Source organism: Paraburkholderia sp. UCT31, from assembly GCF_014397655.1.
Lineage (GTDB): Bacteria > Pseudomonadota > Gammaproteobacteria > Burkholderiales > Burkholderiaceae > Paraburkholderia > Paraburkholderia tuberum.
Genome location: NZ_VZQP01000057.1, coordinates 1 through 51,932, shown reverse-complemented (window position 1 = coordinate 51,932; position 51,932 = coordinate 1). Strand labels below are relative to the sequence as shown.

The following is a 51,932-nucleotide window of genomic DNA, read 5'->3' as shown; positions in this document are numbered from 1 at the left end:
GCGTCAATCAAAACCGCGCGTCAATCAATAAACGCTTGCCAGCGTCAATCAACATCGGCATCATATTTCTGCCGCGACATTCTCAAGCTGATTGTCGCGCGTCTCTCATCCAGATTGTCGCGCCACACCATCGTCGGCTTTGCGGCAACGCGGCCCACAAGCGGACGTTTGTGCCTGTCGCGTCACACAGCCTCCCGCACATCCACTTCATCCTCACCCTCGCGCCAGTGCATCGCATCGTCACGACGTCTGGGCTCGTCCAGCATCCTGTTTGAGCCGCCTTCCTCTAACAATGCTGAGGATGCCGGACCATCAATCGCCATAGCCACCTGAAATTCCGAGCGTCTCGGACCATCCCGCGGTTTCCTCCCTCGAGGCTTATCCGACGCCTGCCCACACGCGCCGCGGCACACTCACAGCCATGTGAATGAGGGCAGACGTCGAATAACCCTTAACTGCGTGCCGCCTCATGCACAGCATGAGCCGCTTGAATCTCCGAAGCCCGCGATTGACAGCAGGCGAAGTACAACAGCCGCTCACCCTATCGGGTCGATGATGGTCGAAGCCAGAGGTGATTACAAACCGTCAGATTCCTATCCTGAAGCTTGCGGCAGGGTGTGCACTCATCCACTGAGTATCTCGGAATTTTTCTTCTCGTGACGTGTTATCTGAGGAAGCAATGGCTTCATTTGAGCTTTTTAGAGAGCCCGATGAAGGCCTGTCCGTTGCACGTCCTTCAAATGTCAGAGGAGATACGGTGATGTGTGGAATTGTGGGCTGGGTGGACTACGAACGCGATCTGGGCGAGCAAAAGCCGATCATTGAGGCAATGACACGCACGATGGCACTGCGCGGGCCCGACGCGCAGGGCATCTGGATCGACCGCCACGCAGCACTGGGACACCGCAGGCTTTCCGTCATCGATCTCGAAGGCGGAGCGCAACCAATGCAAGCTGCGGAAGAAGGTAAAGCGGTTGCATGCCTGACCTACAGCGGCGAAGTGTACAACTTCGTTCAACTACGCGACGAGTTGATGAAGCGCGGCCATCGCTTTACGAGCCGCAGCGATACCGAAGTCGTGTTGCGCAGCTACCTCGAGTGGGGCGAGTCATTTGTCGATCGTCTGGTTGGTATCTATGCGTTCGCGATCTGGGATACGCGCAAAGAGGAGTTGCTGCTGGTGCGCGACCGTGTAGGCGTGAAGCCGCTGTTCTATCAACCCTTCGGCAGCGGCGTGCTGTTCGGTTCCGAGCCAAAAGCGATTCTGGCTCATCCGGATATTGTCCCGCGAGTGGGGCTGGAAGGGTTGCGGCACGTAATCAGCATGTTCCGCATGCCCGGCGACGCGGTATACGAAGGCATGCGCGAAGTGATGCCTGGACACCTGGTGCGCGTGTCGCGCAGTGGCATCGCGCAACGGTCCTACTGGAAGCTCGAGGGTTACGAACATACCGATTCGCTGGGTGTCACGATCGAAACGATTCGTGGACACCTCGACCGGATCATGCGCCAGCAGACCGTTGCCGACGTTCCGCTTTGCAGCCTGCTATCGGGCGGGCTCGATTCGTCGTTGGTCACGGCGATGGCCGATCGGATATTGCGCCAACGAAGCGGCAGTGCAGTGCACTCCTACTCGGTCGATTTTGCGGACCATGGGCAGGCGTTCGCCAAGGACCCGTACCGCGATACCGCCGATACGCCGTTCGTGCGTGAGTTCGTCAAGCAGGTGAATACGCGGCACACCGAGGTCGTGTTGAACGACCGCGAGCTCGCGAACATGCAAGTGCGGCGTGCCGTTGTCGACGCGCTCGACTCGGCATGGTTCGTCGGCGGCGACCTGTTCCCATCGCTCTATCTACTCTTCAAGGCAGTGCGCGAGAATTCGACGGTCGCATTGTCCGGCGAGGCCGCCGACGAAGTGTTTGGCGGCTATAGATGGTTTCACACGCCGGAAACCGTCAACCTCGACACGTTCCCCTGGATGCGGGTTGCGCCGTCGAAGCTCGACACGCTGTTGTCGCCGGACCTGTCAAAGGAGCTGCGACTGAAGGAGTATGAGGCCGACTGTTACGCCCAGGCACTCCGCGCAGTACCGCATGTCGGCAAGACGGGCGCCGAAAAGCGTATGCGCGAGATATGCCACCTCCATCTGATCAACTGGCTCCCCATCCTGCTAGACCGGAAGGACAGGATGAGCATGGCTGTAGGCCTCGAAGTGCGTGTGCCATTCTGCGACCACGAACTGATGCAGTACGTATTCAACACGCCGTGGAGCATGAAGACGTTCGATGGTCGCGAGAAGAGCCTGCTGCGCGCAGCGGCAGGCGACGTCGTGCCCACGGCGATTCTCAAACGCGTGAAAAGCCCCTATCCGGCCACGCAAGACCCAGCGTATGAACGCGCTTTGCGTGCCTGCATGGGCAGCGTGATCTCGAAGGCGTCGCCGCGCACGGCACAGACTTTCGACGTGGACGCGGTTCGTAAGCTGATCGATCAACCGCTGAACGAAGTTAGCATCGGTTGGGAGCGAGGGGACATCGATCACGCACTTGCGATGTCGGACTGGCTGGAAAGGTACGACGTGGAACTCGTATAAGGCGAGGTGGCGCTATGAGATTTTAGCGCCGGATGCGCTCTGCCGCCGTCCCTGCTGGCCAACACAATACACGCCGATAAGCTCGCCTTGTAGGGGGCAATCAGACGCATCAAGGATTCGCGGCTCCGATCAAGGGTGCCGATACATGTCATTCGCCTTCGGCAAACACTGATCCGACGTGTAACCAGCCAATGAAACGTTCAAGGAGAACACATGGCGACTACCCAGAATATCGCTGCACGGATCGACGCACTCGAAAGCCAATTCGCGCTGGAACGGCTCATCGCCGCATACAGTCAGGCGTTCGACAATCGCGATGAGGCACTGCTGCGCAGCATTTGGCATAGCGATGCGAGTCTGTTACTGGGCGACGCGTTCGGCAACTGTACCGGTATCGATGCCATCATCGAGTCAGCTCACAGGAACTGGGCGCAGATCCCGTACATGCATCACTGGACGGCCAATCCACTGATCGACATTAACGGCGACCTCGCCACGGGCAAGGTGGCGCTCAACGCGCTGGTTACCCATGCGGAGATGGGGCCGGTCCAGATCAGCGGCCTTTATCACGACCGGTTCGAGCGCCGTGACGGCCACTGGGCATTCACGGAGCGCAGATTCGATTTGCACTACGTGACGCCCCTGCCGAACTGGAAACCGGTTGCCGGAATCGAAGCTGCGTCCCAGTCCTGAGCCGAATAGCCAGGCGGATCACCGGGCCGGATCAACGTCCGGAGCAACTTCGGGCCTGTGTGGAGGACACTCTCCGCAGTCCGTGAGTCGACCAGCTTCCTTCCTGTCGTCAATCACACCAACCAGTTCCAGAATCGGCTAAAGGAGCAATCATGTCAGAGCCCATCGAAGATCGTCTTCGAAGCCTCAGCGACGCCGTACGAGCGCTCTCGCTCATCGGCGCGTCGCTGAAACTTCGTTCGAGCGGCGACGCGGCGCCAGCTATTCGCGAACAGATCATGCTCGGAGCGGAAGCGGCTCTCAGCGGGAGCGCTGGGATGATCGAGGAGGAACACGTGTCGGCAATCCTTGAGGCGATCGGGATGGTTTTTGCGGAAGCGGGCGAGTTGTTCGGGAATCCAAATCGTGCCGGCGAATGGAAGATTGATGATGCCTCGCTCCTGAAAATGCAGGGGCAGGCTTCCCGTTTTGCGTTCCGGCGCAGTGTCGCGCTGGCGGAGACTCGACCTCTTCTCAGGAAGACGTTTGACGGACGGTTTCTCGACGTCGGCACAGAGGTGGCCGCGCAAATTCGGACAGTCGAATAAGTGGTTTGGCGGGGGCCCGAGCCAGCGATATTGCTGGCAAAGGAGCCGGGGAAATGACGAAGAGAACCCGACGGACGCACTCAGCGGCGTTCAAAGCGGAGGTGCCGCTGGCAGCGGTCAAAGCCGAGCGGACGCTGGCCGAACTGGCGCAGCAGTTCGATGTGCATCCGAACCAGATCACGGAATGGAAGCGGCAGTTGCCTTTGGGTAGCTTTCCTCCGTAGGAGTAGGACATCATTCGTGCGCCTGCAATGGCAGGGCGAAAATTTGAGCGGCTAATCTTATGTACGTACCTTCATCTCGCTCACGAAATCGACTTGCTACGGTATCTCTGCGGTGGGATCGAAACGGTGCAGGCCGTCACGTCGAGTGGCACGCGGCGCTTCGCTGTCGAGGACTCGGCGGCATGCTCGCTGCGCCTGTCAAGCAGAGCGCTTGCCAACATCAGTCTGTCGGATACAACGGCCACGCCGTGGAACTGGGACACGGCGGCCGGCGAGGACCGGAAATTGTTCGACTACCGAAAGCGCGGACGGGAACATTTACGCGAACCAGTTACAGCATTTCATCGACGAGTCCTGGAAAGGGCAACCCCAATCATCGACGGAGACGACGCAGCGCGTACGCCGCAAGCGACACTTGCGGTGCCATCGAACCCGTTTGCGCCGGGTCCGGCGTGTCCCCGTGGGATGGCAAACACAGATGCGGTGAACGTCGGAAGGATTGCTGACGGTCTCGAGGCGGCGCAGAGCCCCTCGCCCAGAATAACCGCGCAAGCCCGGCGATTATTCGGTCTGATGCGGCGTGACGCGTTCCATCGGGTGGAATAACTCGTGGATCAAGGGTGTTGTGAAAGAGTCACTCCGCGATACTCACATCAAAGGACCCACGCCATGACCCATGAAGTCGACCGTATGCTTGACGAAATCCGCAAACTGGCGCCGAGCATTCCATCGCGCGCAGCCGAAATCGAAGCAGCACGCCGAATGCCTCCAGACCTGGTGGAGACGCTTAAGGCGATCGGCATCTATCGCATGTTCGTACCCAGGAGTCACGGCGGAATGGAGCTTGATCTTCCGAAAGGGCTCAGGGTGATCGTCGAACTCGCAAAGATCGATGGGGCGTTGGGCTGGCTCGCGATGATTGCCAGCGCAGGCGCGCTGTTTGCATCCTTGCTGCGCATTCGGACATATGATCAGGTCTACGCGACGGGTCCGGACGTCATCCTTGCCGGTTCGTCCCAGCCTGCGGGCACCGCGCAGGCGGTGACGGGCGGCTGGCGCGTGAGCGGGCGCTGGCCGTTCGCCAGCGGTTGTCAGCAAGCCGAATGGATGATGGGTTTCTGCACGATGACGAAAGACGGGAGGCCGCTTCCCGGTTGCGCCGGCGAAGACGGGCCGCCGCTGGTGCGCGGCTTCATTCTCCCAGCGTCCGAATGGCGGATCGAAGATACGTGGCACGTGGCAGGGCTCAAGGGTTCCGGCAGTCATCACATCGCGATCGCCGACAAGATCGTGCCGGAAAGGAACTTCTTTGATATCGAGAACCGCGTGCCTTGTCTTCCGGGCCCGCTCTATCAGAGCGTGCTGGAACTCATTCCGGTGATGCACAGCGCCTTCTCCGTAGGTGTGGCCGAAGGAGCGTTGGGGGAACTCGTCGCGCTTGCGAATACCGGCCGGAGGCAGCAGCGCGCGGTGACTGCGATGCGTGATTCGGAGCTGTTCCAGGCAGAACTCGGCCGAGTCGAAGCCGACCTGAGGGCGGCGCAGGCGTTCATGGAGGTACAGGCCGCAAGCCACTGGGGCCATGCGCAGGCGGGAACAATCAACGACGACGCGCTGCGCATGCAAAGCACGCAGAACGCCGTGTGGATCGCTTCGACCTGTGTGCGTATTGGCGACGCGTGCTTCGCGCTGGGTGGCGGGGGCGCTCTCTACGACGTCTCGCCGCTGCAGCGGCGATTGCGTGACCTTCACGCAGGGGCGCAGCACGTCGTGGCCCAGCAACGAAATTATGCGGCAGTTGGCAGGCTGCTTCTGGAAGACTTGGTCCCGAAGACCGCCGCTGGCTAGTCGAGCCGGGCAATCCGAACACCAGCAGCGTCGGGGAGCTATACCCGATGCGGCTGAGGATGCTCACGAATGGATGGAGACACAAACGAATCGTGGAAAATTCAATTACATTAATCGTTATTCTATTCGGCGCACTTGCAACCGGTGGATTGATCGTCAACTGGATAGGGTTAGGACGCGCGATGTCCCGGCTTTCGGTTTCTGCCTATGTTGAATTCCATCAGCATACGAATCGTACTTTCGATCCCTATATGCCGATCGTAGTTATAGGTGCCCTGGCAGGAGGCGTAGCCCTTGCTGTGATGTACGGTGTCCATTCCATTCCCGGGCAACTTGCTGCGGCAGGTGCAGTCTGCTATGCGCTCACCATAATAATTGGCGTACCGACATGTGTCCGCATTAATCATCAAATCCAGTCCTGGTCTATTCACAACCCGCCGCGCGAATGGGTCCAAATACGCGCGCGATGGATCAGGTTTCACGTGATCCGTACTCTTTTTTCGGTTCCGGGGCTCGCGCTCTACGCGGCATCCGTGGTCTTACGCACTGCCTGAAGCGTGATCGGGAAGCCAGACGGTTCAGAAATTATCGACCCGGCGCTTTTTTGATGACGCCGCTGGATATCGTCGACCTGGTGGGAAGTTCGCCTTCTCTTACTCCAACTGCTCGGATGAGCGGTTGCTCGACCGACGGGACTGGGGGCTTAGGCTCGTGCCGCTCTTCGCCAAAACGGCTCATCCTTCCAATTCACGGGCCTCCGTTTCAGCCAAGGCAGTCCGCGGGAAAATAGCCTCGGTTCATCGATGTAATCGTTGTGCGATCGACAAGTGTCGTGTCATGACCGGCAGCACGCGACCCGTAAGCGACAGAGGTAAATCGCGAAAGTGGCCGCACAAAGGCTGTGCTGCCACGCGGTTCGATGCGTGCGGTTGTTGGCTCTCGGCCCACATGTTCTAATGGGGTCATCTATTTCCGGTGCCCTGCCCCCGTCATGTCATTATTCGAGCCCGTCACGCTGACTACCCCACGCCTAGTTCTGCGGCCGCTTCGTCATGAAGACGCGCAACCACTGTTCGCGATCTGGTCGGACGCGGATGCGATGCGCTATTTTTCGTTTCCGGCGATGACTTCCCTGGATCAGGCAACGGATCGAGTCGCACGTAAATTGAAGACGTCAGCTGGCGGCCAAGACTTCATCTGTGCAGTCGAGTTGCAGACAACCGGCGAAGTGCTCGGTGATTGCGCTCTCTTTCATGCAGACGAGCAATGCCGACGCGCGGAGATAGGGTTTGGTCTGCAACGCAAGCATTGGGGAAACGGATATATGAGTGAGGCGGTTTCCGCGCTGATCGAGCACGCGTTCGGCACGCTGAATTTACGCCGGATTGAGGCGGATATCGACCCACGAAATGTAGCCTCGGCGCTTCTTCTCGAACGGCTCGGATTTGTCCGCGAAGGGTTGTTGCGTGATCGCTGGATAGTTGGCGGTGAGGTGTCGGATAGCGCGCTGTACGGGCTGCTCGAATGTGATCGTCGGGCGTAGATGGCCACTGGCTGACGCCAGGATGTGAACTTGACGCTGCGCCGTGAGCGACCGGAGTTCTCTCTGATTGTCGCGAATTTGCGCGGCAGCGTCGACTGACCGGAGTTGGCTAAAACCGGCGAAACTGGTCCCGACCGTCATTGACGAAAGATTCTGCCGCACGGCTCAGGTTTGCCGCTACCGGATTTCCTCGTAACCTGCGTGCTCGAACGATAAACGCACCCCAGACTACAGCGTGGTCCCTTTATGAAGAATTACTTCGACAGCCCCTTCAAGGGGAAGCCGCTTTCAGAGCAGGTAACCAATCCCAACATCATCGTGGGGCGTTACAGCTACTACTCTGGCTACTATCACGGACACTCCTTTGATGACTGTGCACGCTACCTGTTGCCAGACCGCACAGGTGTCGACCGGCTGATCATCGGTAGCTTCTGCTCTATCGGAAGTGGTGCGACGTTCATGATGGCGGGCAACCAGGGGCACCGGAACGATTGGGTAACCACATTTCCCTTCTTCTACATGACGGAAGAACCGGCGTTTGCTGACGCCTGCGATGCATTCGAACCCGCCGGCGATACGGTTGTCGGGAATGACGTCTGGATCGGCTCCGAAGCGATGATCATGCCAGGTGTTCACATCGGTCACGGTGCCGTGATCGGGAGTTGCGCCGTTGTCACGAAGGACGTTGAACCCTATACGATTATCGGCGGGAATCCGGCAAAGCCGATCCGAAAGCGCTTTTCGGACGATGAGATCGGGATGCTCCTCGAGATGAACTGGTGGGACTGGCCGCTGGACGAGATCGGCAAGTCGATGAAGTTGCTCTGTGCCACGGATATCGCAGCATTGTATGAACGCTGGAGCAGTTCATCGTTATCGGGTCGCTAACACTCGCGTCGACCGACACGCACGCAGTTGACGATCTGGGCGTTGACCTTGACTGACCGATCTTGCCCGACGGAAGCCAGTCCACAGGCAGAATCGCCTATACCTCGCTTGCGACTGGCTGGCGAGGAATTCTGTAAACCACAGACTTGTACTTTGGCGTCGCGCGGCTTTCCACAATGACGCCGCCTAGCGATTCGGCGATGCGCCGGCTGGGACGGTTCTCTTCGGCAACCGGATACGTAAAGCTTCCACAACCAATGGTTCGCGTTGCCCAGTGTGCAACAAGGGTCACAGCTTCACAACCAAACCCATTTCGATGACGATCTTCACGAATCCAGATACCGAGTTCCGGGCTCTCGGTGCGGACGCGGTGAAGCCCGGCTAACCCAAGGAAACTCCCGTCGGCGCGTTGACGTATCGCGAACACATAGTCTGACCCATCGTCAATCGACGGTACCCAGGATCGCCAAACACCATCAAAATCCTGCCGGGATGCTGGCGGCTCCCACGCCATGTGACGGGTGAGCGAAGGGGTGATGAACGAGAACGCAGCATCTGCGTCGTTGGCCGAGAACGGTTTGATCAAGAGCCGGGTTGATTCAATCTGGATTTCTGTCGGCCGCAGCATCATCTCAAGTCTTCCGTCGAGGTTTGTCTATATTCACCGATTGTCGACGAATCAGAAACGTGTGTCGAATGTCTCATCCTGACCGGACAGGGTCCGATTGCTGTCCGGCGATCACCACTCAGTCTTCCGTCTGTTCGGCCATCTCAAGATCGCGTCCATTTCGACTCTTCTTTCAAGTGAAGAGAAAATCAGTCTGCGCCAACCTCGATGGGCGATACCCGATCCGCAAAAGTCGTTCAATTTTCTCCATAACGGCCGTTCGTTCAGGAACGCAGTCGTGGCATTAGCGATTCACTAATCGAATACTTTTTTATTGTTCCCTGTAGAATTTCTTGCGGTTTTTGACTTGCTCCAGGGCGGTTTCAAGAGTGAAGCGCAACGGCGGGATTAATGTTTAGAGCTTTGAGGTTGACTTGCTGATGCGAGGGTCGCGGCGAAGACCTCGAATGGTGAATGGAAGTTGTGAGTTGCACGAGGCCGGCTGTTCAGGCTGTCGGCGATGGCGTCGAGTTCATCCTGACTGTAGACCGAAAGGTCGGTGCCTTTTGGCAGATACTGTCGCAGCAGCCCGTTGGTGTTTTCGCAGGTGCCGCGCTGCCAGGGACTGTGCGGGTCGCAAAAATACACGTTCACGCCGGTTGCGGCAGTGAGCTCTTTGTGGCGCGACATTTCTTTGCCCTGGTCATAAGTGAAGCTCTGCCGCAGTGGCGCGACAATCGAATTGAGTTTGGCGGAGAAGCCCGCCAGCGCCGAAGCTGCGGTGGCGTCTTCCATCTTTGCGAGCAGCACCAGGCGGCTGGTCCGTTCAACCAGAACGCCGACCGAGGACTGATTGCCCGCGCCCTTGATGAAGTCGCCTTCCCAGTGTCCGGGCAGCAGTCGGTCCTCGATTTCGGGCGGCCGCACATGAATACTGACCATGTCGGGAATCTGTCCGCGTCGGTCTGTGCCGCGTGTACGCGGCATGCGTGTGCTGTGACCATGGCGCAGGCAGGCGATGAGTTGACGGCGCAGTTCGCCGCGCGGCTGGGCGTAGATGGCCGTGTAGATGGTTTCATGCGAAACCTGCTGGGTCGGGTCGGTCGGATACATACGTTTCAGTGTGCCCGATATCTGCTGGGGTGACCATTTCCACTCGAGCAGGGTGAGAACGATACGCCAGCAGACGCTTTGCAGGCAAAGCTTTGTGGGGCGGCGCCCCGCGCTGCGGCGTGAGGCGCTGAGCGCTTCAGCTGGTGCCGATGCGTAGCCTGCGGGAGAGCTGTTTCGCGTCAGTTCACGGCTAACGGTGGCCGGCGAGCGCCCGAGTATCCGGGCCATGGCCCGGATACTCGAACCCTGCAGATGCAGGCTTGCAATGGTCAGGCGCTCTTCAGGTTGAAGTTGCTGGTACTTTCTTTCGTGCATCGCAACACCTTATACGAAACGGTGTTGCACTTCAGATTTGAGGCCGCCCTCTGTATTCAGCGATCGGGCAAGAGCATGAGAGCAACCTCTCTCTCGACAATTGACCTTCGAATCAAAGGACGGTAGATGCTAAGCGATCTGGGCGATTTCGACGATTACATAAAAGCACGGGTGCATGAATGGAACGCGCCCGGCATAGGCGTCAGTATTGTAAAAGACGAAAAAGTCATCTTCACGAGAGGCTACGGTTACCGTGACTATGCAAACAGACTGCCGTTTTTATCGTCAACTTTGTTTCCTATCGCGTCGAACACCAAGTTATTTACGGCCATTGCCGCCGGCATTTTGGTCGAAAAGGGCGCGCTGACCTTCGATCAGCCGATCCGCGATGTTGTCCCGAGTTTGCGCTTTTACGACAAGTCGCTCGATGCCGCGGTGACACTACGCGATATGCTCGGCCATCGTACCGGCGTGCCCCGGTACGACATGATCCTGCATAGAGCCGAGTTCTCAAAGAAGGAACTATTCGACCGGATCCGATTCATGAAGCCTATCGCTCCATTTCGATCGAAGCTTATCTACAACAATATGATGTACGAGGCTGTGGGCCACATCATCGAGTTGCTAAGCGGCAAGTCGTGGGATCAATTCATCCGCGACGAGGTCCTGACTCCTGTGGGTATGCAACAGACTGCTTTCACCATTGCCGACATGCTGGCTCATCCGAATCACGCGGTACCGTTCACGGAGAGGCGCGATAGTGAGGCGCTCTGGCAGACACCGTATCCGGAGTTGAACTGGTCGAGTCCAGCGGGGAGCATCGTCTCTAGCCTCGATGATATGAGTCGCTGGCTGGCCGTGTTGATGAACAACGGGGTGATGGCTGGAAAGAAGGTGATTTTGGAGCAGATACTGCAGGCTACTTTGGCGCCTGGGCTCGCATTTCCGGACCCGCTGGGCGACGTCCTTGGTTTTGAGCCGGAGATTAATTCAATCTATGGGATGGGCCGGCAAACCTCTTCGTATCGGGGACATCTGCTTGCGAGTCATGGCGGCGATCTCCGCGCCTTCCATTCGCAGGTCTCGTATTTGCCGCGCGAGAAATTGGGCGTGGTCGTGTTCGTGATCGGGGACCACTGCTCGATGCTGCGAAATGCCGTCGGCTACAACGTCTACGACCGCCTGCTGGGACTGGGCGAGTCGAGTTCGATGGACGCATTGCGCGAGTTCCATTTGAAAGCAAAGCAGAACATGCGCGAGTCGCGCGAACGGGTAAGGCCAAGCGCAATTCCAGACACGCGGCCCTCACACGATCTCGCAGACTACGTCGGTCGCTACGAGCATCCTGCCTACGGGCAACTACATATCTCACTCAACGATTTCCAGCTTCAGTTTCGTTTCCGTCAAACGAAGCTGCCATTGCATCATTACCACTACGACCGGTTCGATACCGACGATGACGAGGCCGAAGGCGCGTGGTCCATGTCGTTTCTGACCAGTCCACTCGGCGATATCGACCGCGTCAGTTTGTGGCTCGACGCGACGGATGCCGTGTTCGTCCGGATTCCGGACGCGCCTGCGCCAGGTGTGCTCAAGCAGCTTACCGGCACGTACCAGGCTGCTTTCGGCGCCAAGTGCGCGATCAAGCTGCGGCGCGACAACCAGCTTATGCTGCACTTTCCAGAGGCTCCTGCGGAAGTTTTAACTCCGCTCAAGGGTCTTCAGTTTCGCAACCCGAAATGGCCACAAAGGACATTCGAGTTCGTGATAGAAAACGGGCGCGTGGCCGCATTGAGGCACTGGAACTCGGTCGCCGAGTTCGTTTTGACTCGGGTCGAGAATGCTGATTCCGCCGATACGATGGAGCATGAAGAGCCGATCGCCGATTAAACCGGGCGGCCCATCATCATCGACAGGAGCTGTATTGGGGAATGCACTGGCGGGTGAGATCGGGAGGGCGCGTCCGAGCTGACTTCCGCTTAAGGCATCCAGCTCATGTCGACCCACAAGGGAAGGTCGCGTTGATTCGACCCAGACACCCAACCAGATGCATCACGCAGAACCCTGCCGCCTGTCCGACCGTCATAAATGCTTGTTCAACGATTCGTAACGTTCGCCGCCAGAGTGATGGAGCCCACACGATGACAATAGCTGCAAGTCCGATTGATCCGATCGCCGCTATTCTTGACGCTTTCAAATCCCACAATGTCGTCGCGCTTTGCGACGGCGGCCACGGCTGTGAGCAAGCATATGCTTTTCGGGTTTCGCTGATCCGGGACCCCCGATTTGCATACATCGTGAACGACATCGTAGTTGAAAGTGGCAATTCTCTTTATCAGGAGATGATGGACCGGTTCGTTGCGGGGGATGACGTACCCGAAAATCAACTCCGCCAAGCTTGGCAAAACACTACGCAGCCCCACGATGTGTGGGATCGTCCTGTCTTTGAAGGGCTGTTTCGTGAAGTCCGCGATGTGAATGCCTCGCTCCCTAAAGACCGTCAGATTCGCATCTTGTTAGGCGATCCGCCGATAGATTGGTCGAAAATCAATAGCGCCGACGATCTCGATAAGGCTTGGAAAGCCATGGGCGACCGCAACACCTGTGCGGTTGAAATTATCCAACGTGAAGTGCTGGCCAGGCAGCGCCGCGCTTTGGTCGTCTATGGCGGCATGCACCTTTTGCGCAAGAACCTGTACTGGCAATTGAAATTCCCAGAGAAGGCAGAGCAACGATTCGACCCGTTGCCGAATACCATCGTTTCGTTGCTGGAAAGCCAAGGCGTCAAAGTCTATTCTGTTTGGACCCCGGTGTTTGGTGATCCGGCGACTTTACAGTCCGACGTCAGCTCCTGGCTGACGCCAAGTCTTGCGCTCATTCTCGGCACTCCGCTCGGAGAGGCGAGCTTTCGATCGTATTATCCGCACGCCATGTTCACTAGGCACGACGACGTCATGGTGGAGATATATGTCGATCCTGTCCGCTCTCCTGTGATGCAGGAGCAGTTCGACGCCATCCTTTATCTTGGGCCGCCTTCCGAGTTAACCTGGAGTGAACTCTCTCCCGCGCTGTCCTCTGATCCGGCATACATCAAAATGCGGTCAGACAGGCTCGCATGGGCCCGCATTGGCGACGGTCGCTAACGCGCCGATGGCTGTTTAATTAGATTCGGGACGAATTGCATCAAGGTACTCGTCGGTGCCTGTGAGCGCGAGGGGCACTTTTTGTCGACGAGCCGGGTGACAGTGGCGAACGTCCCAAATCCGCCGCCGGGCCCGGACGGTCGACCTGTGTTGCTGCGGTTGCGCCGCAGCATCGCCGCCAACTTCCTTAGCCGACCCACTATCTATATCACGCCCTGAGTCAGCTTTTTGAGGCGGATTCAACCGGTCGATGCACGGGACCGGCTTGGCGAGCGATCTGGAATGGCATGACGAAGCGCAACAAGCTCCGGCGTGAAACTCCGGGGCGGAAGGCCGTTCCGGTCAGAGCACGTGCGACGGAAAACGGGGGATCTGGACCGTGAAGGTCGTCCTGCCGTCTTTCGACCCGGCCTGTATGGTGCCGTTGTGCGCATGTGCGATGCACCGGCTGATGTAAAGGCCCGGGCCCATACTCGAGGAGGGTCCAATTTGCCTCGGCGGGCGGCTGGCCCGTGTCAATGGATCAAAGAGCGTCGGCAGGTCGGCCGCTGGTATCGGGTTGCCTTCGTTCGACACGACGAGAGTCAACTGCCCACCGTGACCGAGAGCATCCATGCTTATATTCCCTGCACCGTGCTGGACTGCGTTCACAAGCAGGTTAATCAGCAGTTGGCCGATGCGGGCGCGGTCCCACTTGCCGGCAGTCTCGCCCGTAACGCGCACGTCGATCCGTGCATCCGGATACGAAGCGCGTACCTCATCTGCCGCATCGTTGCAGATACGCCCGATGCCCCGCGACGTGAAGTCCACTGGAAGCGCGTCATCCAGGCGGGTACGCGTGAAGACGAGAAGATCGTCAATCATCCGCTTCATGCGCACGGCGCCGCGTTGCGCGATCGCCACTGACATGGACGGATTTGCGGTGGCGCGGCAACCGAACGCGACGCTCGGTCCAGCGACGGAAACTGGCCGAACTCGACTATTCTGACGGTGCGCAACCGGTTCCCGGTGCAACATTCGTCGAAGACCTTGTTTCGGGGCACCTTTCGGGGTACATCGAGCACGGGTTATCAGTTCGCGCTCAGTTCCTGCTGTCGCCGCACTCGCGCGTCTTCGTCAAGACGTGTCTCTTCGAGTTCCTGCAGCACGCTATCGAGGTCGACTGGTCGCGTGTCGAGCTCGATGCGGCCGGTCAATTTGACATCGACTTTCAGCTCGCCTGCTTCGAACAGCGCCCAGATCTCCGTTCCGTAGTCCGCGCCGAGAATTTGCGGTGCAAACCGTCCGAAGTACGCCGCCAGGTTGTCGACGTCACGCTTGAGCATCGAGGCGGCTTCGTTGTTGGCGGCGGCGTCGATGGCCTGAGGCAGATCGATGATCACCGGTCCATCAGCCGCCAGCAGGATGTTGTATTCGGACAGGTCGCCGTGAATCACACCCGCGCAGAGCATGCGGACAACCTGGTTGAGCAGCAGGGCGTGCAGTTCAAGGGCGCGCGCTTCAGTCAGATGGACGTCGTTGAGGCGTGGCGCGACGTCACCCGTTGCGTCGACCACCAGTTCCATCAGTAACACCCCATCGGTACAGATATAGGGTTGCGGCACTCGCACGCCCCCGTCGGCAAGTCGGAACAGTGCGTCGACTTCGGCGTTTTGCCACAACTCCTCCTGCATCTGGCGCCCATAGCGAGTACCTTTTTCCATCGCACGCGCCTGCCGGCTGTTCTTGACCTTGCGGCCGTCCCGATACGATGCGGCTTGCCGGAAACTGCGCTGCTTCGCGTCCTTGTAGACCTTTGCACACCGCATCGAGTCGCCGCTGCGCACGACGTAGACGGTTGCTTCCTTGCCGCTCATCAACTGGCCGATCACTTCGTCGATGAGTCCTTCGTCAAGAAGCGGTGCAAGCCGTTTGGGTATTTTCATACGACCGACCAGTGCGGCTCGTGGCGCGTGCGTTCGAAATGCGTGGAAGGCGAATGGGTCGCTGAGGTGTGCGGAATCGGCGAACCGATGAATCGCGTGGGCGGTTCCGCTCGTCGGGTTGCAGCATGGGGAGTGGAGGAAGTCATGCCGGATTATAAAGGGTTCGAGGGGGAGGCGACTCAAATCAAATCTCCTGACGACTGCGCAGATGCATTGCCGCCGCTCCTGGCCGCTGGCTACTCGCCACGACGGGCAGCGCCCGACCCACAACGGGCATTCGACTTTCTCCAAAGCGGCAACGGTTGCGCAGGTGTCGATTTTTGGTCTCTTCGAGGATGCGCTCGCGGACGTACGCGCCGTATTGGCGCGAACAGCGGCTTCGGGCGAATGATCTGCTGCGCGAGTGCCGCCGGCGGCTGGAAAGGTCATAGACCAGCGGTACGGTCGCTGCCCGCGAGCATCCGCGCTACGGGCGCGAAAAACCGCAATGTTCCTGCGGGCGCTTTTTTCCGTTTCATCGAGAGCCGTGGAGATTTTGGGCTGTCGCCCATGTATGGACTGCCTGTCGCACGGTAATTATCTGACTGCTGTCAACCCCGGCAGCGACTTCAGATAGACCATCGACACACCCATGTCCCTGTCCGTATTTGAAATGCACTCCGTGGAGCTGTTCTGCCAGCGGCCACCGGGTGCCTGTTATGTCATCTGCGACGAATGGCACTATAAAGCGTGTCTCGGCAAGGCCGCAGACCTTCAGAGGGCCAGTGCGGAGACCCGGGAATTTCTTGACATTGCCCAACTGAATCACAGGAAGTGGGAGGAGGACCGGAAACTGGTCAGGAATCTCATTGGCGGTCACTGGCTGTTTTTTCATCATGTACGGGACCGGAACCCTGACACCGATGGCTGGTGGGTCATCCTTGCGCTTCTCGAAGAGGTGCGCCGCGGTGCCCTGCTTGCCATTAAAAGCCCTCGCGATAGCCTGTTTCCGTCACCCTACAGCAGCACGCCGTTGAGGGATATCGCAGCGAGGGCCGGTAATCGCCCGGACGGCGAACCTGTGCTGTCTGTCCAGTATGATCCGGCCACCTGGCAAACCCGGCTGAACGCTGCGCGCGCAGCCAGGGCTGGCGATAGAGGCGCATCAACGCTGCTCGGCGACGCGCAGCCGTTTGAGTATGTGCCTGATGCGTTGAGCGGCGATGTCGTTGAACTCGCCGCGAGCACGAACAATCCAAACTACGCGGCGAAGATGCTGGGGTATGGCCGCGACACGTTTGGCGACATGGTCCATGCGATGAAATATGACCTCAAGCTGCGAGGCGATGACAATGTCATTTGGCACGATAGTGGGGACGTTGAATTTAGAAAAAACATCATCGGCAATATGCACGACTATGCAAACTGATCTTCATACGATGAACGCACATCAACTCGCACATGCATCATTTTCAATAGCCGGGGATGATTTAGATCCCGAGGTTTGGACCAGATATTTCGGCGTTCCGCCCGACACGGCGATAGTCAAGGGGAAGCGGTTTATGACTCCGTCGGGGCGATTGAGCAGCATGCCGGGGCGTACCGGCGTGTGGGGGGTGAGAAGCAAAGCCGCCGTTCATAGCGACTCGCTGGAACCGCATCTCCGCTATCTTATTGATCGCCTGAATTTGCCGCGAGACGACTTGCGCCAGCTACTCGCAGACAAGGGCGCACAGATGCGTTTCTTCTGTTATTGGGACAACGAGAGCGGCGACCGCGTGCCTGATGTGCCCGACGATATTCGCACCATGATGGAAGCCATGGGCGGCACGGTTGAGATTGATGAATATCGATAGAGCCTCGCTCGAATGCACAAGCCGATCCTCGCGAGTCGGCTTTTTTGTGCGAGCTTGTAAGGCACAGCGCAAGTGTTATGGGCCGCACTTCTGAACTAATCCTCTATGCCGCAAACATGCACGGCCCACGCTTCCATCATCGGGCGGCGCTGTTCCAAATGGTTGTCCCGCTGAGGTAGTCAGGCGACCGTCCCGCCTTTGATCGGAATGACTTCGGCCCCGGCCTTGATCCGGTCAAGGTAATCGGCCCACTCCTGCATCATCTCGCGGCGCTCGCGAATGAATTTTGTGCGGTTGAGCGCACACAAAACCGGGAACGTGCCGGAAAAGGCATCGAAGGCCCGCAACATCTCCGCGACCTTGGCGGGCTCGGTGATCGAGGCGCAATGCGTTGTCTGTGCAGGCGGTATTGCGCCAACCAGATCGCGTGCCGGATCGGTTTTGCAATAGCCCTCCTTGATCGCGAAACGGAACACGCGGCTTATTTCGCTGCGCAGACGGTGAGCCGTAAAGCGAGCGCCCCGGCTATCCACGCGTTTAAGGACCGCCAGAATCTCGGGTGCGTCAATTTCCGCGATGGGTCGCTTGCCAAGCCAGGGAAACGCGTCATTCCTGAAACGCGCAAGCGTTTTTTCATACTGCCCGCTTTCAACGGACTGACCGCGCTCTTCCATCCAGGCGAACGCAACGGCTTCGAATGAATTGGCAGCAGCAAGGCGGGCGGCGCGTTTTCCGGCCTTTTTGGCTTCCCCCGGATCAATGTTTGCTGCCAGTTTTTCGCGGGCGTCGTCCCGACGCTTGCGGGCATCGGCAAGCGGCACGCCTGGATCGACGCCAAGTGCGAGGCTCTTTTCCTTTCCGGCAAAACGGTACTTGAAAATCCATCGCTTGCTGCCCGTTGGCGTGACAAGCAGCAGGCCGCCACCGTCGTACAGCTTCTGCTGTTTTTCACCCGGCTTCGTGTTACGGATCGCGACATCGGTCAGCGCCATGTTTGCGTCTCCGGTTGTCGCGCCGCTGCTGGGGGCGTTTTCCATCCGACGGGCGCTTGAATCGTGGCAACCCCCGAAACGACCCCCTGGTGGGGGTTGTAATCGCTGCTGAACCCTTGGAGACTACAGCAAACAAAAGCCCCGCTCAGCGCTAGCTGTCGGGGCTTCGTGGTGAACCGTTGAAACCGGTTGAAGAGTGTTTGGTGCCCAGGGCCGGAATCGAACCGGCACGCCTTGCGGCGGGGGATTTTGAGTCCCCTGCGTCTACCAATTTCACCACCTGGGCAGATACTGCAGCGCGCGCATCGGGAGTTCAGCGCGCAAGGAAGACGCAGATTATGGCCGAAAATCGGTAGACGGGCAAGTCGATTGCCTTCACCCGCCACAGCGCGTTCGCGCCGAGCGGTGCTCAGACCGTGCGCGAGAATCGTGTGAGCGTCTGCTCGCCCAGATAGCGGTCAAATACCATCGCGAGATTGCGCACGAGCATGCGGCCGGCCATTCGCACTTCGAGCTTGCGTGCGCCGAGCGAGATCAGCCCGTCGTCCTCGAATGAACGCAGACGCGAGAGTTCCGGCGCGAACGTGTCGGCGAAGTGGATGCCGTACGCCGCTTCGAATTCGTCGAAGCGCAGTTCGAGGTTGCACATCAGCTGCGTGATCACGTCGCGCCGCAGACGGTCGTCGGCGGACAGGCGGATGCCGCGCGCGATCGCGAGCCGGCCCGCATCGATCGAGTCGGTGTAAGCGGGCAGCTCTCGCGCGTTCTGCGCGTACACGTCGCCGACCTTGCCGATCGACGAGGCGCCAAAACCGATCAGATCGCACTCGGCCCGCGTGCTATAGCCCTGGAAATTGCGATGCAGCGTGCGCTGCGCCTGCGCGCGAGCGAGCTCGTCGGTGGGCAGCGCGAAGTGATCCATGCCGATGTACACATAGCCCGCTTCAGTCAGCCGTTCGACGACCCGTTGCAGCAGAGCCAGCCGCTCCTCGCTCGACGGCAGCGTCGCTGGATCCATCTGGCGCTGCATCTTGAAGAGCTGCGGCATGTGCGCATACGCGAACACCGACAGCCGGTCCGGCGCCAGTTCGAGCATCGTGTCGAGCGTGCGGCTGAAGCTCGCGACGGTTTGATGCGGCAGCCCGTAAATCAGATCGACGCCGATCGAATGAAAACCGTACGTGCGCGCCGCCTGCATCACCGATGCGGTCATTTCGAACGGCTGGATGCGATTGATCGCCTGCTGGACGCGCGGATCGAAGTCCTGCACGCCGAGGCTCAGCCGGTTGAAGCCGAGGCGGCGCAGAAGCGCGACCGTGTCGGGCGACGCCTTGCGCGGATCGACCTCGATCGAATATTCGGTTCGATCGTCGGGCAGAAGTTTGAAGTGCTCGCGCGTCGTGGCCATCAGCTCGGCCATCTCGTCATGCGACAAAAACGTCGGCGTGCCGCCGCCCCAATGCAATTGCGACACGGGCCGCTGTGTATCGAAACACGCCGCCTGCAAGCCGATTTCGCGTTTGAGCCGCTCAAGGTACGGGCGCGCATGCGCGCGATTTCTCGTCACGACCTTGTTGCAGCCGCAGTAGAAGCACACGGTGTCGCAAAACGGAATGTGGAAGTACAGAGACAGATCGGTCGACGCGGCACCCGGGTCGGCGGCGGCGCGGTGATAGTCGGCGGTGTCGAACGATTCGCGGAATTGCGGCGCGGTCGGATAGGACGTATAGCGGGGACCGTTCGCGCTGTAGCGCGCGAGCAGGTCGGGGCGAAACAGGGTGTCGGTTTGGGACATGAGCGGTGTCGGACGGTGGGCGGCTCTCGCCGCGTGCCGCGTGTCATGGTCAGTCAGCAGCTTCGAGTTTACGTGCGTGCCCACGGGACCCGATTGTGTAAAAAGGTCACACGGACAGGCAATGGCACAATGCGGGTCTGGCAATACGTTGCCAAGGTTTGAGTTCAGGAAAGATGACGTGAATCAAAGGTTGAACAGTGCATGGATGGACGCTCACGCGTGCCGTCCCGATTGCGGCGCGTGCTGTACCGCGCCGTCGATTTCGAGCCCGATTCCGGGCATGCCGAACGGCAAGCCGGCGGGCGTGCGCTGCGTGCAACTCGGCGACGATCTGCGCTGCGCGATCTTCGGCCGGCCGGAGCGGCCCGCATGCTGCTCGGGTCTGCAGCCGCAACTCGAGATGTGCGGCGCGAATCGCGGCGAAGCGCTCGCGTGGCTCACGCAACTCGAGGCGCAAACACAACCGGCATCCCATCCATGACGCGCGGCATGCGGTAAACGCCGTCGCTGACCACACCCGTCAATGCAAGCCGATGTCCGCAAGGGCTTCCACAGGAGATTTCGCATGACTCGACCCGCAGCGCCGGCCCGGCGCCGCTTTCTGCGCGCTGCGCTGACCGGCTGCAGCGCGCTTGGCATCACTGTGTCGCTCGCGGCTTGCGCGAGCCCGACGTTTCCGTTCATGCCGTCGCACTACACGTTCTCGCAGAAGCAGGTGCAGGAGGCCGTGCAGCGCAAGTTCCCGTATCAGCGCACAGTGTCGCAGGTGTTCGATGTCGCGCTGAGCAATCCGGTGGTGGGCATGCTGCCCGATGCGAACCGCGTGCAGGTGAAGCTCGACGCGCGTTTCGCGAGTCCGTTCCTGCAGCAGCCGGTCGATGGCGTGTTCACGCTGTCGAGTGAACTTGCATACGACGCGGCGAGCCGTTCGGTGATCCTCAAGTCGCCGCGTGTCGACAACGTCAGCGTGAGCGGCGAGGCGCAGATGTACACGCAGCAGATCAACGCGGCCGCGGCGCTGCTCGCGACCCAATTGCTGACCAACTATCCGATCTACACGTTCAAGCCCGAGCAACTGCAATTTGCCGGCGTCAATTACGAACCCGGTACAATCACGATCCTTACAAACGGCATACGCGTGCAGATCGTCGAAAGATGACTGGCACGCGCGGCCACGTGGGCCGCGCATGCCAGTCATGACCGTGCGGGCCCATTTCGTTGCGACAACCTACCGCGATAAGGGGCACGGATGGACTGGTTACTGGCTTGCAAGGCGCTGATTCTCGGCGTGGTCGAGGGTTTGACGGAGTTCTTGCCGGTGTCGAGCACCGGGCATCTGATCGTCGTCGGCAGTCTGCTGGATTTCACCGACGAGCACGCGAAGACCTTCGATGTCGTGATCCAGCTCGGCGCGATTCTCGCCGTGTGCTGGGAGTTTCGCCGGCGCATCGGCAACGTGATCGTGGGGCTGCCGAGCCGGCCCGAGGCGCGCCGCTTCGCGCTGAACGTGATCATTGCGACGATTCCGGCAGTCGTGCTCGGCCTGCTGTTCGAGAAGTCGATCAAGGAGGTGCTGTTTTCACCGGTGCCGGTCGCGTTTGCGCTGGTCGCGGGCGGCGTCGTGATCCTGTGGGCGGAGGCGCGCCAGCGCGCGCGCGGCGACGCGGCGGTGCGGGTGCGCAGCATCGACGATCTGAGCCCGCTCGATGCGTTGAAAGTTGGCCTCGCACAGTGCTTCGCGCTGATTCCGGGGACCTCGCGCTCGGGCTCGACGATCATCGGCGGCATGCTGTTCGGCATCGAGCGCCGCGCCGCGACCGAGTTTTCATTCTTTCTCGCGATTCCGATCATCTTCGGCGCGACGGCCTATGAGCTGTACAAGGACTGGCACCTGCTCACCACCGACGCGCTCGGCAGCTTCGCGCTCGGCTTCGCGGCCGCGTTCGTCAGTGCGTTCGTCTGCATCCGCTGGCTGCTGCGCTATGTCGCGTCGCACGACTTCACGGTGTTCGCGTGGTATCGGATCGGCTTTGGCCTGCTGATCCTGCTGATCGGTTATAGCGGCGGGTTGAGCTGGGCCGATTGAGATTTGCCGTGCGATGAAAAAAGGTCCGCGTATGTGCGGACCTTTTTTCGTTGGCTTGCCGTCTCGTCGCGTTACGCGGCGCCGCGCTTGCGGAACACGAGGTCCCACACGCCGTGGCCGAGCCGCAGGCCACGCCGTTCGAACTTCGTCACCGGACGATAGTCGGGCCGCAGCGCGTAGGTGTCGGCGGTGTTTTCGAGCAGCGGATCGGCGCCGAGCACTTCGAGCATCTGTTCGGCGTAGTTCTGCCAGTCGGTCGCGCAATGCAGATACGCATCCGGCTTCAGACGCGACACGAGCAGCGCGACGAACTTCGGCTGGATCAGCCGGCGCTTGTGATGGCGCGCCTTGTGCCACGGGTCGGGGAAAAAGATGTGCACGCCGTCGAGGCTGTCGGGCGCGATCATGTGCTGGAGCACTTCGACCGCGTCGTGCTGGATGATGCGGATGTTCGTCAGCGACTGCTCGCCGATCAGCTTCAGCAACGCGCCGACGCCGGGCTCGTGGACTTCGACGCCCAGGAAGTCGTCGTCGGGACGCTGCGCGGCGATCTCCGCGGTGGTGGCGCCCATGCCGAAGCCGATCTCCAGCACGCGCGGCGCTTCGCGGCCGAACACGCCGGTCCAGTCGGGTTGTTGTGGTGCATAGGGCACGACGAAGCGCGGGCCGAACTCATCGAGCGCGCGGCGCTGGCCGGTCGATACGCGACCTGCGCGCGTGACGAAGCTGCGGATGCGGCGGTGATGAAGCGTGTCTGCCGGCGTTGCACCCGGCGTGCCGTCGACGTCGTTCGTCTCGGTGCCGGCGGGCTGGTCGGCTGCGCTCGTGGGGGTCGGGGCGTCGTCCGGGAGACCGGAGTCGTTTGGATCGTGGATCATCGTCGATGCTGCCGCAAGGGTGGGGGCTGCGCGGCTTGCGCGCTGTGCCGGGCCGTTGCTACTACAAAAAAGCCGCCTTCAGGGAGGCGGCTCTTGCTGGATTCCGCTGAACACTCAGCGGGAAAGTGGAGCGGGCGATGGGAATCGAACCCACGGCTCTAGCTTGGGAAGCTAGGGTATTACCATTATACGACGCCCGCAGAGCGCGCTATTTTACAGGCTTTTGGGCCGTTTGGGCAGCGGTATGGCTCGCGCGCACGAGCGGCCGACCCGTCTTTTCGCTTCTGCGGTTCGAACGGCGCGAGCCTTCAGACTTTGTCTGCGCCTGCCGTTAATCCGGATACTGCCCAACACCGTGCGCTTGCGCACCCGCAAGCCGGCACGAACCCGGCACTTCCCATCCCGATCAAGAGATTTTCCCAAGATGCAGTGGCTTTCCAATCTGAAACTGAGCCAGAAGCTTGTCGGCTCGTTGATGCTGTGCGCGTTCGTAACGGCCATCGTCGGCACGGTCGGTGTGCTGAAGGTGCGCGAAGTCGCGACGATGCAAACCGAAATGTACGACCGCGAATTCGTGCCTGTGCGCGACGACGGCACCGCCGCGTGGCAGGCCGCTTCGCACTTCCGGCGCCTCTATTCGTACATCCTGAATCCGGAGCCGGCAGGCCGCGCCGATACGGTGCGCCTGAATCACGGCGGTGAAGCGGCGATCCTGTCGGCATTCGACTACGAGCGCAAGCATGCGACCACCGACGCGCAGAAGCAATTGCTGAGCGACTTCGACGCCGCCTATCCGGCCTATATGAGTTCGGTCGCGAAGGTGATGGCGCTGGCCGATCAGGGCGATCAGACCGGCGCGCTCGCCGAGCTCAAATCGACCACCGACCCGCTGCACGTCAAGCTGCGCACGCTGATGATCAAGCTGTCCGACGTGCGGGATGAGTTGGCCAGGCAGCGTGTCGCGAACGGCGTCGAGATGGTTCGCTCGGTGACGTGGTGGATCGCGAGCTGCGCGGTCGTCGGCGTCGCGGTTGCGATCGGCCTGGGGCTGCTGGTGACGCGCGCGGTCGTGCGGCAGATCGGCGGCGAACCGGCCGAAGTCGCGAAGGTCGTCGAGCAGATCGCGGGCGGCGACTTGAGCCAGCGACTGCACACCGGCGCCGCCGACGACGGCAGTATCTTGCGCGCGGTCGCGCACATGCAGGAGCGTCTCGCGGCGACGATCGGTTCGATTCGCGAAAGCGCCGAGTCGGTCAGCATCGCTTCGCAGCAGATCGCGAGCGGCAACATCGATCTGTCCGCTCGCACCGAAGAGCAGGCCGCTTCGCTCGAACAGACCGCGGCGAGCATGTCGGAATTGACGCAGACCGTCACCCGCAACAGCGACAACGCGCGCAACGCGAGCGCGCTCGCGACTGAGGCTGCACAGGTCGCCAACACCGGCAACACTGCCGTCGAGGGCATGGTGCGCACCATCGGTGATATCAGCGGCAGTTCGACGAAAATCTCCGAGATCACCGGCGTGATCGAGGGCATTGCGTTCCAAACCAATATTCTCGCGTTGAACGCGGCGGTCGAGGCCGCGCGCGCGGGCGAGCAGGGGCGCGGTTTCGCGGTGGTCGCGAGCGAGGTGCGCAACCTCGCGCAGCGCTCGGCGAGCGCGGCCAAGGAGATCAAGGAGATGATCACGACGTCGGTCGCGATCATCGAAGGCGGCACGCAGCAGGCAGCCGAAGTCAGCACGACGATGGCGGATATCAAGGCCGCGATTCATCGCGTGTCGGATATCGTCAGTGAGATCGCAACGGCCTCCGAAGAGCAGAACCGCAGCATTCACCAGGTCGGCCAGGCCGTCACGCAGATGGACGAGACCACGCAGCGGAACGCGGCGCTCGTCGAACAGGCCGCGGCGGCCGCGCAATCGCTCGAGACGCAGGCGCGCAAGATGAAGCAGACGGTGTCGGTGTTCCGGACGGGGGAGAGCCGCGGTTTCGCGGCAGCCGTGTAGAAGCCGCGCCGACTCAAGCGGCCGCCGCGCGTCAGCCCAACTTTCCCGCGCAATCAGCTCAGATCACAAAATAAGTCAGCTGAACCGCCGCGCGCGTGACGACCATCTGCAGCACCTGCACGATCACGAACAGCAGGATCGGCGACAGATCGATACCGCCGAATTTCGGCAGCACGCGACGCAACGGATTCAGAAACGGCGCGGTCAGCTGATACAGAATCGGCATCGCAGGCGAACGCGGATTGAGCCACGACAGCAGCGCCATCAGGATCGTCATCCAGATGATCAGATTGAGCGCCCACTTGATCGCGGTGAGCACCGCGACGATCAGCAGCGTCGGCACGAGCGTCAGCGGATCCGCGCCCGTCAGCACGATCATCAGGACGACGTAGATGATCGCGGCGATCAGCGTCGCGACCACGCTCGCCCAGTCGATGTTGCGCGTGCTCGGCAGGATGCGCCGCAGCGGCAGCACGATCCAGTTGGTCGCCTGCAGCACGGCGTTCGAGACCGGGTTGTACGGCGGCAGGCGCACAACCTGCAGCCACGCGCGCAACAGCAGCGCGGCGCCAAACAGCGTGAAAACGGTATTGAGCAGAAAACGGGCGATATCGCCAAACATCTCGTGTCCTTATGCTTCTGATGACGGCCGCCGACCGGCCGCGGGCTGCCGGCGTCGCCCGATCGGTGCGTGCCGGCGGTTTTCTGGAATTACCCGGTTAGCCAACCGGAGGTTCGACGTCATTGCGCGCCGCCTCCCGATGGCTGTCTGTCCGGCATCACACGGAAATCCGGACCTCGCTGATCAGGATTGTGCCGTTGCCGCCGTCGGTGTAGTTCGGGATATCCGCTAATAGTTGCTCGGACGCGGGCTTGAACACTTTATAGAAGTCGTCCGCGCTATCGAACAGGAAGTGTCCCGCGGCCACGTAAGGCGGTGGCGTGCCGGGCGGCCCGGCGTTCAGGCCCGCGTCGACCGACCAGCCTTTCAGCGCCGGCCCGAACAGCTTCGCCGCGAACGGCATATGGGTCGCGCAGTAGTAGTCCATGTCGAAGCGGCCGTTTTCCCGGTACGGGTAGAGGATGCTGACCTTGATCATTGTGCTTTCTCGTCTGTTGGTCCCGAAGCGCGGCGCGGGTCGTCGCGTGGTTCGCCCGGCGTGCCGGACGTCACATTATCACGGCTTACTTGACCCTTGCACCTGCCGCGGCCTGATTCAGCGAGCGGCCCAGCGATTCTTCCACAGCTTCGGAGATCGCTTCAATCGTCGCGGCCGGCGTTGCGCGACGTCGGGCGAGGTTGACCGCGCGGCGCGTCAGCAGACCATACAGCGCGGCATGGTCGCCGCCAAAGCCTTCGAGCAGCGCGAGCTGCTTCTCGACGACACCCGTATCGCCGCGCGATACCGGCCCCGCGAGCGCGTTCGGCAGGCCTTTGTCGCGCGCGGTTTCGATCGTGCCGGCGAGCATCGGCAGCAGCGCGCGCAGCGCGTCGTCTTCGGCGAAGCCGAGCGTGCGCCACAACGCCACGCATTCGGCGAGGCTGCAGAGCGCGAAGCTCGCCGCGTAGTGCGCGGCGGCGTGATACAGCATGCGGCCGCCCGGCGGAATCGACAGCGGATGGCAGCGCAGCGCGAGCGCGAGCGCGGTCAGCGTCTCCTTCAGTTCGCCGTCGGCTTCGATCGTCACCGAGCAGCCGACGATACGCTCGAGATCGGCGAGCTCGCCGCTAAATAGATACAACGGATGAAAGCCGCCGATCGCCGCGCCCTGATCGCGCGCTGGCGCGAGCAGTTCGACCGGCGAGGCGCCGCTGCAGTGCACGAGCGCTTTGCCGGGGTGGCTTGCCGCATTGCCTCCAAAGCGGAGTGTGTGCGCTGTCGTACCGATGCTGTCGTCAGGAACGGCTAAAAAAACGATATCGGCGGCGTCGACGGCCTGTTGCGGGTCGTCAGTGGCCGCGCAGTGTGCGATCTGGGCGGCGAGCCTGCGCGCGGAATCGGCCGAGCGGCTCGCCACCGCGGTGACCGGATAGCCGGCGCGCGCAAACGCGAGCGCGAGACAACGCGCGAGCCGCCCCGCGCCGATGAAGCCGACGCGCGGCAAGGAAGACTGGGACATGGTCACCTGCTCCAGACGGATCGTGTGAATGGGAAAGCAGCAGTATCTCGCATCCGGCGAAGCGCGGCCGCGATCCGGCCCCTTCCACGGTTCGACAGCGGTCGTCGGATGAGTTTGCGGGCGATATGGCGCCAACGGTCGGTCATCGGGTGGCGTGACGCCCACGGTTGTGAAAACTGCTCACAATCGTACATGACAGGAACAGTGGTCGATGAGCCGGTTTGGCAGTCGTATTTTCCGTACTTCGTTCGCAGTCAGAAATTCGGGAGGGTCGAGATGAGTATTTTTTCTTACCGAAAGCACTTGCGGTTCCTGACGCGCGCCCAGCGCCGTCGCTGGTGGGATCAGAAAAAGCGCCTTACGCCGCGCGTGCGGATCAGCGGCGCATACGTGCCGCCCAACGTGTCCCGCGAATTCGTGTATGTGAAGGTCGGCTAGTCGCGCGGTCTTCGCAGATGAGAAAATGCCCGGCCTCAAGCAATTGAGCCGGGCATTTTTTGTTGGGAATTTTCTTCCGGCTGTCAGGATTGAAGCGAATTTGTAATTAAAGATTACCGATGCGCGAACTCAAACCCCTGCGCTCGATCAGACCTGTGACGCGCGGCCCGTCGCCCGCGTGCAACCCCTTGATTCCCGGCTGATTTCGCTTTGGTCGCGGCGGCGCGTAGGCGCGCTCGCGCCGCGCTCGGCAAAACGCTTCGGCTCGCCCTTGCAATTTGCAACAAATGTGAACATTTCGGCCGGGGCTTTTTAGATACATTGATTTCACAGCATGCGAGGCATGCGCAGTCGGCGACCTTGGCAGGCCGCGCTAGGAGAATAGAAGTGAAAAAGATCGTTCCGTTTGTCGTTGCAGCCGCACTCGGCTTGGGACTTACCGGCGCCGCTGAGGCAGGTGTTTCCGTCGGTATCGGCCTTGGGGTGCCGATCGCGCCGGCCTATCCGGTCTATGCGGCGCCGCCGCCTGTTTATTACGCCCCGCCGCCTCCGCCGGTGTACGCGCCGCCGGTTGTGTTCGCACCGGCTCCGGTGGTGGTCGGAGGCTATTACGCCTATGGCCGCCCTTACTATCGTGGCTACCGTGGCTACTATCGCGGTTACGGGCACTCGTACTATCGTCATTAAGAAGTGCGGGCGCGCTTGACGCGCGTGGGAACGTCGACGGCGTAACGCCGGCTTGTGCCGGGTTACGTCGTTTCTTTTTGTGTCGCTGGTTTTTGCTTTCCGCAGCGTTCCTGGCTGGTGTCGCGCGCTCGAGCGAGCGCCGTTCCAAAGCATCGAGGAAGCTGGGAGAATGGCTGCTTCGCCACTGCTCCAGGAGAGTTTCGCCGATGCAAGCGCTTCCCGCTCCCACCTTCGATGACGTCCTCGACGCCGCCGCGCGTCTCGAAGGCGTCGCGCACCGCACCCCCGTTCTGACATCGAGCACGTTCGACGAGCGCACTGGCGCGTCGGTGTTCTTCAAGTGCGAAAACTTCCAGCGCATGGGCGCGTTCAAGTTCCGCGGCGCGTACAACGCGATTTCGCATTTCGACGCGGAGCAGCGCAAGGCGGGCGTGCTGACCTATTCGTCGGGCAATCACGCGCAGGCGATCGCGCTGTCGGCGCGCCTCGCCGGCATTCACGCGACGATCGTGATGCCGCACGACGCACCCGAGGCCAAGGTCGCCGCGACCAAAGGCTACGGCGGCGAAGTGATCAGCTACGACCGCTACAAGGAAAATCGCGAGGAAATCGGCCGCCGGCTCGCCGAAGAGCGCGGCATGACGCTGATCCCGCCGTACGATCATCCGCACGTGATCGCCGGCCAGGGCACCGCGGTCAAAGAACTGATCGACGAAACCGGCCCGCTCGACATGTTGTTCGTGTGCCTTGGCGGCGGCGGGTTGATCAGCGGCAGCGCATTGTCGGCGGCCGCGCTGAGCCCGGCCTGCACGGTGATCGGCATCGAGCCCGAGGCGGGCAACGACGGCCAGCAGTCGCTCGCACGCGGCGAGATCGTTCATATCGACGCGCCGCGCACGATTGCCGATGGCGCCGCCTCGACCCATCTGGGCCACTACACGTTCGCGGTCATCCGCCAGCTGGTCGCGCGAATCGAAACGGTCAGCGATGCGCAACTGATCGAGACGATGCGCTTTTTCGCGCAGCGCATGAAGATTGTCGTCGAACCGACTGGTTGTCTCGCGGCGGCGGCGGTGCTGAACGGCGTCGTGCCGGTGAACGGCAAGCGCGTCGGCGTGGTGGTGAGCGGTGGCAATGTCGATCTGCCGAAGCTCGCGCAGTACCTCGCATGAGCGGCTCACGTCGAGTCGCATGAAGAAAAACGGCTCGCCGATGCGAGCCGTTTTTTTGTTCGCGAGCCGCTTCAGCTTGCCACTTGCGCGGTGCTCTGCACGATCAGATCGCGATACCCGTTGACGATCACGCTGTATGAGAAATAGGCGAACAGCAGCGCCGACAGAACGTGACACGCGCGCAGCAGACCGGCGCCCGCGCGCTTGCGTCCGTGGCTGCCGAGCCCGCAGATGAAAAGCGTCCAGCACAGGCCGCCCAGAAAGAATCCGCCGAGGAAGATCAGCGCGGTTGTCGGGCTCGTTGCGCCGGCCTTCGCGATCAGCGCGCCGCCGACCGCCGCGAACCACAGGATCGCCGACGGCGACGACACCGCGAGCAGCACGCCGCGCAGAAACCCGCGCCATGCCGACTGATGCGGCGCAGCCGCGTCGCCTTCGCCGGCAACAGCTTGCGCCGTGGCCGGGAACATCGCTTCACGCGCCATCTTCCAGGTGAGAAACAGGAGGATCGCCGCGCCGCCGATCCATACGACCCAGCGCACCGATTCGAACTGCAGCAGCGCGGCCATGCCCGCGAGCGCGAGCGTCGCGTAAATGAGATCGCCGACGCACGAGCCGAGGCCGAGCCAGAAGCCCGGCCGAAAGCCGTGCGACAGCGTCAGCGAAATGATCGCGACGTTGACGAGACCGATATCGAGGCACAGCGACAAGGACAGAAAAAAGCCGTCCGACATCATTGAAAAAACGTGCATCCGCGCGAGCGCTCCATCCGTTATTGATTGTGTTGTCCCGCGCGCGTTACAGGCCGAGGCCCAACTCGTTCCACAAGCTATCGATACGCTGTTTGACTGCGTCGTCCATCACGATCGGGCGGCCCCATTCGCGGTCGGTTTCGCCCGGCCACTTGTTGGTTGCGTCGAGCCCCATCTTCGAGCCGAGGCCGGCTACCGGCGACGCGAAATCGAGATAGTCGATCGGCGTGCGGTCGACGAGCACCGTGTCGCGCGTCGGGTCCACTCGCGTGGTGATCGCCCAGATCACTTCCTTCCAGTCCCGGATATTGACGTCCTCATCGACGACGACGATGAACTTCGTATACATGAACTGCCGCAGGAAGCTCCACACGCCGAACATCACGCGTTTCGCGTGGCCGGGGTAGCTCTTCTTCATTTGCACGATCGCCATGCGGTAACTGCAGCCTTCGGGCGGCAGATAGAAGTCCGTGATCTCGGTGAACTGCTTCTGCAGCAGCGGTACGAACACTTCGTTCAGCGCGACGCCGAGCACCGCCGGCTCGTCGGGCGGTCTGCCGGTGTAGGTGGAGTGATAGATCGCGTCGCGGCGCATCGTGATGCGCTCGACCGTGAAGACCGGGAACCACTCCTGTTCGTTGTAGTAGCCGGTGTGATCGCCATACGGGCCTTCGAGCGCGTGTTCGTACGTGGCCGACGCACCCTTCGACGGACGCGGCGGTGCGCCGGCCGGGGCGGGCGAGGGTGCGCCTTCCTGCGGATAGATGAAGCCCTCGAGCACGATCTCGGCGCGCGCGGGGACCTGCAGACCGTCGACGCCCGGTGTGACGCATTTCGCGAGCTCGGTGCGCCCGCCGCGCAGCAGGCCGGCGAACTGGTATTCGGACAGCGTGTCGGGTACCGGCGTGACCGCGCCGAGAATCGTCGCCGGGTCCGCACCGAGCACGACGGCCACCGGATACGGCTTGCCGGGATTTTTAAGCGCGAACTCACGAAAATCGAGCGCGCCGCCGCGATGCGCCAGCCAGCGCATGATCAGCTTGTTACGCCCGATCAGTTGCTGGCGATAGATACCCAGGTTTTGTCGACTCTTGTTCGGCCCTTTCGTGACGGTCAGACCCCAGGTGATCAACGGCCCGGCATCGCCGGGCCAGCAGGTCTGAATGGGCAATCTGGCAAGGTCGACGTCATTGCCTTCCCAGACGATTTCCTGGCAGGGCGGTGCGTTGACCGTCTTCGGCGCCATGTCCCACACGGCCTTCGCTAGCGACAGCAGCTTGCCGGCGTCCTTGAGCCCTTTCGGCGGCTCGGGTTCCTTCAACGCGGAGAGTAGCCGACCGACATCGCGCAGCGATTCGAGCGCCGCCTCGTCGCCCGCGCCCGCTTCGGCATCGATGCCCATGCCAAGCGCGACGCGGCGCGGCGTGCCGAACAGATTGCCGAGCACCGGGAACGCGTGCCGCTCGGTGTTCTCGAACAACAGAGCCGGGCCGCCCGCGCGGAGCACACGGTCGCAAAGTTCGGTCATTTCGAGATTCGGCGACACTTTTTGCGAAATTCGGCGCAATTCACCGATCGCCTCGAGGCGGCCGATGAAATCGCGTAAGTCTTTGTATTTCATCTGTGACGGTTCAGGGCCGCATGCACGGCGCATAGGACGGGGAGGCAGGAGGAACGGCGTTGGTACCTATCTGACGCAAAAAACGATTGTCGATTTTACCTGCGTTAGCCACCGCACGTAGATCAACCAAATGGCCTGGTCCAAACAGCCAGGGTCGGATCGCCCGAAACGCGCATTGAGCGCGGTTCTCGGGTGACTGAACACTGTTCATAATTACAAAAAGTTATCATTCTTGAATTCTATAGTGTTGACGATCTATAAAACCGTGCATAGAATCCGTCCACATTGGTTGCAGGGCGTTAACCTTTTTACCGTCGCCCCCGGTCCTCAGACGCAACGCGTCACCGTTTTGCTTCCCTGCAGGGTAGAACGGCATTATTGAAGTCCCTCACCAGCGTCCACCAACGCTGGTTTTTCGCGTGGGAGCCAAGCCCGATACACATCGAGTATGTGTGGGCTGTTTTTGAGATGGCTCCCCAAACGGTATTTGTTGCCGTTTTCCCGACGTCGCTGCTGCCCAACCAGAGAGCACGCGATGTCTTGACTCTGCGAGCGCGCTGTACCGCCTGATTTGTCCCGGCGGAGTTCGCGGATCATGCAAGATGGGAGATCTGAATGAACGCCTGGTTATCGTGGCGTCCCGATGGGCGTATTGCGCAGGTTGTGCGCGGTGCGCTGCGCAGCGGGACGCGACTGAGTCATCACCTGTTCAGCATTGTCGGCGGGATCGCCGTGGTGCTGGCTCTCGCACTGTGGCTGATGCCGACCTGGCGCGGCGCGCTCGCCGCGCGTCTGATGCCGGTCATTTCCGCCGCCGTGCAAGCGGGCCCCGCCCGCCTGCTGCAAGGCAATCCGCTGCCCGCCATCGGACCGACCAGAAACGCCGACGCATCCTCCGACGAATCGCTGTCGGCCAATTCGCCGAACACGCTGACCACGCCGAGTCCCACCGATGGCTCGAACGACGGCAGCATGACCCTCACCGCGGCCACCACCGGCTTCGACGGCGCGTTCGACGGCGCCGGCACGTCGGGCACGAGCGCCGCCGCGCTCAACGGCCTCGATCCGCGCACGATGCAGGGCGTCAGCGCGCTCGCACGTCTGATTCCGCAGCAGCGCGTGTCCGCCGACGCACGCGATGACCGCGTGCTCGTGTCGAGCCACGAGCAGGACCTGGTCGCGTCGTACCTCGCGCGGCGTTATCGCGTCGCTCAGGAGCCCGTCGGCGAGCTCGTCAAAGCCGCGTTCGACACCGGCCGCGAAGTCGGCCTCGATCCGCTGCTGCTGCTGTCAGTGATGGCGATCGAATCGGGCTTCAATCCGTACGCCGAGAGCGGCGTCGGCGCGCAGGGCCTGATGCAGGTGATGTCGAAGGTGCATTCGGACAAATTCCAGTATTTCGGCGGCCAAAGGGCGGCGCTCGAACCGCTCGCGAACATCAAGGTCGGCGCGCTCGTGCTGAAGGATTGCATCGCGCGTGGCGGCTCGCTGCCGGGCGGCCTGCGTCTGTACGTCGGCTCGACCGCGCCAGATGACGGCGGCTACGGCGCGAAGGTGATGGCCGAGCGCGGTCGTCTGCGCGACGTCGCGCGCGGCCGTAAGGTGCCGATCAATGCGCCGCAAGCTCCGGTGCTGACCGCGTCGGCCACGCCGGCGCCAGCCGCGGCGACGAGTGGTGGCAACGGCAAGCGCGTTCAGGTGACGCTGCAAGGCGGTCACGCGCTGAGCCCGGCGACGTCGGCGGTGCACACGCAGCCGGCCGATCAGGACGACGCGAGCGCCAATTCGACGACGCGCCACGTGGCGTCGGCGTCGGAGCTGGGGGCTTGAGTTAGACGTTGCCGTGCCGCATGAAAACAAGGACACCCGAGGGTGTCCTTGTTTGCGTCTGGCAGGCCGGTTGCAGCCGAATCAATCCCGATGCGTCAATGCCGCCCGAACAGCTTTGCCAGCCGCTCGACCGCCTCTTCGAGCTTTGGATACGCGGTCGCATACGACAGCCGGATGTAGTCCTTCGGCGCGTGCGTGCCGAAGTCCATGCCCGGCACCAGCACGACCCCGGCATCGTGCAGCATCGCCTTCGTGAGCGCCGCGCTGTCGCCGGCCGCCGGATGCGCGACGCCACGGCAGTCCGCGTACACGTAGAACGCGCCGTCCGGCATCACCGGCACGGAGAAGCCGAGCGATTCGAGCGCCGGCGCGATGAAGTCGCGGCGTCGCTTGAATTCGAGGCGCCGCGCTTCGTAGATCGCGATCGTCGCCGGCTCGAAACAGGCGAGCGCCGCGTGCTGCGCGAGCGCCGACGCGCAGATGAACAGATTCTGCGCGAGCTTTTCGAACGCGCTGACCAGCGCGGGCGGCACGACGAGCCAGCCGAGGCGCCAGCCGGTCATGTTGAAGTACTTCGAGAAGCTGTTGACGGTGACCACGTCGTCGCCGAACGACAGCGCCGACACCGGCTTGGCGTCGTAGCTGAGGCCCTGGTAGATCTCGTCGACGATCGTGAAGCCGCCGCGCGCGCGCACGGCCTTGACGATGCGCTCGAGTTCGGCCGGCTCGATCGACGTGCCGGTCGGATTCGACGGCGACGCGAGCAGCACGCCGCGGGTGCGCTCGCCCCACAGGCGTTCGACGTCGGCGGCGGTCAGCTGGAAGCGCTCGGCCGGCCCGCTCGGCACCATCACCGGCTTGCCTTCGGCGGCGATCACGAAATGGCGGTTGCACGGATAGCACGGGTCGGGCATCAATACTTCGTCGTCGCGATCGACGAGCGCCGCGCACGCCAGCAAGAGCGCGGCCGATGCGCCCGCGGTCACCACGATCCGCGCCGGATCGACGTCGATGCCGTAGAACTCGGCGTAATGCACGGAAATCGCATCGCGCAGCGCGTGCACGCCGAGCGCGCTGGTGTACTGCGTGACGCCGCGGCGCAGCGCGCTCGCGGCCGCCTCGATGACCGGCTCGGGCGCCGTGAAATCCGGCTCGCCGATGCCCATGTGAATGATGTCGCGCCCCGCGCGTTCGAGCAGCACGGCCTCCTTGGCCAGTTCCATCACGTAGAAAGGCTGGATGGCATCGACGCGCGCGGCAAGCCACACGAGAGGTTCGGTCACGGAGTTCATACGGTCAGTCCAGTTCAGAAGCAGGACGGCGCCTACCCATCAAATGATGCGTTCATCGATGCGCGCAGCGCCGTCCTTGCGGGCGATCGAGGTGCTTCGCCCTGTGCAGTGCGACGTGGCAGGGAGCCGATGCGCGGCATGGCCCCACCGGCGCCGCGCTCAGCTCTTGCGAGCCGCCTGCGTCTCGGTGGCGCGCAGTTGCGCCGAGAGCTTGTCGAGCACGCCGTTCACGTACTTGTAGCCGTCCGAGCCGCCGAACGTCTTGGTCAGCTCGACCGCTTCGTTGATGACCACGCGATACGGAATGTCGACGTGATTCTTCAGTTCGAACGCGGCGACCAGCAGCACCGCGCGTTCGACCGGCGACAGTTGATCGATCGGACGGTCGAGGCACGGCGCGATCGCGGCGGAAAGTGCTTCGGAATCGCGCATCACGCCATGCAGGATCGCGTCCAGGTGCTCGTGATCGGCCTTGTCGTAACCTTGCGCGCCGCGTAGTTGCGCGTCGATCTCAACGCCGGGCGAGCCCGACAGCAGCCACTGGTAAAGCCCCTGCGTGGCCAGTTCGCGGGAGCGTCGGCGTGCGCTCTTCATGCCTCTTCCTCGTCGTCTTCGTCTTCATCTTCGTCGTCATCGCCGCCGAGCTGCTCGAGCGCGACCGCGAGGTTCGCCATTTCGACAGCCACGCGCGCGGCGTCGCGACCCTTCTCGGTCATGCGCGCGACGGCTTGCTCGTCGTTCTCGGTGGTCAGCACCGCGTTCGCGACCGGAATGCCGAAGTCGAGGCCGATGCGCGTGATGCCCGCGCCGCTTTCGTTCGAAACCAGCTCGAAGTGGTAGGTCTCGCCGCGGATCACCGCGCCGAGCGCGATCAGCGCGTCGAATTGCGCGCTTTCCGCGAGCTTTTGCAGCGCGAGCGGGATTTCCAGCGCGCCCGGCACCGTGACGAGCAGCACGTCTTCGCCGGTCACGCCGAGGCGTTCGAGTTCTTCGATGCAGGAGTCGGCGAGGCCGTTGCAGACGGGTTCGTTAAAGCGCGCCTGGACGATGCCGATGCGCAGTCCGTCGCCGTCGAGATTCGGTTGGTATTGTCCGATTTCCATATGAATTCCGTAGTGTTTGAGTGGGCGCGAGGCGCGTGAGTGGCCGGATCAGAGTTGCGGGGCTTGCGTTTTGCTGCCGGGCATCGGAATGAAGCCCGTGACTTCGAGACCATAACCCGACATGCTGCCGAGCTTGCGTGGGTTCGACAGCACCTGCATCTTGCCGACGCCGAGTTCGCGCAGAATCTGCGCGCCGATGCCGTAGGTCTTGAAGTCGACCGGTCGGCGCTTCAGCGCGTCCGCTTTTTCCTTCGAGTCGAACGCCTTGAAGACGTCGATCAGATGGTCTTTCGAGTCGCCGCAGTTCAGCAGTACGACCACGCCGAGATCGCGTTCTGCGATTTCCTGGATGGCCGCGTCCAGCGTCCACGAATGGGTGGATTCGCCGACTTCGAGCAGATCCAGCACCGACAGCGGCTCGTGCACGCGCACCGGCGTGTCGCGATCGGGCATCGGCGTGCCGCGCACCAGCGCGATGTGCGGCTGGCCGCTCGGCTGATCGAGATACATGACCGCGCGGAACGCGCCGTGCGCGGTTTGCATCGTACGTTCGCAAACACGCTCGACGATCGACTCGGTGCGGCTGCGATAGTGAATCAGATCGGCGATCGTGCCGGTCTTCAGGCCGTGCTCCTTGCCGAACTCGAGCAGGTCCGGCAGACGCGCCATTGTGCCGTCGTCCTTGATCACTTCGCAGATCACCGCGGCAGGCGTGAGGCCCGCGAGCCTCGTGAAGTCGCAGCCGGCCTCGGTATGGCCGGCGCGCACCAGCACGCCGCCCGGCTGCGCCATGATCGGGAAGATATGGCCCGGCTGCACGATGTGCTCGGCCTTGGCGTCCGGCGCGACCGCGGCCGCGATCGTGCGGGCCCGGTCGGCCGCCGAGATGCCGGTCGTCACGCCTTCGGCCGCTTCGATGCTGACCGTGAACGCGGTGCCGTACTGCGTGCCGTTGCGGTAGGTCATCAGCGGCAGGTTCAGCTGCTGGCAGCGATCCTGGGTCAGCGTCAGGCAGATCAGGCCGCGGCCGTAGCGAGCCATGAAATTGATCGCTTCCGGAGTGACAAACTCGGCGGCGATCACGAGGTCGCCCTCGTTCTCGCGGTCTTCTTCGTCGACGAGGATCACCATCCGGCCGGCTTTCAGTTCGGCAATGATCTCTTGGGTGGAGGCGAGCGTCATGTTGGCGAGTTTTTCGGGAAAGCGCGTATTTTACGCCACGCGCGAGCCCAAGTCGCCTCCGCCAGACGACATAGGCCGTTTGGCCGACTGTGACGAGCCGGGCGGGGTTGCCATGCTCGTCAAAACGGTGGGCGCGCGCGCGAGTGGCGTTGGCGGCAACGCGAAGAGTGCTCCAGCGCGGCCCGCTTTACGGATTGCAATAGTGCGGAACGGTACTTGCGACGCAGCAGGCAGCTTCGTCTCACTACCACCCGGAGACCGGAATGTCGGGGACCGTCGGCTGTTGCATCAATGAAGGGCGTCACGCGTGCGCGCAAGGAGCGCGTCGATGAAGCGCGGCGCCACGAGCGGGGGCTCGTCGCAAGCGCCCGTGAGCGCGCTGCGCGCGAGCGCGTACCGCATTCCGACCGACGCGCCGGAGGCCGACGGCACGTTCGCGTGGGACGCGACCACGCTGGTCGTTGTCGAGGTCGACGCGGGCGGCGACACCGGCATCGGCTACACGTACAGCGATGCCTGCATCGTCGCGCTGATCCAGGGCGCGCTCGCCGCCTGCGTGCTGAATCACGACGGCTTGGACGTCGGCGCGCATTGGCAACGGTTGCAGCGCCAGGTGCGCAATCTCGGCCGCGCGGGACTGGCCGCGACAGCCATTTCGGCAATCGACTGCGCGCTGTGGGACCTGAAGGCGAAGCTGCTCGGCGTGCCGCTCGTCGGGCTGCTCGGCGCGTTGCGCCCGGCCGTGCCGGCTTACGGCAGCGGCGGCTTCACCACGTATACGAACCAGCGCTTGCAGCAGCAGTTCGCCGGCTGGGTCGCGCAGGACGGCTGCCGGTGGGTAAAGATGAAAATCGGCAGCGAGCCGGACAAGGACCCGGCGCGCGTCGCGGCGGCGCGCGCGGCGATCGGCGGCGCGGGCCTGTTCGTCGACGCCAACGGCGCGTTCACGCCGCAACGGGCGCTGTACTACGCGCAACGTTTCGCCGAGCACCAGGTGAGCTGGTTCGAGGAGCCCGTGTCTTCGGACGACGAAGCGGGCCTGCGCGGCGTACGCGAGCGCGTGCCGGCCGGCATGGAGATCGCCGCCGGCGAATACGGCTACACGCTCGACGACTTCCGCCACCTGCTCGCGGCGGGGGCCGTCGACGTGCTGCAGGCCGACGCGAGCCGTTGCGGCGGCATCACCGGCTTTCTGCAGGCCGCCGCGCTGTGCGACGCGTATCACGTGCCGCTGTCCGCGCATTGCGCACCGGCGTTGCATCTGCACGTCGCGTGCGCGGCGCCGCGCTTGCGCCATCAGGAGTGGTTCCATGACCACGCCCGGATCGAAGCCATGCTGTTCGACGGTGCGCCGCGGTTGCGCGACGGCCAGATGGAGCCCGATCTGTCGCGGCCCGGTTGCGGGCTCGAGTTCAAGCATGGTGACGCCGAGCGCTACCTCATCAAATAAAGCAGGCCACGACAAGGAAGCGATATCGATGGGCTCTTCACGCGTACCCGGATTGCTGTACACGGCGGCGGCGGTGACGGCCGTCGCGGCGTTGGCCGCGCGCGGCGCGGGAAGACCTGGGTCGCATCGTGAACGGCGTGAGAGCGGCCCGCAACACCACGAGCGTCGGGCATCCGTGACGTTCCCGACGTGTGCCGCCCGCAGCCATCAGCGCGCGCCGGCGCGCGTGCACGCGAGCGAACCCACCGCCGAGGTGGAGGCACACGTCGAAGCGGCCCGCACCTTCAACCACAGCTCCGCGCTGCTCGCGCTGTCGGTGCTCGCCGACAGCGCGATGGAGCACTACCGCGGCTCGTTCGACAACCCGGCGATGTTCACGCCACTCGTCAGCGCGAGTCTGTCGCTCGCCGCGGGCCTGCATGGTGGCGCGGATCGTCGCGGCCAGACGCATCGCGCGCGCCGTGCGATCTATCTGAGCGCGGCGGCGACGGGCATCGCCGGCACGGGCTTCCATTTCTACAACGTGATGAAGCGGCCGGGCGGCTGGAGCTGGAACAACCTGTTTCACGCGGCACCGCTCGGCGCGCCGAGCGCGTTGCTGCTGTCAGGCGCGCTCGGTGCCGTCGCCGAACGCTTGCGCGACGAGCCCGCAGTCGACCCGCAACTGCTCGGCATGCCGGCCGGTCAGGCGCTCGGTCTGCTGGTCGCGGCGGGTCTCGTCGGCACGGTGGGGGAGGCCGCGCTGCTGCATTTTCGTGGCGCGTTTCAGCATCGCGCGATGTACGCGCCGGTCAGCATTCCGCCGATCACGGCTGCGCTGCTCGCGCATGCCGCGCTGTCCGCTCCGCGCGAGCGCTGGTACACGCGGCTCTGGTTACGCATCACGACCGTGCTCGGCTTTGTCGGCGCGGGTTTTCACGCGCGCGGGATCGCGCGTCGTCAGGGCGGCTGGCGCAACTGGAGCCAGAATCTGTTCGACGGGCCGCCGCTGCCCGCGCCGCCGAGCTTTTCCGCGCTGGCGCTCGCCGGGCTCGCCGCACTGCGTCTGCGGGAGACTGAAAAATGACCAACCGACCACGCTCGACCCGAGTTACCCGCTATCCCGGCTACGACGTGCTCGACAAACGCACGACGCCGTCGTGGGACGCGCACACCCGCGCGGTGATCGCCGAACGCCTCGCGACACCGCTCGAGCCGCGCTTTTTCAACGCGGTCGAATGGCTCGCGGTCACGTTGCTGTGCGCCCGCATCGTGCCGCAAGCGAATGCGCAACCGGTGGTGCCGCTCGCCGCCCTGCTCGACGCGCGGCTCGCCGGCAATGGCAACGACGGCTACCGCGACGCCCGTTTGCCGCCGATGCGCGACGCCTGGCGCATCGGCCTCGCCGCGCTCGATGCCGAGTGCCGCGAGCGCGGCGGCCTGCCGTTCGCGAGCCTCGCGGAGGACACGCAGATCGCGCTGCTCGGCGAGATGCAGCGCGGCGAACTGACGAACCCCGCGTGGCGCGGCATGCCGTCGAAGCTGTTCTTCGGCGAGCGCGTGCTGCACGACATCTGCGGGCTCTACTACTCGCACCCGCACGCGTGGAGCGAGATCGGCTTCGGCGGCCCGGCGAATCCGCGCGGCTATGTGCGCATGTACCTGAACCGGCGCGATCCGTGGGAGGCGGTCGAAGCGACGCCCGACACCCATGAGCAGGCCGCGAAGGAGAACCGCCGTGTCCGATGACGCGCAGCAACGGCCACGCGGCAAGGACGGCCGCGCACCCGACGTGTTCCAGCGCGGCGGCTGGGTGCCGATGCGCACGTACCCTGACGGCGAGGAGGTCGATTTCGCGATCGTCGGCACCGGCGCCGGCGGTGGCACGCTCGCGTGCCGGCTTGCGGAAAAAGGCTTCAAGGTCGTCGCGTTAGATGCCGGCGCGTGGTGGCGTCCGCTCGAAGAGTTCGCGTCTGACGAAGCGCATCAGGAAAAACTGTTCTGGACCGACGAGCGCATCTGCGACGGCGACAATCCGCTGAAGCTCGGCAACAACAACAGCGGCAAGGCGGTGGGCGGCAGCACGGTCCATTTCGCGATGGTGTCGCTGCGCTTTCGGCCCGCGTGGTTCAAGTCGCGCAGCGTGCTTGGCTATGGCGCCGACTGGCCGCTCGACTGGCGCGAGATGTGGCACTACTACGGCGAGGTCGAGGACGCGCTGAAAATCTCCGGACCGGTGAATTATCCGTGGGGGCCGAAGCGGCCGCGCTATCCGTATCGCGCGCATGAGCTGAACGCGGCGGCGCTGGTGCTCGCGCGCGGCGCCGAGGCGCTCGGCATCGGCTGGAGCCCGACGCCGCTCGCGACCCTCTCCGCGCCGCGTGGCCGCGCGCATCCGTGCGTGTACCGCGGCTTTTGCGTGTCCGGCTGCGCGACCAACGCGAAGCAAAGCGCGCTCGTCACGTGGATCCCGCGTGCGCTGCAAGCCGGCGCCGAGGTGCGCGATCTGGCGATGGTCGGCCGCGTCGTCACCAACGACGCGGGGCTCGCCACCGGCGTCGAATATCTGCGCGAAGGACGCTGGCGATTCCAGCGCGCGAAGCACGTGGTGGTGGCCGGCTACGCGATCGAAACGCCGCGCCTGTTGCTGATGTCGGCCAACAGCCGCTTTCCCGACGGACTCGCGAACAGTTCGGGACTCGTGGGCAAAAACCTGATGGCGCAGTCGAATCAGGCCGTCTACGGCACCTTCGATGAAGACATCCGCTGGTACAAGGGGCCGCCGTCGCTCGCGCTCACCGAGCACTGGAACTACGAAGACAAGGGCAAAGATTTTTTCGGCGGCTACTGCTACATGAGCCAGGGGCCGCTGCCGAACGGATGGGTCGCGGTGCAGAATGGCCGCGGCTTGTGGGGCGACGCGCTCGGCGCGGAGATGCTCAAGTACAACCACCAGGCGGGGCTGAAGATCGTCGGCGAGATGCTGCCGCAGCAGCGCAACCGCGTGACGCTTGCCGACGAGAAGGACCAGTACGGGCTGCCGATCGCGCGCGTCACCTATTCATGGTGCGACAACGACAAGCGGCTCATCGCGCATTCGCTCGACTTCATGGAGCAGGCGCTCGCGGCCGCCGGCGGCAAGGAGATCTGGCGCGAGACCGACGACACCTGCCACCTGAACGGCACTGCGCGTATGGGTGACGATCCGTCGACGAGCGTCGTCGACGCGGACTGCCGCAGTTGGGACATCCGCAACCTGTGGGTGTGCGACGGCTCGGTGTTTCCGACCGTGGGCGGCGTGAATCCGTCGCTGACGATTCAGGCGATCGCGTGTCGCACCGCCGAGCGCATCGCCGCGCTGGCCGCGCGCGGCGAGTTGTAGGGGCAGTGTTGCCCACGCGCATGAACCGCAGTCCGAAACGATGGAGTACTCACTGCGCGACCCGGATGGTTACACAACATGCTCTCCATGCATCGAACATTGACCCAAGTCATGTTTGAGGCGCAAAAACGTCCTCTTTTTCGATGCCCGCCTGCATGGTGCAATGCAAAATCCATAGAAAGGCCGGGCTTGCTGGCCTCACCATACCCTGCAGGTATGAAAAAGGACAGGAAAAGTATTGGACGGGCCAAACGGGCGAAGGGTATAAAAACATCCAATGAACTCACTTCCCGCCGCAGCCGCCATGACCCAAGCGACCATCGAACGTATCGAAACCCGCCTCGTCGATCTGCCGACGATCCGCCCTCACAAGCTGTCGGTCGCCACGATGTACGGGCAGACGCTGATGCTGGTCAAGGTGTACTGCAGCGACGGCATCGTCGGGATTGGCGAAGGCACCACGATCGCCGGCATGGCCTATGGCCCGGAAAGCCCCGAAGCAATGAAGCTCGCGATCGACGCCTACTTCGCCCCGGCGATGATCGGCAAGGACGCGACGCAGATCCAGGCGCTGATGGCGCACCTCGGCAAGCTGGTCAAGGTCAATCATTTCTCGAAGAGCGCGCTCGAAACCGCGCTGCTCGACGCGCAAGGCAAACGTCTCGGCGTGCCGGTGAGCGAACTGCTCGGCGGCCGTCGCCGTGAGCGCCTGCCGGTTGCGTGGACGCTCGCGTCGGGCGATACCGCGAAGGACATCGCCGAAGCCGAGCACATGCTCGACGTGCGCCGCCACAAGGTCTTCAAGCTGAAGATCGGCGCGAAGGAACTGAAGACCGACATCAAGCACGTCGCCGAGATCAAGAAAGCGGTCGGCGAGCGCGCCGCGGTGCGCGTCGACGTGAACATGGCGTGGAGCGAGACCCAGGCCGCCTGGGCGATTCCGGCGCTGGCCGACGCGGGCTGCGATCTGGTCGAGCAGCCGGTCGCGTCCGCCGCGGCGCTCGCGCGACTGATGCGCCGCTTCCCGGTCGCGCTGATGGCCGACGAAGTCCTGCAAGGCCCGGACAGCGCGTTCGAGATCGCGAAGAACGGCGGCGCCGATGTGTTCGCGATCAAGATCGAACAGAGCGGGGGCCTGTTCGCCGCGCAGCGCGTGGCCGCGATCGCAGATGCCGCCGGCATCGAGCTGTACGGCGGCACGATGCTCGAAGGCGCGTTCAGCACGGTGGCGTCGGCGCATCTGTTCGCGAGCTTCGCGAATCTGCAATGGGGCACCGAGCTGTTCGGGCCGCTGCTGATCACCGAAGACATTCTGACCACGCCGCTCGACTACAGCGACTTCGAACTGACCGTGCCGAGCGGCCCGGGTCTCGGCATCGAACTCGACGAGGCGAAGGTCGAACGATTCACGCGAGACGGGCTGATGAAGGTCACCCGCTAAACGGATTCAGATCAAGAGGATTCAACGATGCTTTTCCATGTACGAATGGACGTGCACCTGCCGGTCGACATGCCGGCCGAAGTGGCGAACGAAATCAAGACCCGCGAGAAGGCTTACTCGCAGGAGCTCCAGCGTAGCGGCAAGTGGCGTCATATCTGGCGCCTCGTTGGCGAGTACGCGAATTACAGCATCTTCGATGTAGAGAGCAATGCCGAACTTCACGACATTCTGTCCGGCTTGCCTCTGTTCCCGTACATGAAGATTTCGGTGACGCCTCTGTGTCGTCACCCGTCGTCGATTCGGGACGGCGACATCTGAGCCCAGGGGCCAGGCGCTTTTGACGGCGAGCGCATCCAAAGCCATCTTTTCCCCCTATACCAACTGGAGACAGTCATCGTGAGCGTCAAAGTATTTGAAACCAAAGAAGTGCAGGATCTGCTGAAAGCCGCTTCCAACGTCGATGCCGGGAATGGCAACGCGCGTTTCCAGCAGATCGTTTTCCGTCTGCTGGGCGACCTGTTCAAGGCAATCGATGACCTCGACATCACGCCCGACGAAGTCTGGGCCGGCGTCAACTATCTGAACAAGCTCGGTCAGGACGGCGAAGCGGCGCTGCTCGCGGCCGGCCTCGGTCTCGAGAAGTATCTCGACATCCGCATGGACGCCGAGGACAAGAAGATCGGTCTCGAAGGCGGCACGCCGCGTACGATCGAAGGCCCGCTGTACGTCGCCGGCGCGACGGTGCGCGAGGGCGTCTCGAAGATCGACGTCAACCCGGACGAAGACGCGGGCCCGCTCGTGATTCGCGGCACGGTCAAGGATCTGGACGGCAAGCCGGTCGCCGGCGCGGTCGTCGAGTGCTGGCACGCGAACTCGAAGGGCTTCTACTCGCACTTCGATCCGACCGGCGCGCAGAGCGACTTCAACCTGCGCGGCGCGGTGAAGACCGGCGCCGACGGCAAGTACGAGGTCCGCACGCTGATGCCGGTAGGCTACGGCTGCCCGCCGCACGGCTCGACGCAGCAGCTGCTGAACGTGCTGGGCCGTCACGGCAACCGTCCGGCGCACGTGCACTTCTTCGTCAGCAGCGACGGCCATCGCAAGCTGACCACGCAGTTCAACATCGAAGGCGATCCGCTGATCTGGGACGACTTCGCGTATGCAACGCGCGAAGAGCTGATTCCGCCGATCGTCGAGAAATCCGGTGGCGCGGCGCTGGGCCTGAAGGCCGATACGTACAAGGAGATCGAGTTCAACTTCACGATCACGCCGCTGGTCCAGGGTAAGGACAACCAGCTCGTCCATCGTCTGCGCGCTTCGGCCGAAGCGTAATCGCACGAGGCGGCGCCGTGGCGACACGGCCGCCGCCTTTCGTTGCCAACGGCCGGCGGTCTTGCCGGCCGAATCCCTGAAGTGTCGAGGAGTTGTGACGCCGGACAACGCCGCGTTGACGCGGCGCTTCACCGATAGCGCCGATGGTGTGTTGTGGCTGACCAGCTCCACGTTGCCCGGCCAGGTGCAGGAGCTCGACGAGCTCGTCCGCGAATTGCGGTGTCGACGTGATCGTGGCACTGGCTGCGCCCGTACCGACGATGCAGGCAAGGATCAGCGACGCTTTCGTCAGGTGCACACGCAGCGGATTCCAGCGACGGAGCAGGTGCGGCTCTTTCATTGGGTTTGTCAGCTTCGGATCGTGCACGCGCGCTGGGTGACGGCCCCGGATTCGCCTCGCCCCAACCGGCTTGCTGCGCAGATCGATCGCTTTGCCGATACGCACCGAGCATGCGCTCCTGGTATCGCGTAACGGTCTCGAGGGAAGTGTCCAGGTTACGTCGAGGATGGATCGCCATCGCGCGGCGCATTGAGCATCCGCTCCACATAGCGCGCGATCAGATCGATCTCCAGATTCACCTTTACCCCGTCGTGCAGATGCTTGAGCGCCGTCACCTGCACGGTATGCGGAATCAGATTGATTGAAAACTCGCAGCCGTCGTCGCGATCAACGACGGAGTTCACGGTCAGGCTCACGCCATTGACCGTAATCGATCCCTTGTACGCGAGATAACGACCGATGTCGCGCGGCGCGAGAATGCGCAGCTCGTGCGATTCGCCGACCGGCGCGAAACGCGTGACGATACCGAGTCCGTCGACGTGTCCGGACACGATATGTCCACCGAGCCGGTCATGCGCGCGCAGCGCTTTCTCGAGATTGACCTCGCCGGTTTCGCCGAGACCGGCCGTGCGGTTCAGGCTCTCGCGCGACACGTCGACCTCGAACGAATGAGCGGTCTTCGCGACCACCGTCATGCAGGCGCCCTGGATCGTGATGCTGTCGCCGAGCTGCACATCGGCGAGGTCGAGCCCGCCCGCCTCGACGTTCAGGCGCACGCCCGCGTCGCCGCCCGTGCCGAGCGGCTTGACTGATTCGATGCGGCCCACTGCCGCGACGATTCCTGTAAACATCGTGCTAGTCCTTGATCATTTCGAAACGGTGGGAGACACGGTGTCGGTCCCGGGTAAGGCTGTCGGCGCGAAACGCGCGAGGATCCGCAGATCGTCGCCGATCCGCTCGACCGTGTGGAAATTCAGCTTCACGCGGTCTTCGAGCTGGTCGGGCGCGTCCAGATTGAACATGCTCATCGAGTCCACGCCGAGCAGGCTCGGCGCGAGATAGACCAGCAGTTCATCGACGCAGCCTTCGCGCAGCAGCGAACCGTTCAGCTTGTAGCCGGCTTCGACGTGCAGTTCGTTGACGTGACGCTCGCCGAGCACGCTCAGCATGCACGGGAGATCCACCTTGCCGAACGCGTTCGGCAGCGGCACGATCTCGGCGCCGCGCTCGCGCAGCGCGCTCGCGCGTTCTTCGAGACGTGCGTCGAGCTCGCCGCAGAAGATCAGCGTCGGCGCGCCGGCCAGGATCTGCGCGTCGAGCGGCACGTCGAGCTGGCTGTCGATCAGCACGCGGTGCGGTTGGCGCGGTGTATCGACCGCGCGCACGGTCATGCGCGGATTGTCCTCGCGCACAGTGCCGATGCCGGTCAGGATCGCCGACGCGCGCGCACGCCACGCATGACCGTCGGCCCGCGCGGCCGCGCTCGTGATCCACTGGCTCTCACCCGACGGCAAGCCGGTGCGGCCATCGAGCGACGCCGCCACTTTCATGCGCACCCACGGACGGCCGCGCGTCATGCGCGACACGAAGCCGATGTTCAGCTCCCGAGCTTCGTTCGCGAGCAGCCCGCAGCGCACTTCGATACCGGCTTCGCGCAGCCTCGCGAGACCGCGGCCAGAGACCTGCGGGTTGGGATCTTCCATCGCCGCGATCACGCGGCCGATCTGCGCTTCGATCAGCGCGTTCGCGCACGGCGGCGTGCGGCCGAAATGGCTGCACGGTTCGAGCGTCACGTAGGCGGTCGCGCCGCGCAGGTCGTGGCCGCGCGAGCGCGCGTCCTTCAGCGCGCGAATTTCGGCGTGATCCTGGCCGGCCGGCTGCGTGAAGCCTTCGCCGATCACCTCGCCGTTTCTGACGAGCACGCAACCGACCCGCGGATTCGGGTCGGCCGTGTACATGCCGCGCTTCGCGAGCGCGAGCGCGCGTTCCATGTGGACGAAATCGGTTTGCGAGAACATCGGTGTCCGTTGTGGTGCGGTGTCTGGGTCGTGCGAGTTGCGGCCTTTGCTTCGGGCCCGGCTTCAGCCTTTCAACGCTGCGAACGCGCCGCGCGCGGCGTCGATCGTCGCGTCGATCACCGCGTCGTCGTGCGCGCTCGACACGAAGCCGGCCTCATACGCGGACGGCGCGAAGTACACGCCCGCGTCGAGCATCTTGTGGAAGAACGCGTTGAAGCGCGGCACATCGCTCTTCGTGACGTCGGCGAAGCTCGTCGGGATCGATTCGCGAAAGTAGATGCCGAACATGCCGCCGAGCGCATCGGCCGCGAACGGCACGTCCGCTTCGCGTGCCGCCCGCGCGAGCCCTTGCGCGAGATGCGTGGTGCGCGCGGCGAGCGTGTCGTAGAAGCCGGGCGCCTGGATCAGCTGAAGCGTCTTCAGGCCGGCCGCGACCGCGATCGGATTGCCCGACAGCGTGCCCGCCTGATAGACGCCGCCGAGCGGCGCGAGGTGAGCCATGATGTCGCGCCGGCCGCCGAACGCCGCCGCCGGCATGCCGCCGCCGATTACCTTGCCGAGGCAGGTGAGGTCCGGCGTGATGCCGTAGAGTTGCTGCGCGCCGCCGAGCGCGACGCGGAAGCCGCACATCACTTCGTCGAAAATCAGCACCGCGCCGTACTCGGTGCACAGGCGCCGCAGTGCCTGCAGGAATTCAGGGGTCGCGCGCACGAGGTTCATGTTGCCAGCGACCGGCTCGACGATCACCGAGGCGATCTCGTTGCCGAACGCCTTGAACGCTTCTTCGAGCTCGGCGACGTTGTTGTATTCGAGCACGGTGGTGTGCTTCGCGATATCGACCGGCACGCCCGCCGAGGTCGGATTGCCGAAGGTCAGGAGGCCCGAGCCGGCCTTCACGAGCAGGCTGTCCGCGTGGCCGTGATAGCAGCCTTCGAACTTGACGATGCGGCTGCGGTTCGTGAAGCCGCGCGCGAGACGCAGCGCGCTCATCGTCGCCTCGGTGCCGCTCGACACCATGCGCACCTGGTCGATCGACGGCACCAGCTTGCAGATTTCCTCGGCGATCTCGACTTCCGACTCGGTCGGCGCGCCGAACGAAAAGCCATTCACGAGCACGCGCTGCACGGCTTCCAGCACTTCGGGATGAACGTGGCCGAGGATCATGGGGCCCCACGAGCCGATGTAGTCGGTATAGCGCTGGCCGTCCGCGTCCCAGAAGTACGGGCCTTGCGCGCGCTCGATGAAACGCGGTGTGCCGCCGACGGAACGGAAAGCGCGCACCGGCGAATTCACGCCGCCGGGGATCGTGCGTTGCGCGCGTTCGAAGAGGGTTTCGTTTCTGGACATGGCGATGGCTGGTATAGGGAGCAGGGGTTGCGCAGCGGCGCAAAGGGCCTCGGACGATTCCCGCGGACCCTTCGCGCGATGCTGGGATGGATCGAGAAATTGTACCGGAGTCGGCGCCGGCGGGCTGTGCGGGCGGGCGGTCGCGGCGGCGCGTGTTTCGCCTAGCTGCCCGGTGCGGGTATCGTCGGCGGCTTGCGCCTGCCGGTCAATTCGGCCCAGCGCTTCTCCAGCGCGCCTTCGGCGATCGGCTTGATGATCGTGCCCGAGCTTTGCGCATCCCACGTCTGCACCGAGAACGGATGCACACGCAGCTGATCGCGCGTGATGACCGGCGCGTGATGCGCATCGACGAGCCAGTCGTAGACGAAATCGATGCACAGCCGGTAGCCGCGTTTGGTCGACGCGTCGGGGACTTCGTAGGGCGCGCGCGTCACGTAGCCCGAACCGAAGATGCCCTTCGGCGCCTGCGCGACGCGATGCAGGAACACGCGATCGCCGGGCAGGATGCCGCGCGCAAAGCCGCAGCCCCACACGTCGGCCACCGCGTCGCCGGCCGCCACGCGTTTCGCGATGTCGGGCAACTCGGGCCACGGCCATTTTTTGGGGCTCCAGATCAGCAGGAAGGCGGTCATCGCGGGTTCGAACGGGATCAGGGGAGGGGCGTTGCGCGAGGTCGAGCGTTTATGTCGGGCCGTCAAGCTGCGCATACGGAAGCGCGTTGGGCATGCTGGCGGCAGCTTAACCGATCGAGGCTGATTGCGCCGCGCGGCGCTGTCGCGCAACGTCCACGCAGCGGGCCACGAGCGCCGTCAGCGGATTAACCGTCGCGTACAATCGAGCCGGTCAACTGATGGCCGTTCCCGCTTCGCCCGTTCCGCTGCCGATGCCGGCGCGGCGTTCCATCCGGATTTCCCATGTCTCACGTCGTCAGACGCCGGCCCGATGGCCGGCTGATCCTGTTGCTCGGCGCGCTGGCCGCGTGCGGGCCGATTTCCATCGACATGTATCTGCCGAGCCTGCCGACCATCGCGCAGGCCTTCGCGGTCGGCACGGGCGCCGCGCAATCGACGCTCACGAGCTTCATGTTCGGCTTTTCGATCGGCATGCTGCTGTACGGTCCGCTGTCCGATACCTATGGCCGTCGGCCGATCCTGCTTGGCGGCATCATCATGTATGCGCTCGCGAGCATCGCCTGCTCGCTGTCGGTCTCGATCGGCTCGCTGGTCGGTTTCCGCTTCGTGCAGGCGTTGGGCGCGGGCGCGGCGTCGGTGCTGGCTCGCGCGATCGCGCGCGACGCGCACGAGCCGGGCGACGCGGCGCGCGTCCTGTCGATGATCGCGATCGTCACGGCGATCGGTCCACTGCTCGCGCCGCTGATCGGCGGACAGTTGCTGCTGCTGGGCGGCTGGCGCGCCGTGTTCGTCGCGCTGACGCTGTTCGGTTCCGTGTGCGCGGTGACCGCATTCCTGAAGGTGCCGGAGACGTGGCCGCGCGAGATGCGCGCGCAGTCGGCGCTGCTGAAGTCGTTCGGCGCGTATGGCACGCTGCTGCGCGATCCGGTCGCGTGGGGACACATGTTGTGCGGCGGCATGGCGTTCGCGTCGATGTTCGCGTACATCACGGCGACGCCGTTCGTATACATCGAGTATTTCCACGTGTCCGCGCAGCACTACGGCTTCCTGTTCGCGCTGAACATCGTCGGCATCATGGTCGGCAATTACCTGAACACGCGGCTCGTCGGCCGGCTCGGGCCGGTGCCGATCATCTCGTTCGCGGCGACCGTGAGCTTCGTCGCGTCGCTGTTCGTGTCCGTCGTGTCGCTGACGGGGTGGGGCGGCTTATGGTCGATCGTGTTCGGGCTGTTCTTCGTCGTCAGCGTGGTGGGCGTATTGTCCGCCAACTGCACGACCGATCTGATGCATCGCTATCCCGCCAACGCGGGCGCCGCGGCGGCCGTGTTCGGCGCGGTGCAGCTCGCGCTCGGCGCACTGTCGAGCCTCGCGGTCGGACTGTGGCAGGACGGCACGCCGAAGGGCATGGGTATCGTGGTCGGCGTGGCGGGCTGTCTGTGCTTTGTCGGACGCATGCTCGTGATGCGTTGGCACGGGACGAAGTCGCCGGTTGCGGCTGTGTGAGCGTGTTGTCCGGATATCGTGGGTGAGCACTGCGCGAGCGCTGTGAAAACGGCGTGAGAACTGGATGACGATCGTGCTATTGCGGCTGTGGGCATCGGCCGACGCGTGAGTTCATCGGACGCGTCTCCGGAAAACACCTGGTGTTGCGCGCGCACCACCGTGCGTCGCGGTTTGCATTGCTATGATGAAGTCACTGTTCCTCGGAGCGGCAATCATGGCGATCAAAGACCTGATGAACGGCGAACGGCAATTTGCCGCATTCGCCGAAGCGCAACGGCTGGCCGACAGCGGCGCTTATTACGATTACACCGACATCGAATACGTGTTGCGCTTTGATCACGGTTTGACGGATGTATCGGCTCTGCTCGATAGCCAGTTGATGCATCGCGATCTGAATCGTCGTTGCGCGGATGCGCGCGAAAAGCTCGAGATGGCGGACGCGTGATGCGTGTTGCGTCGTGCGCGGGTTCGTGCTGAATGAAGCACGGCGATGAATCGCTCCGAGATTTTCACTTCTGGAGTGGTGGATGACCGATAGCCCGCACGCCTCACGTTTGCCCCACACCGACAATCCGGCCGCGCTGGCGAAACCCGGCGGCCACTACAGTCATGTCGCGGTCGCGAATGGCTTCGTCTTCGTGTCCGGGCAATTGCCGATCAACGCGCAAGGCGAAAAGCTCGCCGATGCGTCGTTCGACGCGCAGGCCGAACAGGTTCTGGCCAATGTGAAGGCGGCGCTCGAAAGCGTCGGCAGCAGCGTCGCGCAACTGGTGCAGGTGCGCGTGTATGTCGTCGATGTCGAACATTGGGCGAGTTTCAATCAGATCTATGCGGGCTGGGCCGGCGAGGCAAGGCCGGCGCGCGCGGTCGTGCCGGTGCCGCAGTTGCACTATGGGTTCAAGATCGAGGTTGAGGCGGTGACGGTGGTTTGAATTCGACATTACAGCCATATAGCAACTACGGCATGACTTTCTCTGTGGCGGCCGCTAGTTCTCGACATAAAGAACTCATGCCGATCGGGCAAGATGACGTTGAAAGCTTGGCGATTCTGGAAAGATCGTCAGTGTCTAGCGTCGTATCGATGTGGCGGAGCACAAAGGCTTTCAACGACGGATTACGTTTTATCAATACACCTAGTTGCGGCAAAGTGTGCCAGTGATCCACTAGGGAAACGCTGATTAATGGAGCTCGGCGGTCATCGCTCACGTAGCCGAAGACGTTATAGAAGGCAGCTCACAGAACGGACTCACGAGGATGAAGAGGCAGATCGGCTTCGCGGAAGCGGAAATTGCAG

Annotated in this window: 50 protein-coding genes, 2 tRNA genes and 3 pseudogenes; 33 read left to right on the top strand and 22 right to left on the bottom strand. The window is 62.9% G+C overall.

Annotation, left to right across the window (positions count from 1 at the left end):
• The 10 genes and pseudogenes from F6X40_RS41925 to catB form a co-directional block, all read left to right on the top strand.
• The coding region (locus F6X40_RS41925) for a hypothetical protein (protein WP_222946236.1) at positions 1-275 on the top strand (275 nt) is incomplete at its 5' end.
• Between the two features lie 485 nt (positions 276-760).
• Positions 761-2,596 carry an asparagine synthase (glutamine-hydrolyzing) gene (asnB, locus tag F6X40_RS33770; RefSeq protein ID WP_187630812.1) on the top strand — a complete coding sequence of 612 codons (1,836 nt, stop codon included), beginning with the start codon at positions 761-763 and terminating at the stop codon, positions 2,594-2,596.
• A 213-nt stretch (positions 2,597-2,809) separates the two neighbouring features.
• Positions 2,810-3,289 carry a nuclear transport factor 2 family protein gene (locus tag F6X40_RS33765; RefSeq protein WP_187630810.1) on the top strand — a complete coding sequence of 160 codons (480 nt, stop codon included), beginning with the start codon at positions 2,810-2,812 and terminating at the stop codon, positions 3,287-3,289.
• Between the two features lie 152 nt (positions 3,290-3,441).
• Positions 3,442-3,876, top strand: a complete 435-nt coding sequence (locus F6X40_RS33760) for a hypothetical protein (protein ID WP_187630809.1) — start codon at positions 3,442-3,444, stop codon at positions 3,874-3,876.
• A 53-nt stretch (positions 3,877-3,929) separates the two neighbouring features.
• Positions 3,930-4,076 (top strand): annotated as a pseudogene (locus tag F6X40_RS33755) (transposase); the annotation flags it as partial.
• A 51-nt stretch (positions 4,077-4,127) separates the two neighbouring features.
• Positions 4,128-4,706 carry a hypothetical protein gene (locus tag F6X40_RS43680; protein ID WP_410452556.1) on the top strand — a complete coding sequence of 193 codons (579 nt, stop codon included), beginning with the start codon at positions 4,128-4,130 and terminating at the stop codon, positions 4,704-4,706.
• Between the two features lie 63 nt (positions 4,707-4,769).
• Complete coding sequence (locus F6X40_RS33750) at positions 4,770-5,948, top strand: acyl-CoA dehydrogenase family protein (RefSeq protein ID WP_187630808.1); 1,179 nt, start codon at positions 4,770-4,772, stop codon at positions 5,946-5,948.
• A 92-nt stretch (positions 5,949-6,040) separates the two neighbouring features.
• A complete protein-coding gene (locus F6X40_RS33745; RefSeq protein WP_187630807.1) occupies positions 6,041-6,502 on the top strand; it encodes an anthrone oxygenase family protein in 462 nt (153 codons plus the stop codon).
• A 437-nt stretch (positions 6,503-6,939) separates the two neighbouring features.
• On the top strand, positions 6,940-7,491 hold the full coding sequence (locus F6X40_RS33740; protein ID WP_187630806.1) for a GNAT family N-acetyltransferase: 552 nt from the start codon (positions 6,940-6,942) through the stop codon (positions 7,489-7,491).
• Between the two features lie 246 nt (positions 7,492-7,737).
• Positions 7,738-8,379 carry a type B chloramphenicol O-acetyltransferase gene (catB, locus tag F6X40_RS33735; protein ID WP_090801522.1) on the top strand — a complete coding sequence of 214 codons (642 nt, stop codon included), beginning with the start codon at positions 7,738-7,740 and terminating at the stop codon, positions 8,377-8,379.
• Between the two features lie 97 nt (positions 8,380-8,476).
• Here the strand turns inward: catB and F6X40_RS33730 are convergent, their stop codons facing one another.
• Together F6X40_RS33730 and F6X40_RS33725 are read right to left on the bottom strand one after the other, a co-directional pair.
• The gene (locus tag F6X40_RS33730; protein ID WP_187630805.1) at positions 8,477-9,010 is read right to left on the bottom strand and encodes a GNAT family N-acetyltransferase; all 534 of its coding nucleotides are present in this window, start codon (positions 9,008-9,010) and stop codon (positions 8,477-8,479) included.
• A gap of 384 nt (positions 9,011-9,394) precedes the next feature.
• Positions 9,395-10,414: an IS30 family transposase gene (locus F6X40_RS33725; RefSeq protein ID WP_187630804.1), complete on the bottom strand. Its 1,020-nt coding sequence runs from the start codon at positions 10,412-10,414 to the stop codon at positions 9,395-9,397.
• A 126-nt stretch (positions 10,415-10,540) separates the two neighbouring features.
• On the opposite strand from F6X40_RS33725, the gene F6X40_RS33720 reads away from it, so the two are divergent.
• Both F6X40_RS33720 and F6X40_RS33715 read left to right on the top strand, forming a co-directional pair.
• A complete protein-coding gene (locus tag F6X40_RS33720; protein WP_187630803.1) occupies positions 10,541-12,304 on the top strand; it encodes a serine hydrolase in 1,764 nt (587 codons plus the stop codon).
• A 251-nt stretch (positions 12,305-12,555) separates the two neighbouring features.
• The gene (locus F6X40_RS33715; RefSeq protein ID WP_187630802.1) at positions 12,556-13,557 is read left to right on the top strand and encodes a hypothetical protein; all 1,002 of its coding nucleotides are present in this window, start codon (positions 12,556-12,558) and stop codon (positions 13,555-13,557) included.
• 342 nt (positions 13,558-13,899) lie between these two features.
• Here F6X40_RS33715 and F6X40_RS33710 read toward each other — a convergent pair whose 3' ends face one another.
• Positions 13,900-14,466 carry a sensor histidine kinase gene (locus F6X40_RS33710; protein ID WP_262421650.1) on the bottom strand — a complete coding sequence of 189 codons (567 nt, stop codon included), beginning with the start codon at positions 14,464-14,466 and terminating at the stop codon, positions 13,900-13,902.
• A gap of 161 nt (positions 14,467-14,627) precedes the next feature.
• Positions 14,628-15,482 carry a PA4780 family RIO1-like protein kinase gene (locus F6X40_RS33705; protein ID WP_184051664.1) on the bottom strand — a complete coding sequence of 285 codons (855 nt, stop codon included), beginning with the start codon at positions 15,480-15,482 and terminating at the stop codon, positions 14,628-14,630.
• A gap of 631 nt (positions 15,483-16,113) precedes the next feature.
• Between F6X40_RS33705 and F6X40_RS33700 the strand changes: the two genes are divergently transcribed.
• The gene (locus F6X40_RS33700) at positions 16,114-16,890 is read left to right on the top strand and encodes a hypothetical protein (RefSeq protein ID WP_187630801.1); all 777 of its coding nucleotides are present in this window, start codon (positions 16,114-16,116) and stop codon (positions 16,888-16,890) included.
• A gap of 10 nt (positions 16,891-16,900) precedes the next feature.
• Positions 16,901-17,317, top strand: a complete 417-nt coding sequence (locus tag F6X40_RS33695; RefSeq protein WP_184023210.1) for a DUF4279 domain-containing protein — start codon at positions 16,901-16,903, stop codon at positions 17,315-17,317.
• Positions 17,318-17,556: 239 nt separating this feature from the next.
• On the opposite strand, the pseudogene F6X40_RS33690 reads toward F6X40_RS33695, so the two are convergent.
• The 3 genes and pseudogenes from F6X40_RS33690 to hemN form a co-directional block, all read right to left on the bottom strand.
• Positions 17,557-18,309: pseudogene (locus F6X40_RS33690) on the bottom strand (tyrosine-type recombinase/integrase); the annotation flags it as partial.
• Between the two features lie 201 nt (positions 18,310-18,510).
• Positions 18,511-18,595 (bottom strand) — tRNA-Leu (locus tag F6X40_RS33685).
• Positions 18,596-18,718: 123 nt separating this feature from the next.
• The gene (hemN, locus tag F6X40_RS33680; RefSeq protein WP_187630799.1) at positions 18,719-20,104 is read right to left on the bottom strand and encodes an oxygen-independent coproporphyrinogen III oxidase; all 1,386 of its coding nucleotides are present in this window, start codon (positions 20,102-20,104) and stop codon (positions 18,719-18,721) included.
• A gap of 205 nt (positions 20,105-20,309) precedes the next feature.
• Here hemN and F6X40_RS33675 point away from each other — a divergent pair, with 205 nt between their 5' ends.
• The 3 genes from F6X40_RS33675 (at position 20,310) to F6X40_RS33665 (ending at position 22,190) form a co-directional block, all read left to right on the top strand.
• Entirely contained in the window at positions 20,310-20,585 is a 276-nt protein-coding gene (locus tag F6X40_RS33675) for a YkgJ family cysteine cluster protein (RefSeq protein WP_187630811.1), read from the top strand.
• A gap of 84 nt (positions 20,586-20,669) precedes the next feature.
• Positions 20,670-21,263: a DUF1439 domain-containing protein gene (locus F6X40_RS33670; protein WP_187630798.1), complete on the top strand. Its 594-nt coding sequence runs from the start codon at positions 20,670-20,672 to the stop codon at positions 21,261-21,263.
• Positions 21,264-21,353: 90 nt separating this feature from the next.
• The gene (locus F6X40_RS33665) at positions 21,354-22,190 is read left to right on the top strand and encodes an undecaprenyl-diphosphate phosphatase (RefSeq protein WP_187630797.1); all 837 of its coding nucleotides are present in this window, start codon (positions 21,354-21,356) and stop codon (positions 22,188-22,190) included.
• 71 nt (positions 22,191-22,261) lie between these two features.
• Here the strand turns inward: F6X40_RS33665 and trmB are convergent, their stop codons facing one another.
• Together trmB and F6X40_RS33655 are read right to left on the bottom strand one after the other, a co-directional pair.
• Positions 22,262-23,068, bottom strand: coding sequence for a tRNA (guanosine(46)-N7)-methyltransferase TrmB (gene trmB, locus F6X40_RS33660; RefSeq protein ID WP_187630796.1), 807 nt, complete (start codon positions 23,066-23,068; stop codon positions 22,262-22,264).
• A gap of 126 nt (positions 23,069-23,194) precedes the next feature.
• Positions 23,195-23,268: transfer RNA gene (locus tag F6X40_RS33655), tRNA-Gly, on the bottom strand.
• A gap of 224 nt (positions 23,269-23,492) precedes the next feature.
• Here F6X40_RS33655 and F6X40_RS33650 point away from each other — a divergent pair.
• Positions 23,493-25,076: a methyl-accepting chemotaxis protein gene (locus F6X40_RS33650; protein WP_184023225.1), complete on the top strand. Its 1,584-nt coding sequence runs from the start codon at positions 23,493-23,495 to the stop codon at positions 25,074-25,076.
• Positions 25,077-25,134: 58 nt separating this feature from the next.
• On the opposite strand, the gene F6X40_RS33645 is transcribed toward F6X40_RS33650, so the two are convergent.
• From F6X40_RS33645 to F6X40_RS33635, 3 genes are all read right to left on the bottom strand, one after another.
• Positions 25,135-25,698: a YggT family protein gene (locus tag F6X40_RS33645; protein ID WP_018421532.1), complete on the bottom strand. Its 564-nt coding sequence runs from the start codon at positions 25,696-25,698 to the stop codon at positions 25,135-25,137.
• Positions 25,699-25,855: 157 nt separating this feature from the next.
• A complete protein-coding gene (locus F6X40_RS33640; protein WP_187630795.1) occupies positions 25,856-26,176 on the bottom strand; it encodes an EthD family reductase in 321 nt (106 codons plus the stop codon).
• Between the two features lie 85 nt (positions 26,177-26,261).
• On the bottom strand, positions 26,262-27,197 hold the full coding sequence (locus F6X40_RS33635) for a Rossmann-like and DUF2520 domain-containing protein (protein ID WP_187630794.1): 936 nt from the start codon (positions 27,195-27,197) through the stop codon (positions 26,262-26,264).
• 276 nt (positions 27,198-27,473) lie between these two features.
• Between F6X40_RS33635 and F6X40_RS33630 the strand changes: the two genes are divergently transcribed.
• From F6X40_RS33630 to F6X40_RS33620, 3 genes are all read left to right on the top strand, one after another.
• Positions 27,474-27,635 carry a hypothetical protein gene (locus F6X40_RS33630; RefSeq protein WP_167368604.1) on the top strand — a complete coding sequence of 54 codons (162 nt, stop codon included), beginning with the start codon at positions 27,474-27,476 and terminating at the stop codon, positions 27,633-27,635.
• Positions 27,636-28,022: 387 nt separating this feature from the next.
• Entirely contained in the window at positions 28,023-28,322 is a 300-nt protein-coding gene (locus F6X40_RS33625; protein WP_187630793.1) for a hypothetical protein, read from the top strand.
• A 206-nt stretch (positions 28,323-28,528) separates the two neighbouring features.
• Positions 28,529-29,494: a threo-3-hydroxy-L-aspartate ammonia-lyase gene (locus F6X40_RS33620; protein WP_187630792.1), complete on the top strand. Its 966-nt coding sequence runs from the start codon at positions 28,529-28,531 to the stop codon at positions 29,492-29,494.
• 71 nt (positions 29,495-29,565) lie between these two features.
• Here F6X40_RS33620 and F6X40_RS33615 read toward each other — a convergent pair whose 3' ends face one another.
• Positions 29,566-30,246: a LysE family translocator gene (locus F6X40_RS33615; RefSeq protein ID WP_187630791.1), complete on the bottom strand. Its 681-nt coding sequence runs from the start codon at positions 30,244-30,246 to the stop codon at positions 29,566-29,568.
• Between the two features lie 46 nt (positions 30,247-30,292).
• Entirely contained in the window at positions 30,293-31,867 is a 1,575-nt protein-coding gene (locus F6X40_RS33610) for a UbiD family decarboxylase (protein WP_184070887.1), read from the bottom strand.
• A gap of 615 nt (positions 31,868-32,482) precedes the next feature.
• Here F6X40_RS33610 and F6X40_RS33605 point away from each other — a divergent pair.
• Entirely contained in the window at positions 32,483-33,697 is a 1,215-nt protein-coding gene (locus F6X40_RS33605; RefSeq protein WP_187630790.1) for a transglycosylase SLT domain-containing protein, read from the top strand.
• A gap of 95 nt (positions 33,698-33,792) precedes the next feature.
• Here the strand turns inward: F6X40_RS33605 and F6X40_RS33600 are convergent, their stop codons facing one another.
• The 4 genes from F6X40_RS33600 to ribBA all read right to left on the bottom strand — a co-directional run bounded on the left by F6X40_RS33600 (position 33,793) and on the right by ribBA (position 37,274).
• Positions 33,793-34,989, bottom strand: coding sequence for a pyridoxal phosphate-dependent aminotransferase (locus tag F6X40_RS33600; protein WP_187630789.1), 1,197 nt, complete (start codon positions 34,987-34,989; stop codon positions 33,793-33,795).
• A gap of 159 nt (positions 34,990-35,148) precedes the next feature.
• Positions 35,149-35,583 (bottom strand): transcription antitermination factor NusB, encoded by a 435-nt coding sequence (gene nusB / locus F6X40_RS33595; protein ID WP_184023246.1) that lies wholly within the window; start codon positions 35,581-35,583, stop codon positions 35,149-35,151.
• Complete coding sequence (gene ribH / locus F6X40_RS33590) at positions 35,580-36,092, bottom strand: 6,7-dimethyl-8-ribityllumazine synthase (protein ID WP_013090228.1); 513 nt, start codon at positions 36,090-36,092, stop codon at positions 35,580-35,582. Before ribH ends, nusB begins: the two co-directional genes overlap by 4 nt.
• Before the next feature lie 48 nt (positions 36,093-36,140).
• Positions 36,141-37,274 (bottom strand): bifunctional 3,4-dihydroxy-2-butanone-4-phosphate synthase/GTP cyclohydrolase II, encoded by a 1,134-nt coding sequence (ribBA, locus tag F6X40_RS33585; protein WP_184023248.1) that lies wholly within the window; start codon positions 37,272-37,274, stop codon positions 36,141-36,143.
• Between the two features lie 328 nt (positions 37,275-37,602).
• On the opposite strand from ribBA, the gene F6X40_RS33580 reads away from it, so the two are divergent.
• From F6X40_RS33580 to F6X40_RS43675, 8 genes and pseudogenes are all read left to right on the top strand, one after another.
• On the top strand, positions 37,603-38,724 hold the full coding sequence (locus F6X40_RS33580) for an enolase C-terminal domain-like protein (RefSeq protein WP_187630788.1): 1,122 nt from the start codon (positions 37,603-37,605) through the stop codon (positions 38,722-38,724).
• A gap of 28 nt (positions 38,725-38,752) precedes the next feature.
• Positions 38,753-39,790, top strand: a complete 1,038-nt coding sequence (locus F6X40_RS33575; RefSeq protein WP_187630787.1) for a hypothetical protein — start codon at positions 38,753-38,755, stop codon at positions 39,788-39,790.
• Complete coding sequence (locus F6X40_RS33570; RefSeq protein WP_187630786.1) at positions 39,787-40,452, top strand: gluconate 2-dehydrogenase subunit 3 family protein; 666 nt, start codon at positions 39,787-39,789, stop codon at positions 40,450-40,452. Before F6X40_RS33575 ends, F6X40_RS33570 begins: the two co-directional genes overlap by 4 nt.
• Positions 40,442-42,085 carry a GMC family oxidoreductase gene (locus F6X40_RS33565; protein WP_187630785.1) on the top strand — a complete coding sequence of 548 codons (1,644 nt, stop codon included), beginning with the start codon at positions 40,442-40,444 and terminating at the stop codon, positions 42,083-42,085. The genes F6X40_RS33570 and F6X40_RS33565 overlap by 11 nt, the downstream gene beginning before the upstream one ends.
• Positions 42,086-42,389: 304 nt before the next feature.
• The gene (locus tag F6X40_RS33560) at positions 42,390-43,526 is read left to right on the top strand and encodes a muconate/chloromuconate family cycloisomerase (protein WP_187630784.1); all 1,137 of its coding nucleotides are present in this window, start codon (positions 42,390-42,392) and stop codon (positions 43,524-43,526) included.
• A gap of 27 nt (positions 43,527-43,553) precedes the next feature.
• A complete protein-coding gene (catC, locus tag F6X40_RS33555) occupies positions 43,554-43,844 on the top strand; it encodes a muconolactone Delta-isomerase (protein ID WP_090801477.1) in 291 nt (96 codons plus the stop codon).
• 78 nt (positions 43,845-43,922) lie between these two features.
• Positions 43,923-44,858: a catechol 1,2-dioxygenase gene (catA, locus tag F6X40_RS33550; RefSeq protein ID WP_187630783.1), complete on the top strand. Its 936-nt coding sequence runs from the start codon at positions 43,923-43,925 to the stop codon at positions 44,856-44,858.
• 97 nt (positions 44,859-44,955) lie between these two features.
• Positions 44,956-45,135: pseudogene (locus F6X40_RS43675) on the top strand (hypothetical protein); the annotation flags it as partial.
• 218 nt (positions 45,136-45,353) lie between these two features.
• Here F6X40_RS43675 and F6X40_RS33540 read toward each other — a convergent pair.
• From F6X40_RS33540 to F6X40_RS33525, 4 genes are all read right to left on the bottom strand, one after another.
• Positions 45,354-45,989 (bottom strand): riboflavin synthase, encoded by a 636-nt coding sequence (locus tag F6X40_RS33540; protein WP_184058078.1) that lies wholly within the window; start codon positions 45,987-45,989, stop codon positions 45,354-45,356.
• Positions 45,990-46,004: 15 nt separating this feature from the next.
• Positions 46,005-47,156, bottom strand: a complete 1,152-nt coding sequence (ribD, locus tag F6X40_RS33535) for a bifunctional diaminohydroxyphosphoribosylaminopyrimidine deaminase/5-amino-6-(5-phosphoribosylamino)uracil reductase RibD (protein ID WP_187630782.1) — start codon at positions 47,154-47,156, stop codon at positions 46,005-46,007.
• A 63-nt stretch (positions 47,157-47,219) separates the two neighbouring features.
• Complete coding sequence (hemL, locus tag F6X40_RS33530; RefSeq protein ID WP_187630781.1) at positions 47,220-48,503, bottom strand: glutamate-1-semialdehyde 2,1-aminomutase; 1,284 nt, start codon at positions 48,501-48,503, stop codon at positions 47,220-47,222.
• 161 nt (positions 48,504-48,664) lie between these two features.
• Positions 48,665-49,135: a hypothetical protein gene (locus F6X40_RS33525; RefSeq protein ID WP_187630780.1), complete on the bottom strand. Its 471-nt coding sequence runs from the start codon at positions 49,133-49,135 to the stop codon at positions 48,665-48,667.
• A gap of 282 nt (positions 49,136-49,417) precedes the next feature.
• Here F6X40_RS33525 and F6X40_RS33520 point away from each other — a divergent pair, with 282 nt between their 5' ends.
• The 3 genes from F6X40_RS33520 to F6X40_RS33510 all read left to right on the top strand — a co-directional run bounded on the left by F6X40_RS33520 (position 49,418) and on the right by F6X40_RS33510 (position 51,570).
• On the top strand, positions 49,418-50,638 hold the full coding sequence (locus tag F6X40_RS33520) for a Bcr/CflA family multidrug efflux MFS transporter (protein WP_187617177.1): 1,221 nt from the start codon (positions 49,418-49,420) through the stop codon (positions 50,636-50,638).
• 214 nt (positions 50,639-50,852) lie between these two features.
• A complete protein-coding gene (locus tag F6X40_RS33515; RefSeq protein WP_090805429.1) occupies positions 50,853-51,083 on the top strand; it encodes a hypothetical protein in 231 nt (76 codons plus the stop codon).
• Between the two features lie 82 nt (positions 51,084-51,165).
• Complete coding sequence (locus tag F6X40_RS33510; protein ID WP_187630779.1) at positions 51,166-51,570, top strand: RidA family protein; 405 nt, start codon at positions 51,166-51,168, stop codon at positions 51,568-51,570.
• Positions 51,571-51,932: the final 362 nt, after the last annotated feature.

What these genes read in the sequence shown, in the direction of transcription:
- asnB (WP_187630812.1), top strand. Translation starts at nt 761, where the DNA reads ATGTGTGGAATTGTGGGCTGGGTGGACTACGAACGCGATCTGGGCGAG.
- F6X40_RS33765 (WP_187630810.1), top strand. Translation starts at nt 2,810, where the DNA reads ATGGCGACTACCCAGAATATCGCTGCACGGATCGACGCACTCGAAAGC.
- F6X40_RS33760 (WP_187630809.1), top strand. Translation starts at nt 3,442, where the DNA reads ATGTCAGAGCCCATCGAAGATCGTCTTCGAAGCCTCAGCGACGCCGTA.
- F6X40_RS43680 (WP_410452556.1), top strand. Translation starts at nt 4,128, where the DNA reads ATGGCAGGGCGAAAATTTGAGCGGCTAATCTTATGTACGTACCTTCAT.
- F6X40_RS33750 (WP_187630808.1), top strand. Translation starts at nt 4,770, where the DNA reads ATGACCCATGAAGTCGACCGTATGCTTGACGAAATCCGCAAACTGGCG.
- F6X40_RS33740 (WP_187630806.1), top strand. Translation starts at nt 6,940, where the DNA reads ATGTCATTATTCGAGCCCGTCACGCTGACTACCCCACGCCTAGTTCTG.
- catB (WP_090801522.1), top strand. Translation starts at nt 7,738, where the DNA reads ATGAAGAATTACTTCGACAGCCCCTTCAAGGGGAAGCCGCTTTCAGAG.
- F6X40_RS33730 (WP_187630805.1), bottom strand. Translation starts at nt 9,010, where the DNA reads ATGATGCTGCGGCCGACAGAAATCCAGATTGAATCAACCCGGCTCTTG.
- F6X40_RS33725 (WP_187630804.1), bottom strand. Translation starts at nt 10,414, where the DNA reads ATGCACGAAAGAAAGTACCAGCAACTTCAACCTGAAGAGCGCCTGACC.
- F6X40_RS33720 (WP_187630803.1), top strand. Translation starts at nt 10,541, where the DNA reads ATGCTAAGCGATCTGGGCGATTTCGACGATTACATAAAAGCACGGGTG.
- F6X40_RS33715 (WP_187630802.1), top strand. Translation starts at nt 12,556, where the DNA reads ATGACAATAGCTGCAAGTCCGATTGATCCGATCGCCGCTATTCTTGAC.
- F6X40_RS33710 (WP_262421650.1), bottom strand. Translation starts at nt 14,466, where the DNA reads ATGTCAGTGGCGATCGCGCAACGCGGCGCCGTGCGCATGAAGCGGATG.
- F6X40_RS33705 (WP_184051664.1), bottom strand. Translation starts at nt 15,482, where the DNA reads ATGAAAATACCCAAACGGCTTGCACCGCTTCTTGACGAAGGACTCATC.
- F6X40_RS33700 (WP_187630801.1), top strand. Translation starts at nt 16,114, where the DNA reads ATGTCCCTGTCCGTATTTGAAATGCACTCCGTGGAGCTGTTCTGCCAG.
- F6X40_RS33695 (WP_184023210.1), top strand. Translation starts at nt 16,901, where the DNA reads ATGAACGCACATCAACTCGCACATGCATCATTTTCAATAGCCGGGGAT.
- hemN (WP_187630799.1), bottom strand. Translation starts at nt 20,104, where the DNA reads ATGTCCCAAACCGACACCCTGTTTCGCCCCGACCTGCTCGCGCGCTAC.
- F6X40_RS33675 (WP_187630811.1), top strand. Translation starts at nt 20,310, where the DNA reads ATGGACGCTCACGCGTGCCGTCCCGATTGCGGCGCGTGCTGTACCGCG.
- F6X40_RS33670 (WP_187630798.1), top strand. Translation starts at nt 20,670, where the DNA reads ATGACTCGACCCGCAGCGCCGGCCCGGCGCCGCTTTCTGCGCGCTGCG.
- F6X40_RS33665 (WP_187630797.1), top strand. Translation starts at nt 21,354, where the DNA reads ATGGACTGGTTACTGGCTTGCAAGGCGCTGATTCTCGGCGTGGTCGAG.
- trmB (WP_187630796.1), bottom strand. Translation starts at nt 23,068, where the DNA reads ATGATCCACGATCCAAACGACTCCGGTCTCCCGGACGACGCCCCGACC.
- F6X40_RS33650 (WP_184023225.1), top strand. Translation starts at nt 23,493, where the DNA reads ATGCAGTGGCTTTCCAATCTGAAACTGAGCCAGAAGCTTGTCGGCTCG.
- F6X40_RS33645 (WP_018421532.1), bottom strand. Translation starts at nt 25,698, where the DNA reads ATGTTTGGCGATATCGCCCGTTTTCTGCTCAATACCGTTTTCACGCTG.
- F6X40_RS33640 (WP_187630795.1), bottom strand. Translation starts at nt 26,176, where the DNA reads ATGATCAAGGTCAGCATCCTCTACCCGTACCGGGAAAACGGCCGCTTC.
- F6X40_RS33635 (WP_187630794.1), bottom strand. Translation starts at nt 27,197, where the DNA reads ATGTCCCAGTCTTCCTTGCCGCGCGTCGGCTTCATCGGCGCGGGGCGG.
- F6X40_RS33630 (WP_167368604.1), top strand. Translation starts at nt 27,474, where the DNA reads ATGAGTATTTTTTCTTACCGAAAGCACTTGCGGTTCCTGACGCGCGCC.
- F6X40_RS33620 (WP_187630792.1), top strand. Translation starts at nt 28,529, where the DNA reads ATGCAAGCGCTTCCCGCTCCCACCTTCGATGACGTCCTCGACGCCGCC.
- F6X40_RS33615 (WP_187630791.1), bottom strand. Translation starts at nt 30,246, where the DNA reads ATGCACGTTTTTTCAATGATGTCGGACGGCTTTTTTCTGTCCTTGTCG.
- F6X40_RS33610 (WP_184070887.1), bottom strand. Translation starts at nt 31,867, where the DNA reads ATGAAATACAAAGACTTACGCGATTTCATCGGCCGCCTCGAGGCGATC.
- F6X40_RS33605 (WP_187630790.1), top strand. Translation starts at nt 32,483, where the DNA reads ATGAACGCCTGGTTATCGTGGCGTCCCGATGGGCGTATTGCGCAGGTT.
- F6X40_RS33600 (WP_187630789.1), bottom strand. Translation starts at nt 34,989, where the DNA reads ATGAACTCCGTGACCGAACCTCTCGTGTGGCTTGCCGCGCGCGTCGAT.
- nusB (WP_184023246.1), bottom strand. Translation starts at nt 35,583, where the DNA reads ATGAAGAGCGCACGCCGACGCTCCCGCGAACTGGCCACGCAGGGGCTT.
- ribH (WP_013090228.1), bottom strand. Translation starts at nt 36,092, where the DNA reads ATGGAAATCGGACAATACCAACCGAATCTCGACGGCGACGGACTGCGC.
- ribBA (WP_184023248.1), bottom strand. Translation starts at nt 37,274, where the DNA reads ATGACGCTCGCCTCCACCCAAGAGATCATTGCCGAACTGAAAGCCGGC.
- F6X40_RS33580 (WP_187630788.1), top strand. Translation starts at nt 37,603, where the DNA reads ATGAAGCGCGGCGCCACGAGCGGGGGCTCGTCGCAAGCGCCCGTGAGC.
- F6X40_RS33575 (WP_187630787.1), top strand. Translation starts at nt 38,753, where the DNA reads ATGGGCTCTTCACGCGTACCCGGATTGCTGTACACGGCGGCGGCGGTG.
- F6X40_RS33570 (WP_187630786.1), top strand. Translation starts at nt 39,787, where the DNA reads ATGACCAACCGACCACGCTCGACCCGAGTTACCCGCTATCCCGGCTAC.
- F6X40_RS33560 (WP_187630784.1), top strand. Translation starts at nt 42,390, where the DNA reads ATGACCCAAGCGACCATCGAACGTATCGAAACCCGCCTCGTCGATCTG.
- catC (WP_090801477.1), top strand. Translation starts at nt 43,554, where the DNA reads ATGCTTTTCCATGTACGAATGGACGTGCACCTGCCGGTCGACATGCCG.
- F6X40_RS33540 (WP_184058078.1), bottom strand. Translation starts at nt 45,989, where the DNA reads ATGTTTACAGGAATCGTCGCGGCAGTGGGCCGCATCGAATCAGTCAAG.
- ribD (WP_187630782.1), bottom strand. Translation starts at nt 47,156, where the DNA reads ATGTTCTCGCAAACCGATTTCGTCCACATGGAACGCGCGCTCGCGCTC.
- hemL (WP_187630781.1), bottom strand. Translation starts at nt 48,503, where the DNA reads ATGTCCAGAAACGAAACCCTCTTCGAACGCGCGCAACGCACGATCCCC.
- F6X40_RS33525 (WP_187630780.1), bottom strand. Translation starts at nt 49,135, where the DNA reads ATGACCGCCTTCCTGCTGATCTGGAGCCCCAAAAAATGGCCGTGGCCC.
- F6X40_RS33520 (WP_187617177.1), top strand. Translation starts at nt 49,418, where the DNA reads ATGTCTCACGTCGTCAGACGCCGGCCCGATGGCCGGCTGATCCTGTTG.
- F6X40_RS33515 (WP_090805429.1), top strand. Translation starts at nt 50,853, where the DNA reads ATGGCGATCAAAGACCTGATGAACGGCGAACGGCAATTTGCCGCATTC.
- F6X40_RS33510 (WP_187630779.1), top strand. Translation starts at nt 51,166, where the DNA reads ATGACCGATAGCCCGCACGCCTCACGTTTGCCCCACACCGACAATCCG.